Origin of the sequence: Lutibacter sp. (assembly GCF_013139515.1) — a bacterium.
Lineage (GTDB): Bacteria > Bacteroidota > Bacteroidia > Flavobacteriales > Flavobacteriaceae > Lutibacter.
The window spans coordinates 1-41793 of the sequence record NZ_WTAR01000118.1 but is presented as its reverse complement, the minus strand read 5'-3'; the positions used below and the strand labels follow the sequence as shown (position 1 = coordinate 41793).

General features: G+C 29.5%; 29 protein-coding genes and 1 pseudogene. 24 read left to right on the top strand and 6 right to left on the bottom strand.

Features of this window, described 5'->3' with window-relative positions; all coding sequences use genetic code 11:
* From GQ540_RS10680 to GQ540_RS10670, 3 genes and pseudogenes are all read left to right on the top strand, one after another.
* Positions 1 to 132: pseudogene (locus tag GQ540_RS10680) on the top strand (polyprenol monophosphomannose synthase); the annotation flags it as partial.
* Positions 133 to 146: 14 nt separating this feature from the next.
* Complete coding sequence (locus tag GQ540_RS10675) at positions 147 to 1496, top strand: dihydroorotase (protein ID WP_291800859.1); 1350 nt, start codon at positions 147 to 149, stop codon at positions 1494 to 1496.
* Entirely contained in the window at positions 1489 to 1917 is a 429-nt protein-coding gene (locus GQ540_RS10670) for a DUF4296 domain-containing protein (protein WP_291800857.1), read from the top strand. The genes GQ540_RS10675 and GQ540_RS10670 overlap by 8 nt, the downstream gene beginning before the upstream one ends.
* Here the strand turns inward: GQ540_RS10670 and GQ540_RS10665 are convergent, their stop codons facing one another.
* Positions 1918 to 2922 carry an SDR family oxidoreductase gene (locus tag GQ540_RS10665; RefSeq protein ID WP_291800855.1) on the bottom strand — a complete coding sequence of 335 codons (1005 nt, stop codon included), beginning with the start codon at positions 2920 to 2922 and terminating at the stop codon, positions 1918 to 1920. It abuts the gene before it with no gap.
* Positions 2923 to 3036: 114 nt separating this feature from the next.
* Between GQ540_RS10665 and tyrS the strand changes: the two genes are divergently transcribed.
* Positions 3037 to 4332, top strand: a complete 1296-nt coding sequence (tyrS, locus tag GQ540_RS10660; RefSeq protein WP_291800853.1) for a tyrosine--tRNA ligase — start codon at positions 3037 to 3039, stop codon at positions 4330 to 4332.
* A 77-nt stretch (positions 4333 to 4409) separates the two neighbouring features.
* On the opposite strand, the gene GQ540_RS10655 is transcribed toward tyrS, so the two are convergent.
* Entirely contained in the window at positions 4410 to 5387 is a 978-nt protein-coding gene (locus tag GQ540_RS10655; protein WP_291800851.1) for an acyl transferase, read from the bottom strand.
* A gap of 88 nt (positions 5388 to 5475) precedes the next feature.
* Between GQ540_RS10655 and GQ540_RS10650 the strand changes: the two genes are divergently transcribed.
* From GQ540_RS10650 to GQ540_RS10640, 3 genes are all read left to right on the top strand, one after another.
* Positions 5476 to 6012: a sigma-70 family RNA polymerase sigma factor gene (locus GQ540_RS10650; protein ID WP_291800849.1), complete on the top strand. Its 537-nt coding sequence runs from the start codon at positions 5476 to 5478 to the stop codon at positions 6010 to 6012.
* A 15-nt stretch (positions 6013 to 6027) separates the two neighbouring features.
* Positions 6028 to 7212, top strand: coding sequence for an outer membrane beta-barrel protein (locus tag GQ540_RS10645; protein WP_291800847.1), 1185 nt, complete (start codon positions 6028 to 6030; stop codon positions 7210 to 7212).
* 128 nt (positions 7213 to 7340) lie between these two features.
* Positions 7341 to 8894 carry an aldehyde dehydrogenase family protein gene (locus tag GQ540_RS10640; RefSeq protein WP_291800845.1) on the top strand — a complete coding sequence of 518 codons (1554 nt, stop codon included), beginning with the start codon at positions 7341 to 7343 and terminating at the stop codon, positions 8892 to 8894.
* A gap of 65 nt (positions 8895 to 8959) precedes the next feature.
* Here the strand turns inward: GQ540_RS10640 and GQ540_RS10635 are convergent, their stop codons facing one another.
* Both GQ540_RS10635 and GQ540_RS10630 read right to left on the bottom strand, forming a co-directional pair.
* Positions 8960 to 10003, bottom strand: coding sequence for an endonuclease/exonuclease/phosphatase family protein (locus tag GQ540_RS10635; protein ID WP_291800843.1), 1044 nt, complete (start codon positions 10001 to 10003; stop codon positions 8960 to 8962).
* Positions 10004 to 10134: 131 nt separating this feature from the next.
* Positions 10135 to 10575: a hypothetical protein gene (locus GQ540_RS10630; protein WP_291800841.1), complete on the bottom strand. Its 441-nt coding sequence runs from the start codon at positions 10573 to 10575 to the stop codon at positions 10135 to 10137.
* A gap of 112 nt (positions 10576 to 10687) precedes the next feature.
* Here GQ540_RS10630 and GQ540_RS10625 point away from each other — a divergent pair, with 112 nt between their 5' ends.
* The gene (locus GQ540_RS10625) at positions 10688 to 13441 is read left to right on the top strand and encodes a TonB-dependent receptor (protein WP_291800839.1); all 2754 of its coding nucleotides are present in this window, start codon (positions 10688 to 10690) and stop codon (positions 13439 to 13441) included.
* Between the two features lie 10 nt (positions 13442 to 13451).
* Positions 13452 to 15518, top strand: a complete 2067-nt coding sequence (locus GQ540_RS10620; RefSeq protein ID WP_291800837.1) for a DUF5689 domain-containing protein — start codon at positions 13452 to 13454, stop codon at positions 15516 to 15518.
* A gap of 73 nt (positions 15519 to 15591) precedes the next feature.
* On the opposite strand, the gene trpS is transcribed toward GQ540_RS10620, so the two are convergent.
* Positions 15592 to 16560 carry a tryptophan--tRNA ligase gene (gene trpS / locus GQ540_RS10615; protein WP_291800835.1) on the bottom strand — a complete coding sequence of 323 codons (969 nt, stop codon included), beginning with the start codon at positions 16558 to 16560 and terminating at the stop codon, positions 15592 to 15594.
* Positions 16561 to 16728: 168 nt separating this feature from the next.
* Here trpS and GQ540_RS10610 point away from each other — a divergent pair, with 168 nt between their 5' ends.
* From GQ540_RS10610 to GQ540_RS10565, 10 genes are all read left to right on the top strand, one after another.
* A complete protein-coding gene (locus GQ540_RS10610; protein WP_291800833.1) occupies positions 16729 to 17487 on the top strand; it encodes a 1-acyl-sn-glycerol-3-phosphate acyltransferase in 759 nt (252 codons plus the stop codon).
* Between the two features lie 25 nt (positions 17488 to 17512).
* Positions 17513 to 18169: a hemolysin III family protein gene (locus tag GQ540_RS10605; protein WP_291800831.1), complete on the top strand. Its 657-nt coding sequence runs from the start codon at positions 17513 to 17515 to the stop codon at positions 18167 to 18169.
* 187 nt (positions 18170 to 18356) lie between these two features.
* Positions 18357 to 23927 (top strand): alpha-2-macroglobulin, encoded by a 5571-nt coding sequence (locus GQ540_RS10600; protein ID WP_291800829.1) that lies wholly within the window; start codon positions 18357 to 18359, stop codon positions 23925 to 23927.
* Position 23928: 1 nt separating this feature from the next.
* Positions 23929 to 26271 (top strand): penicillin-binding protein 1C, encoded by a 2343-nt coding sequence (gene pbpC / locus GQ540_RS10595; protein WP_291800827.1) that lies wholly within the window; start codon positions 23929 to 23931, stop codon positions 26269 to 26271.
* Positions 26272 to 26348: 77 nt separating this feature from the next.
* Complete coding sequence (locus tag GQ540_RS10590; protein WP_291800825.1) at positions 26349 to 27089, top strand: LytTR family DNA-binding domain-containing protein; 741 nt, start codon at positions 26349 to 26351, stop codon at positions 27087 to 27089.
* 3 nt (positions 27090 to 27092) lie between these two features.
* A complete protein-coding gene (locus GQ540_RS10585) occupies positions 27093 to 28418 on the top strand; it encodes a sensor histidine kinase (RefSeq protein WP_291800823.1) in 1326 nt (441 codons plus the stop codon).
* Positions 28419 to 28543: 125 nt separating this feature from the next.
* Positions 28544 to 28774 carry a hypothetical protein gene (locus GQ540_RS10580; protein WP_291800821.1) on the top strand — a complete coding sequence of 77 codons (231 nt, stop codon included), beginning with the start codon at positions 28544 to 28546 and terminating at the stop codon, positions 28772 to 28774.
* Positions 28775 to 29215: 441 nt separating this feature from the next.
* Entirely contained in the window at positions 29216 to 31513 is a 2298-nt protein-coding gene (locus GQ540_RS10575; RefSeq protein WP_291800819.1) for a two-component regulator propeller domain-containing protein, read from the top strand.
* Positions 31514 to 31516: 3 nt separating this feature from the next.
* The gene (gene recO, locus GQ540_RS10570; protein ID WP_291800817.1) at positions 31517 to 32233 is read left to right on the top strand and encodes a DNA repair protein RecO; all 717 of its coding nucleotides are present in this window, start codon (positions 31517 to 31519) and stop codon (positions 32231 to 32233) included.
* Between the two features lie 2 nt (positions 32234 to 32235).
* Positions 32236 to 34698 (top strand): TonB-dependent siderophore receptor, encoded by a 2463-nt coding sequence (locus tag GQ540_RS10565; protein WP_291800815.1) that lies wholly within the window; start codon positions 32236 to 32238, stop codon positions 34696 to 34698.
* On the opposite strand, the gene GQ540_RS10560 is transcribed toward GQ540_RS10565, so the two are convergent.
* Positions 34699 to 35877: an acyl-CoA dehydrogenase family protein gene (locus tag GQ540_RS10560; protein ID WP_291800813.1), complete on the bottom strand. Its 1179-nt coding sequence runs from the start codon at positions 35875 to 35877 to the stop codon at positions 34699 to 34701.
* A 90-nt stretch (positions 35878 to 35967) separates the two neighbouring features.
* Here GQ540_RS10560 and rnpA point away from each other — a divergent pair, with 90 nt between their 5' ends.
* Genes rnpA through purD form a run of 5 tightly spaced genes read left to right on the top strand, consistent with a single transcriptional unit; the run spans position 35968 to position 41599 of the window.
* Positions 35968 to 36354, top strand: coding sequence for a ribonuclease P protein component (gene rnpA, locus GQ540_RS10555; RefSeq protein WP_291800811.1), 387 nt, complete (start codon positions 35968 to 35970; stop codon positions 36352 to 36354).
* Entirely contained in the window at positions 36341 to 37978 is a 1638-nt protein-coding gene (locus tag GQ540_RS10550; protein WP_291800809.1) for a S41 family peptidase, read from the top strand. Before rnpA ends, GQ540_RS10550 begins: the two co-directional genes overlap by 14 nt.
* A 44-nt stretch (positions 37979 to 38022) precedes the next feature.
* Entirely contained in the window at positions 38023 to 39711 is a 1689-nt protein-coding gene (locus tag GQ540_RS10545) for a hypothetical protein (RefSeq protein WP_291800807.1), read from the top strand.
* 9 nt (positions 39712 to 39720) lie between these two features.
* Positions 39721 to 40317 (top strand): sugar transferase, encoded by a 597-nt coding sequence (locus GQ540_RS10540; protein ID WP_291800805.1) that lies wholly within the window; start codon positions 39721 to 39723, stop codon positions 40315 to 40317.
* A gap of 10 nt (positions 40318 to 40327) precedes the next feature.
* Positions 40328 to 41599 (top strand): phosphoribosylamine--glycine ligase, encoded by a 1272-nt coding sequence (gene purD / locus GQ540_RS10535; RefSeq protein WP_291800803.1) that lies wholly within the window; start codon positions 40328 to 40330, stop codon positions 41597 to 41599.
* Positions 41600 to 41793 lie beyond the last annotated feature (194 nt).

Sequence of the window (41793 nt, the reverse complement as noted above, 5' to 3'; positions counted from 1 at the left end):
AAATTTAAACACAAAGAAGTTTCGGTAATTTTTACCGACCGCACAAAAGGAACTTCAAAAATGAGTGGTTCTATAATTTCAGAAGCCGTTTTTGGAGTTATTAAAATGAAATTGCAAGGATTGCCTAAATAAAGAAAAAGAAAATTATGAGCTTAACACTTATTAAAAACGCCCAAATTGTTAATGAAGGTGTGATAATTGAGGGGGATGTATTAATTGATGGAGAATATATTGTTGATATAGATGCTTCAATAAGTTCAAAATCTGCCGATACAACAATAATTGATGCAGAAGGAAAATACTTAATTCCAGGAGCGATAGATGATCAGGTTCATTTTAGAGAGCCTGGATTAACGCACAAAGCAACTATTAAAAGTGAAAGTAAAGCTGCCATTGCTGGTGGTATTACTTCATTTATTGAAATGCCAAATACAGTTCCGCAAGCAACAACACAAAAATTATTAGAGAAAAAATTTAAAATCGCTGCCAATAGTTCTTATGCCAACTATTCTTTTATGTTTGGTGGCACCAATGATAATTTAGATGAATTATTAAAAACAGACCCAACTAATGTTGCAGGAATAAAATTGTTTTTAGGTTCGTCAACTGGAGATATGCTTGTAGATGATGAAAAAACTCTAGAAAAAATATTTTCTTCAACCAACATGTTAATTGCGGTACATTGTGAAGATGAAGCTACTGTGAAAAAGAATTTAAACACCTATTTAAAAGAATATGGTGATGATATCCCTATTGAATTACATCCGAAAATTAGAAGTGAAGAAGCATGTTATTTATCATCATCAAAAGCTATTGAATTAGCTAAGAAAACTGGTGCTCGCTTACATGTATTTCATCTGTCGACAGCAAAAGAAACAGCCCTTTTTACCAATAAAATTCCAATAGAAAAAAAGCAAATTACTGCTGAAGTATGTGTACATCATTTATGGTTTGATGAACGTGATTATAAAACCAAAGGAACATTTATTAAGTGGAATCCGGCAGTAAAAACTAAAAAGGATAAAGAAGGCCTTTGGAAAGCCTTACTTGAAGATAAAATTGATGTAATTGCAAGCGACCATGCGCCACATACAAAAGAAGAAAAAGAACAAGTTTATACCAAAGCTCCAAGTGGAGGCCCATTAGTTCAACATGCGTTACCTGCACTGTTACAAGCACACAGACAAGGGAAAATTTCAATTGAAAAAATCATTGAAAAAATGTGTCATAATCCGGCTAAAATCTTCAAAATTAAAAAACGTGGTTTTATTAAAAAAGGCTATTATGCAGATTTGGTATTGATTGATGTTTCTTCTCCTTGGACAGTTACTAAAGATAATATTTTATACAAATGTGGTTGGTCTCCATTTGAAGGCACTACATTTTATTCAAAAATTACCCATACTTTTGTAAATGGCCATTTAGCATATCAAAATGGTATATTTCATAACACAATCAAAGGAAAACGATTACTATTTAACAGAACAAATGAATAAATTTTTTAGCATACTTATTTTAAGTGTTTTTTTAGGAGCCTGCACTAGTAATACCATTATAAAAAAACCTAAAAATTTAATTCCTAAAGATCAAATGGTTGATTTATTAACCGATATTTTTTTAGCCGATGGTGGGGATAACATTAAAAACCTTCACCTTCAAAGAAATGTAAATTATTTTCCTCTAGTTTTTGAAAAACACCAAATTGATACCACTCGATTTAAAGAAAGTAATTATTATTACACTTCAAGAATTGATGATTACGATGATATTCTTGGAAAAGTTGATGCCCGTTTAAAAGCATTAAAAAGCATCTTTGATGCTGAAATTAAAATTGCAGATTCGTTAGACCGTGTAAGACGTGATTCAATAAGGCTTACTCGTAATAAAATTCCTAAAGGGAAACCTATTATTAAGTAACTAGTTATCATATAATTTACACACCCTTTTTATAGTTTTTGAAATTGATTCAAATTCAAAATTAAGTGCCATCTTGATTTTTTTTGAAGAATAGTAATGCTTGTTATGAATAGATTGTGAAGATTGTTTTGTTAACAGCGGTGGTTTCCCTGTTAAAATCGATTTTATTTTTTCAAGCCTCCAGCCAACTGAACTCATAAATTTTGTAACTCTAATTGAAGGTCGTTTTTTGCTAAAACCATCTGCTATTTGAAAAAACACTTCTTTAAAACTTACATTTTCTGAAACCAAAATATATCGTTCGTTTTTTATAGTGCTTTTCATTAACAGCAGCATTGTTTTTACCACATCACCTACAGATACAAAAGCTGTAATCCCTTCAGAATAAAATTTCAAACCATTGTGTATTTTAGTAAACAGTTCTCCAGGGCCTCCATTATTCCAAAAACCAGCACCTAAAATTACACCGGGGTTAACAATTATAACTTCAACACCTTCTTGTGATGCGCGCCAAACTTCCATTTCAGCGCCATATTTTGTAATGGCATACCCATAATTATTATTTTCGGCATTACGCTCACAAGTTTCATCAATTATTTTAGCACCTATTGCTTTGTCAATTGTGGCAATTGAACTTACAAAACACAATTTTTTCACCTTTTTATCTATACAAAAATTTACAATGTTTGAAGTTCCTTCAATATTAATTTTTCGCATTTCCTTATAGTCCTTCGGGTTAAAAGAAACCAATGCTGCAGAATGATACACTTCCGTAACATTTTCAAAAGATTTTTCTAACAAATATACATCCGTTATATCAGTTTCAATCCATTCAATTCTTTTAAAAACAACTTCAAAATCACTAGAATAATAGCTAAAAACATTTTTTACAGCTTGTAAATCGCTGTTTTTTCTATGAATAGCTTTCACACTATCATTTTCTAATAAAAGATGATACAATAAATGTGCACCTACTAAACCTGTTCCTCCGGTAACTAAAATCATAAAACGAAAGTATAAAAAATGTTTGGGTATTTTACAAAGTGTGTGATTTAAAAAACTACAAAGCAAAAGCAGTAACTAACAACTAAAATTTTATCTTTGCTGAAATTAAAAATTTTGAAAATGAATTTTGTTGAAGAACTACGTTGGAGAGGCATGTTACACGATATGATGCCGGAAACTGAAGAATATTTATTAAAAAATAAAACTACGGGTTATATTGGATTTGATCCAACTGCCGATTCTTTACATATTGGAAGTTTGGTACCTATTATTATACTCATGCATTTTCAAAAAGCAGGTCATAATCCTGTTGCATTGGTTGGTGGAGCTACTGGAATGGTTGGTGATCCTTCAGGAAAATCAGACGAACGTAATTTATTAGATGAAGAAACATTGAACAAAAACATTGCTGGTGTTAAAGGACAATTAGCACGATTTTTAGATTTTGATAATAGTACTTCTGAAAACGCTGCTCAATTGGTAAATAATTACGATTGGATGAAAGGAATTTCTCTAATTGAATTTGTACGCGATGTTGGTAAACATATTACCGTAAATTACATGATGGCAAAAGATTCCGTTAAAAAAAGAATTGATTCAGAATCTAAAACTGGAATGAGTTTTACAGAGTTTACGTATCAATTATTTCAAGGGTACGATTTTTACCATTTATATAAAGAAAATAATTGCAAACTTCAAATGGGAGGTTCAGATCAGTGGGGGAATATCACCACAGGAACTGAATTAATTAGAAGAAAAGCCCAAGGAAAAGCATACGCACTAACTTGTAAACTAATTACAAAAGCTGATGGTACTAAATTTGGTAAAACTGCTGGTGGAAATGTTTGGTTAGATGCTAACAGAACTTCACCTTATAAATTTTATCAATATTGGTTAAATTCTTCTGATGAAGATGCAGAAAAGTACATTAAAATATTTACTTTTTTAGATAAAGAAACTATTGAGCAATTAATTGCTGAACATAAAGAAGCGCCACATGTTAGGGTTCTTCAGAAGAAAATTGGAGAAGAAGTTACAGTAATGACTCATGGAAAAGAAGCGTACAATAATGCTATAAAAGCTTCAAATATTCTCTTTGGAAAATCAACTGCGGATGATTTAAAAACACTAGATGAACAAACTTTTTTAGATGTTTTTGATGGCGTACCACAAGCAGAAATTGAACGTTCTGTTATTGAAAATGGATTAGAAATTGTTCCTGCTTTTGCTGATAACAGTTTTTTAAATTCAAACGGAGAAGTACGTAGAGCTTTAAAAGAAAATTCAATTTCAGTAAATAAAGAAAAGGTAAAAGATGATTGTGTAATTACAACTTCTGATTTAATTGCTGATAAATTTGTGTTATTACAACGTGGAAAAAAGAGTTATTTTTTATTGAAAGTTATCTAATATAACCAAGATATATATCTAAAAAAGACTGCAAATTTGCAGTCTTTTTATTATCATGCTGAACTTATTGTCTTTTTTTACAACACCATTAAATTACAACCTCTAATATCAGAATCATCAAAGCGACCTAACACTTCAAAGGTTCCATTATCATATGTTTTACCTAAATCTTGTGTGGCAATAAATGAGCAAGAATTTATATTTGCCAAATCAATTACATTAATTCCCCCTGATTTTCCTTCAGGTAAAATAGACAATGCATCTTCCGTATCACGAGTTAAAATTTTCATCCAAGGTGGACATTCAAAAATTCCATTTCCTTTAGAATATGCCTGACTTAATAATTCTGTCATTCCATATTCAGAATGAATTGTGTCAACTCCAAAACCTTCTTTTAAAACGTGGTGTAATTCTTTTCTAATTAGTTCTTTTCTTCTGCCTTTCATTCCGCCAGTTTCCATAATTATAGTGTTTTTCAACTTAAAATTATGCTTTTCAACTAGGTCTAATAGGGCAAATGAAACTCCAATTAACAGTACTTTTCCGTTTTTTTCATCTAATTCAATTAAAATTTCACATAGTTCATCTAAATTATTTAAATAAAACCCGCTTTTAGAACTTTTAGATTTTTCAATAAAATGATTTGTCATATAAATTAATGAAGATCCATCACGTTCTAAATATGAAGGCAACAAAGCTAATACCGTATAATCTTCTATAGCGCCGTATAAGTTTTCAAATCCTTTTGTGAAACTATTTTCATATATAGAAACATCTGTGATATGATGCTTACTTTGAGTGTTTCCAGTAGTTCCGCTACTTAAAAAAGTTTTTTGAATAGTGTTTGTAGTTGCTAAAATTTTGTGTGATTTAAAAAATTGAATTGGCAAAAAAGGAATTTCATCAATACTTTTAATTTCAGAAATATTAATATTTAGAAGGTTTATAAAGTCTTTATAAACAGCACAATTTTCAGCTTGAAATTGAAATATTTCAAGCGCTATTTTATTGAAATCGTTGAGATTACGAATGTTAAAAATGCTATTTCTTGTCATAAATTTTGGGAAACATCACAAAAGTAATGTAAATTTACGCAACCTATTATCTTTATAGGTATCTAATTATTAATTAAAACAGTTGCTTTTGAGTTTAAACGAGCTCGTAAAACAATGTGCTAAGAATGACCGAAAAGCACAAGGAGAAATTTACCAACTTTTTTCTGGTAAGTTATTTTCTATATGCTTAAAGTACTCTAAAAATAAACAAGAGGCTCAGGATAATTTTCAAGATGGTTTTATTACCATTTTTAATAAAATTGGGCAGTTTAAATTTAAAGGTTCTTTTGAAGGTTGGTTAAAGCGTGTTATGGTGAACACAATTCTTTTGAAATACAGACAAAAGAATGTGTTAAACTTAGTTACTGAGGAGATACCAGATGAAGTGATTGTTGACATAGATGATGATGAAGTTTCTTTAGATTTTTTATTAAATCTGATACAGGAATTACCTGATAGATACAGGATGGTTTTTAACCTATATGTTCTTGATGGATTTTCACATAAAGAAGTTTCAAAAATGTTGCAAATTGCAGAAGGCACATCAAAATCAAATTTAGCCAGAGCAAGAGCCATTTTAAAACAAAAAATAGAATTACATCAAGAAAGTCAACAGTCTATTTAAGATTAAAAGATAGTAGTGAGAGATTTAAAAAACATTGATAGATTATTCCAAGAGAATTTAAAAGACTTTGAGGTTTCCCCACCAAATAAAGCATGGAATGCTATTGAAAAAAAATTAGAGAAACCTTCCAAAAAACGTTTTACGCCTTTATGGGTTAAAATTTCAAGTATTGCCGCATTATTTGCTTTACTATTTACTGTTGGTACTATTTATTTACTTCCATCAAATAACTTATCCAAAAATATACTACCGGTAAATAATAAATCATTAGAAACTTCGGATAAAAAAGATAGCGCTATAACTTCAACCAAAGAGACTAAAATTAAAATTTCAACAAAAAAACCTATTGAAATAAATAGCGATACGAATATAGCCAAATTGACTGATACTACTGAAAAAACTAGCGAAAATTCAAATGAAGAAACACTAGAAACTAAAAAAGAATTGAATAGCTATTCAATAGCTAGCATTGTTAATGTGCCACAAAAAAACACTAAAAACACTAAAATATCAAATAAAGAATTTTTAAACGGAAAACTAACTGTAGCTACAGTTTTTGCTCCAATCTATGTGAATTCTTTTGGTGATGGATCAGGAGTAGATTCTCAATTTAAAAGTAACCCAACTTCTGGAAACTCATCATACTCATACGGTGTAAAAATTGCATATAAACTAAATAATAAGTTTAGTGTACAATCAGGTGTAAACCTTATTAATTTAGGATATACTACTAATGATATTTATGTAACACCTGGCGTTTCTGTTCTTGGTTTTTCAAATTTATCTAGTGATCCTATTTTATCTAAAAACGAAACTATATCAACCAAAGAAAATGAAAATTCAGGAAGTTTAAATCAGGTTTTTGGTTATGTAGAAATTCCTGTTGAAATAAAATACAATGTTGCTAATGGTAAATTGGGTGTAAATTTAGTTGGTGGATTTAGTACATTGCTTTTAAATAAAGATGAAGTTTTTGTTGAAACCAATAATTTTTCTCAAAGTTTAGGTTCTTCAAACAATTTAAGATCTATTAATTTTAGCGGTAACATTGGGCTAGACGTAGATTATTCTATTCGTAAAAATTTATACATTAATGTATCACCAATGTTCAAAATTCAAACAAACACCTTTTCTAAAAATTCGGGAAGTATTCAACCGTATTATTTAGGAGTTTATACAGGTTTAAATTATAAGTTTTAGTTGGTTTATTATTTGGTTGGTTACCAAATATTGAATGAAGAAAGCCGTTTCAAATTTGAAACGGCTTTTCTTTTTATACTATTTATTATTGTAAATTTGTGTAAAACAACTATAAAAAAAACCAATTTATGGAAATCATAACACTCGAAAACACTATTGAAAAAGCATTAAAAGAATTAGGAATACAAGAGTTAAATAAAGGAACTTCAACAGGTTCTAATTTCTTTGGAAATGGTGAAATACTAGAATCATATTCTCCAGTTGATGGAAAACTAATAGGTAAAGTTACTTCAACTACAAATGATGATTTTGAAAAAGTAATGGAAACCGCTCAAAGTGCTTTTAAAACTTGGAGGTTAAAACCAGCACCCTTACGCGGTGAAATTGTTCGTCAGTTTGGTGAAAAATTACGTGAATTAAAACAACCTTTAGGTGAATTGGTTTCGTATGAAATGGGTAAATCACTACAAGAAGGTTTGGGTGAAGTACAAGAAATGATAGATATCTGTGACTTTGCAGTTGGTTTATCACGTCAATTAAACGGTTCTACATTACATTCTGAACGTCCCGGACATAGAATGTACGATCAATACCATCCGCTTGGAATTGTAGGAATTATCTCTGCATTTAACTTTCCTGTAGCTGTATGGGCTTGGAATACTGCTTTAGCTTGGATTGCTGGGGATGTTTGTGTTTGGAAAGCTTCAGAAAAAGCACCTTTATGCAGCATTGCTTGTCAAAATATTATTGCTGATGTATTAAAAGAAAATAATTTACCAGAAGGAATTTCGAGCATTATAAATGGCGATTATAAAGTTGGTGAATATATGACAACAGATAAACGTATTCCTTTAATTTCTGCAACTGGTTCAATTAGAATGGGTAAAATTGTTGCTAAAACAGTAGCTGAGAGATTAGGAAGATCATTATTAGAATTAGGAGGAAACAATGCTATTATTGTAACACCCGATGCTGATATAAAAATGACGATTATTGGTGCTGTTTTTGGAGCTGTTGGAACTGCCGGGCAGCGTTGTACATCTACTCGTAGACTAATAATTCACGAATCTATGTACGATAAAGTTAAAGATGCTTTAGTTGCTGCTTATAAACAATTAAATATTGGAAACCCATTAGATGAAAATAATCATGTTGGGCCACTAATTGATAAAGATGCTGTGAAAATGTATGAAAACGCTTTACAAAAAGTAACTGAAGAAGGTGGTAATTTATTAGTTGAAGGTGGTGTTTTAAGTGGTGAAGGTTATGAAAGTGGTTGTTATGTAAAACCTGCAATTGCTGAAGCTAAAAATCACTTCGAAATTGTTCAAAATGAAACATTTGCACCGGTTTTATATTTATTAAAATACAGTGGTGATGTAAATAATGCTATTGAAATTCAAAATGGTGTTGTTCAAGGACTTTCATCAGCAATTATGACTAATAATTTACGCGAAGCTGAAGCTTTCTTATCTCAAGCTGGTTCAGATTGTGGAATTGCAAACGTAAATATTGGAACTTCAGGAGCTGAAATTGGAGGCGCTTTTGGTGGTGAAAAAGAAACTGGTGGAGGAAGAGAATCTGGTTCTGATGCTTGGAAAGTGTATATGAGAAGACAAACAAACACCATTAATTATACAACGGAACTTCCTTTAGCTCAGGGTATAAAGTTTGATTTGTAAGTTATATTATTTAAGATGTTTATAGAAATTTCGTTATTCAAAATTCATATTGAATAACGAAATTTTTAATTTTCTTTTATCAAATACATATATACAGGATAATGATCGCTATAACCATTAATAAATCGATTTCCTGAAAAACTTCTATGAGGATATCCTTTATATTTCCCTGTTTGTGTAGTTAAATATTGTGGATTAAAAACATTGGTTTTATACATTTTATAAGTAGAATAATCTTTTGTAGTTGTTAATAATGGAGAAGTAAACATAATTTGGTCAAACAAATTAATATTATCTCTATACACTAAAGTATTTTCGCCACGTCTAAACATATCTTCCATTGGGTTGTAAATATCTCCTTTTTTAACGTTCGCTTTTCTAGTTTTTGTTTTTAGCACCTTTTTTAAACTAGAATTTGTTGGATCATCGTTTAAATCACCCATAATAATTATTTTAGGGTTTGGATCACTTAATTTTATTTTCTCAATTATTTGAGTGTTTAAATAAGCTGCTTTTTCTCGTTTTGCTCTACTTTTTTCTTCGCCACCTCTTCTTGAAGGCCAATGATTAACAATAATATGAATTAGTTCATCATCTAAATATCCCGAAACCAATAATTGGTCTCTTGTGTAAATTCTCATTCCATTTTCCTTCCATAATTTTAATTCAAAAGTTTCATGGTGTATAGGTTTAAAATACTTTTCTTGGTATAATAAAGCAACATCAATTCCTCTTAAATCAGGAGAATCATAATGAATAATACTGTATTGTTTATCTTTTAAATAGTTAGTTTGAGTTAAATCTTCAAGTACTTTTCTGTTTTCAATTTCAGAAACACCTATAATTACAGGGCTATTTTTAGCTTCTTTGGTTCCAATTTCAGAAAGAACTTTAGCCATATTAGTTAGCTTTTTTTGATAAATAACACCTCTATTTTCTTTAATTTCCATGATTGGACTTGCTTCATCATTTTTTGTGGGATCGTTAATTGTATCAAAAAGATTTTCAAGATTGTAAAATGCAACGGTTTTAATTTGGTAATCTTTTTGACAAAATAGTAATGTTGAAGAAAGTAATAATAAAAGAAATATTGAGTAAAATTGTTTCATAATCTTATTTTGAGAACAGCTAATTTACTAACAAATTTTGGAGAAAAATAATTAAAATTAAATAAGATGTAAATTGGAAACGAAGATAATTATTCTTCAAAAGAAGGAAGAAGAAGGTAGGTGATATAACGTTATAAACTTTGTGCTTTATTTTTTAATTCAGTTAAAGAATCTTTAACTAATTTAAAATCGGAAGGAGAAGCATTTACCCATTTTGTTGCAGTTAAAAGCGTACTAACGGTTTTAAGTTTAAAAGGAGTGTTTTTTACAGTATCTAAAGTTATTGAATTTATTAATTGATTTGGAGTATCTGTTAAAATAGCTGTTTTTCTTATGCCATATAATTCGCTATTATTTCTTAAAAGTTCAACAAACTCAACAATATTTTCTTCTTTATACACTACAAAAGCATCTCTAACATCATCTATAATATTAAATGTTGGATTGTAATTTTTTTCCAGTGCAAGTTTTTTCTTATTATTAATAAGATCATCCCAAACTAAATTACCACAAAAATATTCTAACACAAGTTTCTTTTCTGGTATAATTTTATAGCTAATGCAGCTCTTCATTTTAAATTAAATTAAGCGTAGTAAAACACCAAATATAAAAAAAACACAAATAAAAATTTACCATTTTTAAGGTATTTACTCTGAAAATTAGTACTTTTAAAAAAAATTGCAAATGAAAATAATAGTTATTGCGACTATTGTATGGCTATGCTGTACAATAAACGCTGCTTCTCAAACACAAACTTCAATTAAGGGAAAAGTAGTTGAAGTGCCTTCTGAAATTTTTTTAAAAGAAGTTTTAATTCATATTAAAAACACCAATATTTTTACCAAAACTAATTCTAATGGTGAATTTAGTATAGAAAACATCCCTATAGGAAAACAAATAATTCAAATTTCTGTTGAAGGGTTTAGCAGTCAAAATTTACCTATAAATTTACTTGAAAATGAAACGTATAATTTAGGAACAATTTTTTTGTATAAAGCAATTAATAAACTAGAAGTTACAAGTATTATTTCATTATCAGATGATGATTTGTTAGGTGATAAAGATGGAAGTTCAGATTATATTGCTGGTTTGTTTCAATCGTCAAAAGACACGTATTTAAAAGCTGCCGCTTTTAATTTTGGACAAGCTTGGTTTAAAGTTCGCGGGTACGACTCTAGTTATGGAATTATTTCAATAAATGGTGTTGAAATGAATAAGTTATTTGATGGAAGACCACAATGGAGCGATTGGGGAGGATTAAATGATGCTTTTAGAAATCAGGATTTCACCAACGGTTTGGCACCTTCTTCAACTACTTTTGGTGGAATTTTAGGAAGTACAAATTTTAGTACAAGAGCTTCAGATTATCAAAAAGTTTCAAAAGTATCATTATCAGCAACTAACAAAAGTTATACAGGACGTGTTATGGCAACTTACGCAAGTGGCCTTAATAAAAACAATTGGGCTTTTGTGGTTTCTGGCTCTCGAAGAATTGCTAATGAAGGTTATTTAGAAGGTACATCTTACAATGCTTGGGCCGCTTTTTTAGCTGCTGAAAAGAAATTAAACAATAACCATAGTCTAAATTTAACAGCTTTTATTGCTCCAAATAGAAGAGGGAAATCTTCACCAAACACACAAGAAGTTTATGATTTAAAAGGATATACATACAATGCATATTGGGGAAACCAAGAAGGTGACAAACGAAACTCTCGAATGAAGGAAATTATGGAGCCAATTGTAATGTTAAGTCATTATTATACGAATGAAAAGACTTCGTTAAAAACAACATTAGCCTTTCAATTTGGGCATATTGGAAATAGCAGATTAGGTTATTTTAATGCGCCAAATCCTGACCCAACTTATTGGAAATATTTGCCAAGCAGTTATTTACGTTTTGAAGATAATTTAGACTATGCAAATGCGTATTTATCAGAACAAGAATTTTTAGATAACGGACAATTAAATTGGAAGGAATTATATAGAGTAAATGTTAACAATGGCAACTCATTGTATTATTTGTATGAAGACAGAGTTGACGATTCTCAAATTAGTTTTAACTCTATAGTTAACACAATTTTTGGTGAAAACACACAACTAAATGCAGGGATTTCGTATAAAAATTTAACATCTAAAAATTACGGAAATATGTTAGATTTACTAGGTGGTAATGGTTTTGTAGATTTAGACCAATATGCTGAAAATGAAGCACAACAAAATGATTTAAATAACCCAAATAGAACTGTAAAAGTTAATGATAAATTCCAGTATAATTATTTAATAAATGCTAATGAAACAAGTGCGTTTTCTCAATTACAATTCACAAAAAGAAACCTTGATTATTTTGTAGGCATCAACTTAAAAAATACTAGTTATCAAAGAGAAGGTTTATATAAAAACGGAACATATTCAACTAATTCCTTCGGGAAAAGTGAAAAATTAGCATTCTTTAACTTTAGTATAAAAGGAGGTTTTACGTATAAATTTACAGGCCGTCATTTATTAAATTTTAATGGAGCTTATATTTCAAATGCGCCAACTATTAGAAATACGTTTTCAAATTCAAGAGTAAATAACAATATTACACCCGATTTAACAAGTGAAAAAATTGTAACAGCCGACCTAAGTTATATGTTTAGATCGTCAAAATTTCAATCAAGAATCACCACTTATTTTACTAAATTTAGTGACGCTGTTGAAACTTCGTTCTTTTTTGCTGAAGGATTATTAGGAGATCAAGCTGATTTTGTAAATGAAATTATTACAGGAGTTGATAAAAAGAATATAGGAATAGAATTAAGTGTTGATTATCAAATTACATCTGCAATTAAATTGTTGGGAGCAGCTGGTTTTGGCCAGTTTACCTATGATAATAATCCACAATTATATATACAATCTGAAAGTTTTACCGATGAAAATAGCAATTTCGGAACTGCTTATTTGAAAAATTATCATTTATCAGGCACACCTCAAAAAGCTTATTCTTTAGGATTTGAATATAGAGACCCAAATTTTTGGTGGTTTCAAGCAAGCACCAATTTTTTGTCAAACAATTATTTAGATATTTCACCATTATTAAGAACCGATAATTTTTACACAGATACTGATAGCGTTCCTTTTGTTGATGATGAAACCGGAGTTGAAGTTACTCAAGAACAAGTAAATTCATTATTAATTCAAGAAAAATTTGACGATGCTTTTTTAGTAAATCTTGTTGGTGGAAAATCTTGGTTAATTAATCATAATTACGTTGGATTTTTTCTGGGTATTAATAATGTTTTTGGCGAGGTTTTTAAAACAGGTGGTTTTGAACAATCTAGAAATGCCAATTATCCAGAATTAAAGCAAGACAAACAATTAAATAAACCCATTTTCGGACCAAAATATTGGTTTGGGAATAATACATCATACTATCTAAATTTATATGTAAGATTTTAAAAAAAAAGCTATGAAAAAAATTAAAAATTATCAAAAAGTAATAGGAATACTCTTAGTACTCAGCCAGTTTTTAGGATGTGTTAAAGATCAAGATTTTTCAACTCCAACAGTTGATTGTCTTGAACCTAATTTTACAGTTACCAACACTATTCAACAAGTAAAAGATATGTACACTTTTGGTGGCGCAACTGTTATTGACACTGAAGTTATTATTGAAGGTTATGTGGTTTCAAGCGATAAATTGGGTAATATTTACAAAACCCTTTCAATACAAGATAAACCCGAAAACCCTACTTCAGCAATAAAAATTTCTATTGATGAAACTAATTTATACACCAAATATGATGTTGGTCGGAAAATTTATGTGAATTTAAATGGATTAGCCGTTGGCTATAGTTTTGGAAGTATTCAAATTGGACAAGCAGTTGAAGGAGGGTTGGCTCGTATTTCTGCTTTTGAAGTTAAAAATCATATTTTTCGCTCGTGTGAAGTTGCTGAAATTATTCCAAAAAAAGTTGCAATTACAGAGTTGAATGAAGCTATGCTAGAAATGTTGATTGAAATTGAAAATGTACAATTTAAAACGAATGATTTAGGATTGTCGTATGCAAATATTGAAGATACAGAAACTGTAAACCGAGTGTTAGAGAGCTTTAATACTAATTGTGATATAGTTGAAGAGGTAATTATTAGAAACAGTGGATTTTCAAAATTTAAAAATAATTTAGTACCAGAAGGAAAAGGAAGCGTTATTGCTGTTTTTGGAAATTTTTATGATGATTTTCAATTGTATTTAAGAGATACAGAAGATGTAAAATTCACAGAAGAACGATGCGATTATTCAAACGCATTAACACCAACTATTACAATTTCTGAAGTCAGAGATTTGTATGAAGGATCTATGGTTGAATTTGGAATCAATAATAATTACATAATAGAAGGATATGTTGTTTCAAGTGATGAATCGGGTAATTTTAAAGAAAAATTAGTGATTCAAAACACTATTGAAAGCCCAACTGCTGGTATTCAGCTATTAATTGAAAGTGATGCTATTTTTGAAGATTATAATGTGGGTGACAGGGTTTTTATAAAATTAGATAAATTGTATATGGCTAAAAATGATGGAATATTAACCATTGGATTTCCTAACGGCAATAAAATTTCAAAGATTGATGCTTCAGTAATAGGTAATTTTATATATAATAGTGGTGAAAATTTTGATATAATTTCAACTGAAATTCCAATTTCAGAAGTATTAAATACTAACTATCAAAACACGTTAGTTAGCATTTTAAACACCCAATTAGTTGAAAACGAATTAGGAAAATCATTTGCTTTTTTTACAGGTGATGATGATGGTACAAGAACACTTGAAACTTGTGGAGAAACTATAAAAGTATCAGTATTCACAAATGGTGATGCAACTTTTGCTAATGAATTATTCCCGGAAGGGCACGGTAAAATAACGGGAGTTTTAAGTAATAGTTTAGAATTAAGAACAATAAGTGATGTTCGATTTAACGCTGGTTATGAAACTTGCCCAATAATTATTCCTAAAATTATGATAACTGAGGTTGCTGACCCAAAAAACAGTACCACATCTCGTTTTGTAGAATTATTCAATGCTGGTGATTCAGAAATAAATTTAACAGGTTGGAAATTGAATAAATATACGAATGGTGCTACTTCAGTTTCAAGTTCACCAATTGATTTAACAGGAATTACAATTTCCGTTGGTGGTTTTATAATTATAGCAAATACAGGTTATTCGGCTATTTTTAATGATACTCCAAATATAACGTCAACCTATATTTCTGGAAATGGTGATGATGTGTATGAGTTAGTTGATAACACAGGAACAAGAATAGATGTTTTTGGAGTTATTGGTCAAGATGGTAACGGTACAAATTGGGAATACGAAGACGGAAAATCAATTAGAAATTTAGCGGTTATTGAACCAAACACTTCTTTTACAATTAGTGAATGGACTATTTTTTCTGATAATTCAAATACGTTAATTACAAACCCAAATATGCTACAAAATGCACCTGAAAATTTTAACCCAAGAGTAAGATAATGTAAATAAAAAACAGGTAATGAATTTTTCATTACCTGTTTTTTATTCAATAAATAGTTAAGTTTTAGATTAACTAATATCCTAATTTAGATCTAACTCTTTGTAAAACATTGGTTGCAACTTTTCTAGCTTTTTCAGCACCTACAGCTAAGGCTTTATCAATTTCTTCTAAATTATTCATAAAGTAGTTGTAGCGTTCTCTTTCAGTAGAGTATTTTTCAATTAATAGTTCAAAAAAAGCTTGTTTTGCGTGTCCATAACCGTAGTTTCCACCTTCATAATTAACTCTCATTTCTTTAATTTTGTCTTCAGAAGCTATTAATTTATACAAAGAAAATAAATTACAAGTATCAGGATTTTTAGGATCTTCCAAAGGTGTTGAATCCGTTTGAATTTTCATAATTTGTTTACGCAGTTGCTTATCTGGTAAAAATAAATTGATAATATTTCCACTAGATTTACTCATTTTACCACCATCAGTTCCAGGAACATACATGGTTCCTTCTTGTATTTTTGCTTCAGGCGGAACCAATGCATCACCCATTTGATGGTTAAATCTATTGGCAACATCACGCGTTATTTCTAAGTGTTGTAATTGATCTTTTCCAACCGGAACAATTTCCGCATCGTACAGTAAAATATCTGCAGCCATTAACATTGGATACGAAAATAAACCTGCATTTACATCTTCCAATCTATCAGATTTATCTTTAAAACTATGTGCTAATGTTAAACGTTGGTAAGGGAAAAAGCAACTTAAATACCAAGAAAGTTCTGTCACTTCAGGAATATCACTTTGACGATAAAATACAGTTTTATTCACATTTAAACCGAAAGCGAGCCAAGTTGCAGCAGTACTATACGTGTTTTCTCGTAATGTTTTACCATCTTTAATTTGAGTTAACGAATGCATATCTGCAATAAATAAAAATGATTCGTTTTTAGGATTGTTAGCCATTTCAATCGCTGGAATAATAGCTCCTAATAAGTTACCTAAATGTGGTGTTCCTGTACTTTGAACACCAGTTAAAATTCTTGACATTTATATAAATTTTGACGCAAAAATACATATTTCAAAAAGAAAATAAGAATAGATTTAAAATTACTATTTTTGGAGCTTGTGAAACGAGCAATCTAATTTTTTGAATTATAAAAAAGTGATTAATAGCGAACAGCATATGTTACTATTAAAAAAATAAAATGGCAACATATGAAAATTTTTAAAAATATTTTTTACATCATTTGGCGAGTTTGGTTTATAAGTTGGGTGTTGCTAACTTTAATTCCTATTTTCCCAGTATTAATTATTGTTACATCTTCAGAAAAACTATATCCAACATTTTTTAAAATAGCAAGAGCTTGGGCAAATACTATTCTTTTTGTTATGGGTTTTAAAATTGTTTTATACGAAGATCAGGTTTTAGAAAAAGAGAAAAGTTTTATGTTTTGTCCAAATCATACATCAATGATTGATATTATGGTGATGCTTTCTGTTACTAAAAATCCGTTTGTTTTTGTAGGAAAAAAAGAATTGACTAAAATTCCAATTTTTGGCTATTTTTATAAACGAACGTGTATTTTAGTAGATAGAAGAGATGCTAAAAGCAGAAAAGCAGTTTTTGATGAAGCTAGAAGAAGAATGAGTAACGGACTAGATATTTGTATTTTTCCTGAAGGATTAGTACCCGATGACGAAAGTGTTATTTTAAGTGAATTTAAAAGCGGCGCCTTTAGATTGGCAATTGAGCACCAAATACCAATTGTACCAATGACTTTTTACGATTGTAAAAAAAGACTTTCATATACTTTTTTTAGCGGAAGCCCAGGGAAATTACGTGTAAAAATTCATAATTTTATAAAAACTGAAGGACTTACATTAGAAGATAACAATAGCTTAAAAAAACAAACATTTGATATTATTTATAATGAGTTAACATCAGATTTAAATAATCAACAATTAAGTACTTAACTACAATTATTTCCGTTTAACTAAAATGGAGAAAAAAGATATTACCTATTACGAGCCAAAAGAAGAAAAATTAAACGTGATTTCACACGCAGTTGGATTGGTTTTAAGTATAGCCGCATTAGTTTTATTAGTGGTTTATTCTAGTATTTATGGTAGTGCTTGGCATATTGTAAGTTTTAGTATTTACGGCGCTAGTTTAATTGTATTATATTCTGCATCAACATTTTATCACTATGTTCAAAGTCCTAAATTAAGACATCGGTTAAATATTTTTGATCATTCTGCTATTTACGTTTTAATTGCTGGAACATACACACCTTTTACTTTAGTAGTTTTAAACGGTTGGGTTGGTTGGACAATTTTTGGAGTTTCTTGGGGTTTGGCAATTGCAGGTATTATTTTAAAACTTTTTTTCACAGGAAAATATGATAAAATATCAACGTTTGCCTATGTATTAATGGGTTGGGTTGTAATTTTTGCTATAAAACCATTAGTTCATAATTTACCATTTGAAGGCTTAATGTGGTTATTAGCCGGTGGTGTTTTTTATACCGTTGGCGCAGTTTTATACAGCATTAAAAACTTAAAATACAACCATGCAATTTTTCATATTTTTGTATTGTTAGGAAGTTTTGCCCATTTTGTAGCAGTATTTTTTTACGTTTTACCAATTAAAAGATAGCATAGTTTTCTTTTTTGTCATTCCTGTGAAAACAGGAATCCATAACAAATTTTGTAAAGGAATCAAGACAGTCTGTATAGCAGAAACACGTTGTATTTTTCTAATTAAAAAATTGAATTTTTCAACTTTCGTTGTTTATTTTTTAGTAATTTCATAAAAAATTTGCAAATAATTTAATTCGCGTAAGATGAAACTTCAACATTTAATCTTTACACTTTTAGTAAGTGTGATTTTCTTGTCATGTAAAAATGACAACCCACAAGAAACAACAAATAATATTTTTAAATTTAGAAAGCATATTGGCTACACAACTTCAGGTGTAGTTTCAGTTGCTGAACCTATTAAAATTGATTTAGTTAATGAAGTTGAATCTTGGGTTTCAAATGAAGAAGTTTCAAAAAAAGCAATAAGTATTTCACCAAAAATTGAAGGTAAATTATCAGCATTAAATTCACGAAGTTTATTATTTCAACCTTCAAAAAGTTTAGAACCAAATAAAGAGTATACTGTAACAGTTAATTTAGGTGAAATATATGCTTCAATTCCTTCTGAATTTAAAACATACACCTTCAAATTTAAAACTGTTGAACAAAATTTCAACGTTGTAACTACGAGTTTTCAGTCGTACAATAAAGAATGGCAATACATTGAAGGTGAAATTAAAACGGCTGATGTTTTAGAATTAGAAAAAGCTAAAGCATTAATAAAAGCAATTCAAAATGATAAAAAATTAGCTATTAAATGGGAAAGTATAGATTCAATAAGCACACAATTTCAATTTAAAATAGATAGTGTTCAACGTTTTGAAGATGATTCTGAAGTAACACTTTCTTGGTCAGGAGATAACATAAATGTTGATAATGAAGGTGAATCTTCATTAAGAATTCCAGGTAAAAATAATTTTTCAATTTTGAGTATTGATGTTTTTCAATTGCCTGAGCAACATTTAACTATTAATTTTTCTGATCCGCTTAAAAAACAACAAAATTTTAATGGTTTAGTTGAACTTCAAACTATTAAAAATTTAAAATATGTTGTTGATGGAAATGTATTAAAAGTATATCCAAATGTTCGTGTTTCGGGTAGCGTTAATGTTGCTATTTTTCAAGGAATAAAAAGTGTTGATGGTTATAAATTGAAGAATGCTTTTTCACAAAAAGTAGCATTTCAACAATTAAAACCTGCTGTAAGATTGTTATCTAGCGGTGTAATTTTACCAAGTTCAAACGGTTTAAAATTTAATTTTGAAGCAGTAAATTTAAAAGCGGTTGATGTACGCATTATTAAAATTTTTGAAGACAATGTGTTACAATTTTTGCAAAACAGCAATTTAGGAAGTACAAGTAGATACGATATTAAAAGAGTTGGTAGGAGAGTGGCTAAAAAAACTATGACTTTAATTAATAATGAAATTGAAAACAGCGGAAAATGGAAAGCGTATGCGATAGATTTATCTAAAATGATAAAAGCAGATCCAGGAGCAATTTATAGAGTTGAACTTACTATAAAACAAGAATATTCTCTCTATAAATGTGAAGGAACTCAAATAAATTCAAGTGACGGTGATGAATATTATGAAGAAGATTATTATTACGGTAATCAGGAATATACAACAGAGAAAGCCAATGATTTAGACGAACGAGAAGAACAATATTGGGACAATTTAATCTATAGTTATAACAACAATTATTACAATTGGAGAGACAGAGAAGACCCTTGTAAAAAAGCGTATTACGATAATGAAGATCAAGTAGTTTCTACAAATATTTTAGCTTCAAACTTAGGTGTAATTGCCAAAAAAGGAGAAAATAAATCGTACTTTTTTGCAGTAACTGATATTTTAACTACCAATCCGGTTTCTGGAGCAAAAGTTACTATTTACAATTATCAACAACAAGAAATTGCACAAGCAGTAACCGACAATCAAGGTTTTACGGGAATGGATGTTGATAAAAATGCTTTTTTCGCAATTGTTTCAAACGGAAAACATAAAACGTATGTAAAACTAGATGATGGTCATTCTTTATCGTTAAGTAAATTTAATGTTTCAGGAAAAAAATTACAGAAAGGATTGAAAGGCTTTATTTATGGAGAACGTGGTGTTTGGAGACCTGGAGATTCAATTCATTTAACATTTGTTTTAAATGACAATGCAAATCCGCTACCAAAGGAACATCCTGTTAAATTAGAAGTTAATGATGCTCGTGGAAAACTAGCTTTTAAAGAAATTAGAACCAACAATGTAAATGGGTTTTACAAGTTTACAATTCCAACTTCAGATACAGATCCTACTGGAAATTGGAATGGAATAGTGAGTGTTGGAGGAGCAAAATTTCACAAACAATTAAAAGTAGAAAGTGTAAAACCAAACCGCTTAAAAATTAAAATTGATTTTGATGATGAGGTGTTAACCAATAACAAATCTATAAATGGAAAATTAGATGTTAAGTGGTTACACGGTGCACTTGCAAAAAACATTAAGGTTGAAGTTAATGCTAAGTTTACTTCAAACTCAACAGCATTTAATAAGCAATATCCAAACTATGTTTTTAATGATCCAACAAAAGAATTTTCTTCTGAAGAAGTAATTGTTTTTGATGCAAAATTAGATGAAAATGGAAATGCTACAATTAACAAAAAAGTAAGTTTAGAAAATAACGCACCTGGAATGCTAAAAGCAGCATTTTTAACCAAAGCTTATGAAAACGGTGGCGATTTTTCTATGGATGTAATTTCAAAAAATTACGCACCATACACTTCATTTGTTGGATTAAAATCACCAAAAACAAAAGCGTATAGTTCGTATGATACAGATGAAAATATCACATTTGATATTGCTACAATTTCTTCAGAAGGAAAACCTTTATCAAAAAATAATATTGAAGTAGTCGTTTATAAAATGGAATGGCGTTGGTGGTGGAGTTCATCGTATGATAATATATCATCATATAATGGAAGTAGTTATCATAAATCGTATAAAAAATTAAAAACCAGCACCAATTCAACAGGAAAAGGAACTTTTACACTAAATATTCCCGATGATGATGGAGGAAGATATTTAATAAAAGTAATAGATAAAGAAAGTGGTCACGCAACAGGTACAACAACATATTTCTATAAAAATTGGTGGAAACGACCTTCAAATGACCCTGAAGCATCAAAAATGTTGGTATTTTCTTCAGATAAAGATAGGTATAATGTTGGAGAAACAGCAATTATTACATTTCCTTCAGGAACTGAAGGAAGAGCCTTAATAAGCATTGAAAATGGAACAGAAGTATTGCAAACTGTTTGGCAAAAAACTCAAAAAGGTGAAACAACCGTTCAAATTCCGATTACTAAAGAAATGACACCAAATGTGTTTATAAACATTTCATTGTTACAACCACACGCTTCAACAGCAAACGATTTACCGTTGCGTTTATATGGTGTAATTCCAATATTGGTTGAAGACCCAACCACACGTTTAGAACCTGAAATTTCAATGCCAAAAGTATTGAAACCTGAAGAAAAATTCACGTTAAAAGTTAGTGAGAAAAATGGCAAACGAATGTCGTATACCATTGCTATTGTTGAGGAAGGTTTATTGGATTTAACTCGTTTTAAAACACCAAGAATTTGGGATGCTTTTTACACGCGTGAAGCATTAGGAGTTAAAACCTGGGACATTTTTGATGATGTAATTGGTGCTTTTGGAGGAAGTATTGAACAAGTTTTTGCCATTGGAGGAGATGGAGATGCAGCAGCTGGTAAAAACAAAAAAGCAAATAGGTTTAAACCTGTAGTTCGTTATTTAGGACCTTTTACGCTTAAAAAAGGAAAAACAGCAAAACATACAGTTCAATTACCAAAATATATTGGTTCAGTAAGAACAATGGTAATTGCTGCTGATAATTCAAAAGGCGCTTATGGAAAAGTCGAAGAAACTACTCCAGTTCGTAAACCGTTAATGGTTTTAGCATCTTTACCTCGTAAATTAAGTCCGGGAGAAAAAGTAACTCTACCTGTGACTGTTTTTGCCATGGAAAAGAAAGTAAAAAATGTTGAGGTTCAGTTGAAATTAAGCAATGGAATTAAAGTTGTAGGTGTAAATTCTCAAAAGTTAACATTTACAACTCCTGATGAGAAAATGGCGTATTTTCAATTAGATGTTTCTGATGTAAAAGGAATTGCTAAAATTGAAGTAATAGCTTCAGGAAACGGAGAAAAATCTTCTTATGAAGTTGAAATAGATGTTGTAAATCCAAATCCGGTATCTTCAAAATCTACTTCAGTAGAATTAGAAGCAAAAGCTACACAAAAAATTGATTTTTCAACTTTCGGAATAAAAGGAAGTAATACCGCACAAATAGAATTTTCAACATTGCCGTCAATGGATTTTGCAGGAAGATTGCAGTATTTAATTCAATATCCACACGGATGTGTTGAGCAAACAACATCAAGTGTCTTTCCACAGTTGTATTTAGGAAATATTTTTGATTTATCAGTTCAGAAGAAACAAGAAATGACTAACAATGTTAAAAAAGGAATTGAAAGGTTAGGTAATTTTCAAACCTCAAGTGGTGGTTTAAGTTATTGGATGGGACAAAATTCAGCAAACGATTGGGGAACAAGTTATGCTGGTCATTTTATGATTGAAGCCGAGAAAAAAGGATATGTTTTACCACTTACTTTTATGAGTAATTGGTTAAAATACCAAAAGCAAGCTGCTCGTAATTGGAGACCAAGTTATCAATATTACAATTCAGATTTAGCACAAGCGTATAGATTATATACATTGGCTTTGGCTGGTCATCCAGATTTATCTTCAATGAATAGATTGCGTGAGTTTAAAGAAATTTCAAACGATGCAAAATGGCGTTTAGCTGCTGCGTATGCTTTGGCAGGTCAAAAAGAAGCAGCAACAAAAGTGTCTAATACGGCAAATATTAATTTTAAACCTGTTAAATACGATTATTACACATACGGTTCGGTTGATAGAAATAGAGCAATGGCACTAGAAACAATGTTGTTAACTGGAAATTCAGAGTCTAGAGAATTGGCAAAATATATTGCAAAAAGATTATCATCAAAATCATGGATGAGTACTCAAACAACTGCGTATAGTTTACTTTCAATGGCTAAAATGGTTGAAATTAATGGAGGAAAATCAATTAAACTCACTTATAATTTAAATGAAGGAAAACAAGAAAGTGTAAATTCTAAATTTTCAATTGCACAACGAAAATTAAGTATAAAAGAAGGTGAAAATTCAATAACCATTACTAATAATGATGCGAATTTAGTTTTTGTTAATGTGCTTAATTCAGGAATTTTACCTCTAGGTGAAGAGATTGCTGAAAAACGTGGTTTAGGTGTGAAAGTAGCTTATAAAGATACGCAAGGAAATAGTATTGATATTTCTAAATTATCACAAGGAACCGAGTTTGAAGCATGGGTAACTGTTCAAAATTTAAAAGTTAGTGAAGTTCATGATATTGCCTTAACAGAAATTTTCCCTTCAGGTTGGGAAATAGTAAATACACGATTTACAGATTTTGGAACAACAACTGTAGGTAGTGCTAATTTTACAGATATAAGAGATGATAGAGTAAATTTCTATTTCAATTTAAATAAGAATGAAACAAAAACATTTAAAGTTCAGTTAAATGCATCGTATCTAGGAAATTATTATTTATATGGCGTGCAGGCAGAAGCTATGTACGATAATGAGTTTTTTACACGTACAAAAGGACAGTGGATTGAAGTTGTGAAGTAACATGAAACCTTATTTATATAAACATAAATACAAATTAATAATAGCCGTTATACTTTTAACGGCTTATTATTTTTCGTTACCAAAACAATTATTTAATAATCCAACTTCAACAGTAATTGAGAGTGTTGAAGGAGAATTATTAGGTGCTAAAATTGCTGATGATGGCCAATGGAGATTTCCACATAATGATAGTGTACCGCAAAAATTTAAGGAATGTATTGTACAATTTGAAGATGCATATTTTTATAAACATCCAGGGTTTAATCCGGTTTCAATTGTAAAAGCATTTTACGAAAATTTTAAATTTAAACGTGTAAAACGTGGTGGAAGTACACTTACACAGCAAGTTATTCGTTTATCTCGGAAAAATCAAAAAAGAACCTATTTTGAAAAACTAAAAGAAATAATAGTAGCAACACGATTAGAATTAAGATATTCAAAAGAAAAAATTTTATCATTGTACGCATCAAATGCGCCTTTTGGAGGAAATGTAATTGGATTAGATGTTGCTTCTTGGCGTTATTTTGGTCGGTTACCAAATGAACTTTCTTGGGCTGAAAGTGCAACTTTGGCTGTTTTACCAAATGCACCAAGTTTAATTTATCCGGGAAAAAATCAACAAAAATTAGTTTTAAAACGCAACCGGTTATTGAAAAAACTATTTACAGAGAAAATTATTGATACACTAACGTATCAATTAGCCATTGAAGAAGAATTACCACAAAAACCATATAGAATTCCTCAAATTGCACCTCATTTATTACAAAATGTAGCAAAAGCCGAGAAAGGTAAAAATGTAAAAACGTCTATTAAAATAGAATTGCAACAACGCGTAAATTCAATTGTAAAAAACCATTATAATGAGTTAAATAAAAATCAAATAAACAACATTGCTGTATTGGTTTTAGATGTAAAAACCAGACAAGTTTTAGCGTATATTGGAAATTCCCCAACTACAGTAACTCATCATAAAGATGTTGATATTATTAACAAACCAAGAAGTACAGGAAGTATTTTAAAACCATTTTTATATGCTGCTATGCTAGATGCAGGTGATATATTACCAAATACGTTGATTGCAGACGTGCCAACACAAATAGGAAGTTACAATCCGCAAAATTTCAATAAAAAATATGACGGAGCTGTTTTTGCAAGTACCGCTTTGTCTAAATCGTTAAATGTACCAGCAGTTAGAATGTTACAAAATTTTGGTTTGGATAGATTTCATCATTATTTAAAAGAACTAAATCTAAAAGATGTAAAATACAATGCGAACCATTATGGTTTGTCGTTAATTTTAGGAGGTGCTGAAAGTAATTTATGGGATTTATGCAAAAGCTACGCTTCAATGGCTTCAACTATAAATCATTATGATGATACACAAGGAAAATATTATAAAAATGAATTTATAGAGCCTTCATATTTGGCAAATTTTAACCCAAATTTTGGTGAAGTTTCACGTGAAAAAACAATTTTTGACGCTGGCTCAACCTATTTAACTTTTGAGGCATTAAACAAGGTAAATAGACCGGAAGGTGAAGAAAATTGGCAATTTTTTGATTCATCAAATAAAATTGCTTGGAAAACAGGCACAAGTTTTGGGTTTAGGGATGCCTGGGCTATTGGAACTACAAAAGACTATGTTGTTGGTGTTTGGGTTGGAAATGCAGATGGTGAAGGAAGGCCAGGATTGGTTGGGCTTTCTGCAGCAGCTCCAATATTATTTAATGTATTTGATATTTTACCTAAAAGTAAATGGTTTGAAATTCCTTTTGACGAATTAAGAGAAGTAGAAATTTGTAGTAAAAGTGGTTATAGATCAAACGAAATTTGTGAAATAAAAGATACAGTTTTTGTACAACAAACAGGATTGAAAACAAAACCTTGTCCATACCATATTTGGGTTCATTTAGATAAAAATGAGCAATTTCAAGTAAACTCATCGTGTGAATCATTAGAGAACATAACTCACAAAAGTTGGTTTGTTTTACCACCGTTACAAGAGTTTTATTATCAGAAAATGAACCCACTTTATAAAAAATTACCAAGCTACAGATTAGACTGTTTAAGTGAAGAAAAATCTCAAATGGAATTTGTTTTTCCAAGTGAAAACATAACTATTTATTTGACAAAAAACTTTGAAGGAAATTACAATAGTTTGCTATTAAAAATAGTGCATTCAACACCTAATATAAAGGTGTTTTGGTATTTAAATAATAAATTTATTGGGCAAACTAAAAATATTCATGAAATAGAAACGTTACCTAAAAAAGGAAAATATTTAATAACTGCAATTGACGAACTTGGAAACGAGATTAATAGGGGAGTTGAAATAAGATACTAACTTTTTTGACTGTTTATTCAAAAGTTGTATCTTGCACTTAAAATCATGGAAAATAACTTAACGTCCACACATTAAATATGCTACAAATTTTACTTGTTGATGACGAAAAAGATGCTTTAGAAGCTCTTGAATGGAAATTAAATAATTACATAAAAGATATAGAGGTTACAACGTGTAACTCGCCTATTAAAGCCATTGATATTATTAATGAGCTAAAACCTGATGTGGTATTTTTAGATATACAAATGCCTGAAATGGATGGTTTTACTATGATTGAGAAATTAGAGAATAGAGATTTTAATCTAATTTTCACCACTGCACATGATGAGTTTGCACTAAAAGCAATTAAAGTTTCAGCCATAGATTATTTATTAAAACCTGTTGATAAAGATGAGTTATTAGCATCAATGGAAAAAATAGAAACATCTAAAAAAGGAGGTTTACTTGAAAATAAATTACAATTATTATTAAATAACTTAAGTGATAATAATAACGATAAAATTAACATTTCAGCTGATGGTAAAGTTTATTTACTAGATAAAGACGATGTTGTAATGTTAAAGTCTGATAAAAGTTATACTACAATTTACTTAAAATCTGAACAACAAATTTTGGTTTCAAAAACATTAAAAGAAGTTGAGAAAAAATTTCAATTTCCTGAGTTTTTTAGAGTTCATAATTCTTACTTAATTAATTTAAACCATATTAAAGAATATTTAAAAGGTTTAGGTGGAGAATTAATTATGACAAATGGCTTAACAGCAAGTATAAGTAGAAATAGAAAAGCTGAATTGTTTAAAAAATTATACCTAGATTAAAGAATGCTGTTAGATTTTCATTCTGAAATATTTTCTTGGATACGAGGAGGTCTTTTCGTTTTATTCATATACCACTTTTTGATTTTTTTTCAGAATAAAAGCAAAATGTACTTATACTACAGTTTGTATTTATTAGCATTAACAATTTACTTAATACAACCAGTTGTTTCTGGTAAATTTGACGGGTTTTATAATTACATTAATTACGCAATACAATTTTTAGCATATGCAGCCTATGTTGCTTTTGCAAGAGAATTGTTAGATACCAGAGCTTATTTAATAAAATGGGACAAGTATTTAGAAATAGGGACAAATGTATTATTACTTTTGGCTGGTGTTTTTATAGTAATTCAATTATTTTTAGGTGAAGCTTTTCAAACAAAGGCTTTTATAATGGTAGTTCCTTTTTTAACAATTGCAGCTTTATTAGCTTATTATAATATTGTAAAAACTATTAATGATAGTTCTTCCTATATTTTTGTTGCAGGATCGTTAATTTATGTGCTTTTAGCAAATATTAGCTTTGTTGAAGTTTTTACAGGGCCTGATTTTTTTACAAGTTTAGGAGTTCAACCAATGTTTTTTGTGTATTTAGGAGCAATTCTTCAATGTATTATATTTTCAGTAATTATAGGATTTATTATTAAAAGAATTCAAGACAAAAGTAAAAATGCTGAAGTAAGACTTGCTTTAAAGTTAAAAGAGATGGAAGAGCTTAAAATGACCGCACTTCAAAGTCAAATGAACCCTCATTTTTTGTTCAATTCTTTAAATTCTATTAATAATTTTGTAATTAAAAGCGAAGTAGAAAAAGCATCAGATTATATTACAAAGTTTTCAAAATTGATAAGAGTTATATTAAATAGTTCGTCAAGTCCAACAACTACACTTTCAGAAGAGTTATCTATTTTAGCGCTTTATGTTAAGCTTGAACAAATGCGTGTTTCAGGAGGTTTTGAATATATTGTTACTGTTGATGAAAGCCTAGATTTAGATAGTATAAAAGTTCCAACTTTATTTTTACAACCATTTATTGAGAATTCTATTTGGCATGGAATTATGAAAGTAGAAGGAGAAAAATTTATTGAACTAACTATTAAAGAAGAAAACGAGAATGTAATTTGTACGATACTTGATAATGGTATTGGTATTAATAAGAATAAAAAAGTAACTCATATTTCAGAACGACGTAAATTTTTAGGCGCTGAAGCTACTGAGAACAGAATTAGAATGTTACACCAAAATAAAGGTGTAGAAATTGAAACAAAAGATATTTCTAATGAAACTACAACAGGAACTAAAGTTACGATTACCTTCCCTTTAAAATAGCTAAATAACCATTTATTAGGTAATTTAAACCATTTACAGTTTTTTTAAATGTGTTTGTAAATTTTAAGAAAAAATTAAGTTTAAGTTAACTACTTTAGTGTTTTAATATACTAATAACTAACACTATGTCTATCTTAAATTTCTTAACACCATCTGATAATAAAATCCTTAGGGATATTAATAATACTGATAATTCAATCAGGTTTATTGGTTTAGGTAGTGTTTGTCAAAATATAAAAGAGACAGTTTTTGTTAGAATGATTAAATTTAACAATGAAGACAATGTTAAAAAAGTAGTTTATACAAGAAATGCATTTTCTTGGGGCTTTAGTTCTGTTGAAGTTGTAAATTTCTAGTAGGTATAGATTTTTAATAAAACCTTCATTAAAAAAGGATATTATAGTTTAACTATAATATCCTTTTTTATTTTTAAGAAACTGCCAAATTAGTGAGAACAAACACTAATACTGTAAATGCTAACTATATTATTTGTGTAAAGCAGATATTAAACAATTACCATTTACATATAATTACCTACCATTTATATATTTTTTAAAGATTTTTGTTTATTTTTTAATAAAGTAATCATTAACTATACTATATTTGTTTTGTATTTATGTCAAGAGGGGTTTTGGCGTTATACATCAAAACATTAAATAAGTCTTTGGGGTTGATTTATTTATTCCTTGAACATTGTATATTCGAATTACAATGTTCAAGGTTTTTTTTTGCAATAAAGTTTAATTGTAAATAATACTTTCCTTATTCCGTTTTTAATAAATATATTTGAATAACTTATGAAAAAACTTATTCAACTATTTATTTTTCTTTTCATTAACTCTATATACTCACAAATTGATTATTCAAATAGTTGGGAAGATTTCTATTCTTACAATAATGTTAAAGACTTTGTAAAAACAGATCATCAAATTTATGCAATTGTAGATAATGCGCTTTTCACTTATAATACATTAACAAACGAAGTAACTAAAATTTCTTCAGTAAATGGTCTTTCAGGTGAAACAACAACAAGCTTATATTACAGCAACACTTTTAAAAAAGTTATTATTGGTTATGAAACAGGAATGTTAGAAATAATTGATAGTAACAACGAAATTACAATAGCTAAAGATATTGTGAACTTTAGTTATTCGGGTAGTAAGCAAATTAATGATATTACAGAATATAATAACAAGTTATACTTATCTACTTCATTTGCCATTGTTGTTTACGATATTGAAAACCTTCAATTTGGTGATACTTATTTTATTGGAAATCAATCTTCTGAAATAGAAATAAATCAAATTAAAATCCACCAAAATAATATTTATGCAGTTACACAAAATGGTATTTATACTGCAGATATAACAAACCCTAATTTAATAGACTTTAATAACTGGACACAACATTCTTCAGGATCTTATACAACTGTTGAGGTATTTAATAATCAAGTTTTTGTATCCAATAACCGCACGTTATCAATAGTTGAAAATAATACACTTGTTCTTCAAAAAAATTATTCTTCAACCATAAAGAAATTAAAAGCTACAACCAATTTTTTAACTATTAGCACTTTACGAAGTGTGTATGTAAATGATATAAGCAATATAGAAATATTGAATCACACAACAACTTCAACCGATTTGTTTTATTTTAATTTAAATACAGCTTTTTTTGAAGAAAACACACTGTATTTAGGAACTAAAGAATTTGGAATATTAAAAAGCACTCTAAACAATATTTCTAATTTTGAAGAAATTCATCCAGCAGGGCCAGTATCTAATTTTGCGTTTTCAATAGCTACAAACAATAATAATCTTTGGGTTGTTTACGGAGGTTATAATGCAGCATATGGTCCATTAGGAAGAAGAGCAGGCTATAGTCATTTTAATGGTTCTAATTGGTTAAACACACAGTATTCTGAAATAGGAGTAAGTGATTTGGTGAACATTACTTTTGACCCAATACATGAAAATAAAGTATATATTAGTTCGTGGGGTGGAGGAATGATAATTGTTGAAGACGATGTTTTAACAACACATTGGAACCATACAAATAGCGGTTTAGAAAAACTGGATTTTCCAAATCCAAGTTATATTAGTACAAGAATAAATGGCTCAGCATTTGATAACCAAGGAAATTTATGGATAGCAAATGCTTGGGTTGAAGATAGAGTTAAAAAGTATACTAGTAGCGGAGCTTGGTCTAGTTTTGATATGAGTACTGTAATTACAAATCCAGCTTTTGGTTTAAATGAACTAGAAATTGATAAAACAACCAATATTTGGATTGGTTCTAGAAGAAACGGAGCTTTGGTTTTTAATGAAAATGGTACAAATAAAAAGTCTTTAACAACCGAACAAACTAAAGGAGCTTTACCTGATTTAAATGTACGATCAATTAAAGTAGATGCTAACAATAGAATTTGGATTGGAACAAAAAAAGGGTTGGTTGTTTTTTATAACGCAGCCAATATTTTTAATTCAACAATTATTGATGCTGAGCCAGTAATTATTTTAGATGATGGTATTCCAAAAAAATTATTAGGAGAGCAAACAATCAACACTATTGCTATTGATGGAGCTGATAATAAGTGGTTTGGTACTGAGGTTGGGGGAACACTTCAAACAACACCAGCTGGTGATACAACATTAAAAAACTTCAATAAAGATAATTCTCCGTTACCTTCAAATAATATTTTAAAAATTACCATTGATAACAATTCTGGTAAAGTATACTTTGCAACAGACAAAGGAATTGTAGCCTTTAATAGTAATGTTTCTTTATACGGTACTAGTTTACCCGAAGTTTACACTTACCCAAATCCTTCAACAAAAGATAACGAATTTATAACTATTGACGGAAGAAACGGTGCGCATTTACCCAAAGACACAAATATTAAAATTTTAGATGCTGCAGGAAACTTAGTTTATGAAACAAATACAAAAGAAGGACAAGAATTGTTTGGAGGAAAAGTAGTGTGGAATAAAACAAATTTAGCGGGCACTAAAGTTGCGTCAGGGATATATATTGTACTACTAATTACAAAAGATAATTTAGAAACTAAGGTGGCAAAAATTGCAATTATTAATTAAAAAATGATTGAAACTACCAAGGCAATAGTTATAAACACTATTAAATATGGAGATACTAGTTTAATAGCTACGTGTTACACAAAAAATTGTGGGATAAAAGTATATATGCTTAAAGGTGTTTTAACAGCCAAAAAAGCTAAAATTAAACCCGCATATTTTCAGCCTTTAATGCAACTTAATTTAACAGCCAATCACAATAATAAAGGAAACTTAAATTCTGTTAGAGATATTGAAGTTTTAAATTTTTACAGCTCTATTTATACCGATATTAAAAAGCAGACAATCGCCTTATTTTTAGCTGAAACCATATATTATTCAATTCGTGAAGAAGAGCAAAACAGCACCTTATTTCAATATTTAGAAACTTCATTTTTATGGTTAGATACACATACTAATATTTCAAATTTTCATTTACTTTTTTTATTAAACCTAACTAAATTTTTAGGATTTTATCCCGAGACTACTAATATAAACGCTTTATATTTTGATTTGTTAGAAGGAACTTTTACAAACGTTAAAAAGCCAACTACTGTTTCTGGCAGTAATTTAGTGCAATTTAAAAAGCTCTTAGGCATAAACTTTGATGTTTTACATACTATTGATTTTAATGCGGCTAATAGACAAGCAATATTGGCTATTTTAATTCAATATTTTGAATTACATTTGGGGGGCTTTAAAAAACCAAAATCATTAGCTATCTTAAAGTCGGTATTTGATTAATTATGAGGGTATTACGTGTTATAATAATTTTTTTATTGCTATCAGTTTCATTACAAGCTCAACAAGTAAAAGTTTTGGAACGTGAATCTAATTTCCCTATTGAAAATGTTACCATTTATAACGATTCAAATAATACGGTAGTTTACACAAATAAAAAAGGAATTGCTGATTTAACAGCGTTTTCAAATTCTGATGTTATTTCGTTCAATCACTTAGCGTTTATAGAATATGAAATTTTAAAAAAAAACTTGGGGATAATAGAGTTTGTTGTGTATTTAAATAAAAAATCTGAACGACTAAATGAAATAGTTTTATCAGCTTCAAAAGGAAAAGAAAGTAGAAGTAGAGTTGCCGAGCAAATTGATATTATTTCAAAAGAAGAAATTAAAAAATTAGCGCCACAAACATCAGCCGATTTACTGGCTAGTTTACCAGGTATTAAAGTTCAGAAAACACAAGCAGGTGGTGGAAGCCCGGTATTAAGAGGAATGGAAGCCAATCGTGTTTTATTAGTGGTAGATGGTGTACGAATGAACAATGCAATTTATAGAACTGGGCATTTACAAAATTCAATAACAGTTTCTCCAAATATTATTGAAAGAACTGAAGTTATTTTTGGCCCTTCATCGGTAATTTATGGTTCAGATGCATTAGGTGGTGTTGTACATTATTATACCAAAACACCAAAAGTAACAACAACTAATGTTAATCAAGTAAATACATCGCTATATTCTCGTTTTAGCTCAGTTAATAATGAATTTACTACTGAAGGAAATATTGAACTTAGAAATAAAAAATGGGCATCTTACACCAGTATTTCTTACAGCGAGTTTGGAAACTTAAAAATGGGTAAAAACCGTACACATGGTTTTGAAGATTGGGGAAAAGTTTTTGATTATTCAACAAATACAAATACGTTTTATACTGAAAATTCAGTAACAAATTCAAATGTGAATACTCAAGAAAATACAGATTATAACCAAACGGATGTTTTACAAAAAATTACAATTCCACTTTCTAAAAAAACCGAGCTTTTATTTAATTTTCAATATTCAACTTCATCAAATATAAATAGGTTTGATAATTTAGCAACGTATTTTGATGACAAATTAAAATATGCAGAATGGTATTATGGACCTCAAAAAAGAGTATTACTTTCTTCACAGCTAAAAATAAACCCTTCTAAAAAATGGCTTCAAAAAGGAACAATAACAGCTGCTTTTCAAAATATTAAAGAATCTAGAATTGATAGAAGATTTTCTAGTTTAGATCGTTATTATAGTTTTGAAAATTTAGATGTATTAAGTTTAAACGGAGATTTTTTTGTTCCAATAACAACATCTAACGACAGAATTATGTCGTATGGTTTTGAAGTTACGCACAACAAAGTAAACTCTAATGCTTTTGGTAGAACTTTAGAAGTTGAAGGAAATACGGTTGTTGGTTTTAGTAATCAATTTATTGAACAATCTCGTTATCCAGATGGTGGAAGTACTTACACAAGTTTCGCATCTTATGTAAATTACAGACAAGATATTAGTAGTAAATCAACCTTAAATACAGGAATAAGGTTAAGCAATACAATACTTACTGCAAAATGGATTGATGATACATTTATAACGTTACCAAAACCTGATATATCTCTTCATAATTCAGCAATAACAGCAACATTAGGTTATGTATATAAACCAACTGTAAAATGGCAATTAAACAGTGTTATTTCATCAGGATTTAGATCACCTAATATTGATGATGTGGGAAAAGTTAGAGAAAAATCAGGAAATGTTACTGTACCAAATATTAATTTAAAACCTGAATACGCTTATAGTTTTGAGACTGGAGCAGTTAGGTATTTTAATAATCGAAAATTTCATACAGGTTTAAATGTGTATTACACACTTTTAGATAATTATATTACACGTGATTTTTTTGAAATAAATAATTCAACAACAATTGTTTACAATGGCGAAGAAGGTAATGTAATGGCTAATGTTAATAAAAACAACGCTTATATAGTTGGAAGCACTTTTAGTTTTAAAGGGTATTTAAGTGCAAATTGGTTTACAAAAGGTTCTTTAACGTACACGAAAGGAAAAGCATACGATACTAATTTACCATTATCATCTATTCCACCATTATTTGGAGATATTGAAATAGGTTATCAAAACGACCGTTTACAAACTATTTTTCTTTGGAAATTTAATGCTAAAAAAGACATAAAAGATTATAATTTAATTGCAGGAATTGATAATGAAGAACAAACACCGTACAATAGTATTACAGATACTTATTACGGAAATCCTGGTTGGAGTATATTTAACTTTAACACCAACTATAAACTAAAAAATAATATTACATTATTTATGAATATTGATAATATTTTTGATGTGCATTATAAAGAATTTGCATCAGCAATTAGTTCACCAGGACGTAATGTTTCACTTTCTATTTTGTTAAACTTATAATTATTTAAAAGCAGGTAACCCTGTAATATCCATTCCTGTAATTAGCAAATGAATATCGTGTGTTCCTTCATACGTAATTACACTTTCTAAATTCATCATATGACGCATAATTGAGTATTCACCAGTAATACCCATTGCGCCTAAAATCTGACGCGCTTCTCTGGCAATGTTTATGGCCATTTCAACATTATTACGTTTAGCCATAGAAATTTGGGCAGTTGTTGCTTTTCCTTCATTTCTTAAAGTTCCTAAGCGCCAAGTTAATAATTGAGCTTTTGTGATTTCTGTAACCATTTCAGCTAATTTTTTTTGCTGAAGTTGAAAAGCACCTATAGGTTTACCAAATTGCATACGTTCTTTAGAATAACGAAGCGCAGTATCATAACAATCCATTGCAGCACCAATAGCACCCCAAGCAATACCATACCTAGCAGAGTCTAAACATCCTAACGGAGCACCTAAACCATCTTTATTTGGTAAAATATTTTCTTTTGGAATTTTAACATTGTCAAAAATCAATTCTCCAGTAGCGGAAGCTCTAAGTGACCATTTATTATGTGTTTCAGGAGTTGTAAAACCTTCCATTCCACGTTCAACAATTAATCCTTTTATACGCCCTTCTTCATTTTTAGCCCAAACAATAGCAATATCAGCAAAAGGAGCATTTGAAATCCACATTTTTGCACCATTCAATAAAAAATGATCACCCATATCTTTAATGTTGGTTACCATTCCTCCTGGGTTTGATCCATGGTCAGGTTCTGTTAATCCAAAGCAGCCTAAAAATTCACCACTAGCTAATTTTGGTAAGTATTTTTGTTTTTGTGCTTCGTTTCCATATTTCCAAATAGGATACATAACTAAAGAAGATTGTACAGATGCGGTTGAACGAACACCTGAGTCGCCTCTTTCTATTTCTTGCATAATTAATCCGTAAGACATTTGGTCTAATCCAGCACCACCATATTCTTCAGGAATATAAGGCCCAAAAGCACCAATTTCAGCCAAACCTTTAACTATTGATGTTGGAAATTTTGCTTGTTGTGCAGCATCTTCAATAATTGGAGATACTTCTTTTTTTACCCATTCGCGAGCTGCATCTCGTACTAATATATGTTCTTCAGTTAACAATTCATCTAATTGATAATAATCTGGAGCTTGAAATAAATCTTGTGACATCGTTTTTAAATTTTAATGTATACAAATTTACTAATTAAAGTCTTTTAGAATTTGATTTGTTGAAATCTTTTATTCCTTACATTTGTGCTAATGAGATTTACCTTAGGAAAAACAGAAAAATTAAAAAGTAAAAAAGCGATAGAGCAATTATTTGCTGAAGGTAGTCGTGTAAAATCATTTCCTCTTCAACTTATATATTTGAAAAATAAGTACAGTTCAGAGTTTCCTATAAAAGTAGGATTTACAGTTCCAAAACGTTCAGTAAAATTAGCAGTTAATAGAAATAGAATTAAAAGATTAATGCGTGAAGCGTATCGTTTACATAAACAATTGTTTTCTGAAAACTTAAACGAAAATTATAGTTTTATGTTTATTTACATGACTAATGAAGAAATAAATTATAAAGATTTAGAGTTATCAATACAAAAAGTTGGCAATAAATTTTTAACCAAAATTAAAGAAGATGAGCAAAATTAAAAAACTAATTATAGGAGTTTTTATAACTATTTCTATGTTGGTTTCTATTGGATTTCAATCTGATTTTTTTGAAATAGCAAAACAAATAGATATTTATACCACTTTATTTAAGGAGTTAAATATGTATTATATAGATGAGGTAAACCCGGCAAAACTTACCAATAACGCCGTAAATCATATGCTTCAAAATTTAGATCCTTACACGCGTTATTATGATGAGCAAGGAGTTGAAGATGCAAGAATTCAATCAACAGGTGAATATGGTGGAATTGGAGCAATATCTACATATAAAAACAAAACACTTACTATTCGTGAAATTTTAAAAAATTCTCCAGCTGAAAAATCAGACATAAAACCAGGAGATAAAATTTTAAAAATAGATGATATTGTTATTAAAGATTATGACGAAAAAGGAGTTTCAGCATTATTTAATGGATTGCCAAATACTACTTTAAAACTTCAAATTGAACGTCAAAGTAAAAAGATTGACGTTGAGATTACACGAAAAAAAGTTGTAGTAAATCCAGTACCTTATTACACCATGTTAGCTAATAATGTTGGTTATATAGCATTTACAAAGTTTAATGAAAAAGCAGCTTCTGAAGTAAAAAAAGCATTTTTAGAATTGAAGGAAGAAGGCATGCAAAAATTAATTATTGATGTTAGAGGAAATCCTGGGGGATTGTTAATGGAAGCCGTAAAAATCACTAATTTTTTTATTCCGAAAGATAAAATTGTGGTTATTACAAAAGCCAAGGTTGAAAAATGGAGTAACACCTTTAAAACAAGACAAGAACCATTAGATTTAGAAATACCAATTACAATACTTGTAAATAACCGTTCTGCATCTGCTTCAGAAATTTTAGCAGGATCATTACAAGATTATGATAGAGCTGTAATTGTTGGCGAACGTTCTTTTGGAAAAGGGTTGGTGCAACGATACCGAGAACTTTCTTACGGTACGCAAATGAAAATCACAATTTCTAAATATTACACGCCAAGCGGAAGGTGTATTCAGGAACTAGATTACACCAACAGAAAAGATGATAGAACTATTCCAAAATTTTCTGATGCAGGTAGAGAAACCTATAAAACTGAAATTGGAAGAACAGTTTATGGTGGCGGTGGAATTTTACCCGATATTGAAATTAAAAAAACACCAACAACTGAAACTACAAAAACGTTGTTAAAATCTGAGGCGTTTTTTAATTATGTAACTAATTATTTTTATAAAAACACAACAATTTCAACACCTTCAACATTTGTTTTAAACGAATCTGATTTTTCATTACTTAAAAATTACCTAAGTAAAAACAATAAAGATTTTGAAACACCAACCGAAACTAAATTTAAATTAGCAAAAGAAAAAGCTGTTTCAGAAAACTTAGATGGAAATTTTGCTAAAACGTATACAGAGCTTTTAGAGAAAATTGAAGAAGAAAAATTAAAAGAATTAGACAAAAACAACAATGAAATTTTGCATAAGTTAACCGAAGAAATAGTAAAACGCTATTATTATGAAGAAGGTGTTTATATGCAAAAAGCTAAATTTGATACTACAATTATAAAAGCAATGTCAATTTTAAATAGTACTGAAGAATATACTTTGATATTAAAAAAATAAACAATAAACAGATAAGTTGTATCTTTGAATTCCAAAAAAACGGTATGCCACACACAAAAATAAAAGGAAGAACACGCGCTCAAGAATCGTCAAAAGCAATTGAACGTTTGTATATATCAATGCGTCATTTATTTACTCGTGGTTTTTACAAACCAATGGGAATATCTGGAGATGCATTACGTGAAGCACTATTAATTCTTAGACCAGAAATATACGGTTCTATAGCTGAAGAAAAAGTAGAACTAAATGGTTTAATTTATGTAATAGAACGCTTACCTGAAGGAATTGAAGAATGTAGGTATGTTAATTTAACAGCAGATGAAGGATATTCAAATTCACATTTTAAACCAATAATTCCAGCAAAAAGAAGAAGAACTTGTTTTAGAATTGATAAAGATCAAATGAACATTGAAGTTACTCGTGGACGTTCTGAGATTTATGATATTTTAACCCATTTAACATTTTTATTTATTGAATCTCACAAAATAGCTGCCAAAGTATTGGTAAATGATGAAGGTGAAACTATTAGAGAATGGAAGAAATTAGAAGATATTGTATTACACAATAGAAAGTTAACAAGAGATAATAGAGATATTATGTTAGCGCATATGGCAAGTATTTTAGGAAGAAGTTTTGAAGAAACACAAAATGTACATGCAACATTAGGTGAAGAACAAAACCCTGATCGGTTTTTTCAAATAATTTATTGGTTAGGAAATATTGCAATTAATGAAAAAGTGCACACTATAAAAAGAGCTATTAATTTTAGTCCAAGTTTAAGAGAACGAATTGGGCATCATATTTATGGTGAAATTTGGGCAACTAATATAAAAGACGTTTTAAATGAACAAAATTTATTAAACCGTCCAATTCATATTATTAGCGCGAATATGCATAGTGTTATGAATTCAATTTACGCACCAATTGTACTTCCACAACAAATTAAAAATAACGATACTATTTCATTATTCGAATTATTAAGTAATGATGAAAATGAAGACTTAAGAAAACAAGTTATGGATTATGCTGCTGAAAACGGATTAACTTATATAAAAGACACTTCAGGAACCAACATAAATGTACAAGTTATAGACACTGCTAAAATTGATATGAGTAAAACTCAATATTCAATAGAAAACAGTTTAAATGCTAGCGGAAAACCTGTATTAATTGTAATGGATTATGCCTTTGGTGAACAAGCTTATGAAACTATGGATGAATTGCTAAAACCATATGTTTGCGGTAATAATAAAAAACACCATTTAAATATTGAATCTGTTTCAATAATGGGAAAAGCAGGTATTTTAGAAGGTGGTAAAGGAGATATTATGATTCCTTCTTCACATATTTTTGAAGGAACGGCTGACAATTACCCATTTAAAAACCAGTTAAAAAAGAGAATGTTTGAAGGTTGTGGCGTAGATGTTTACACAGGTGCAATGGTTACCGTTTTAGGAACATCACTCCAAAATAAAGATATTTTAAGTTTTTTCCATGATTCAACATGGAAAGTTACAGGACTTGAAATGGAAGGCGCTCATTATCAAAAAGCAATACAAGCAGCAGCAAAAATAAGAGGAAACATATCAAGCAAAGTTAAAGTTCGTTACGCGTATTATGCATCAGATAATCCGTTAGAAACTGGAAGTACGCTTGCCTCAGGAGGTTTAGGTACAACGGGTGTTTTACCAACATATGTGATTACTGAAAAAATTTTAGAGCAAATTTTTTAGAAAATACAGTTGAATACAAAGCCGTACATATTTTTTAAAAGAATTTTTGATATCGTATTTTCAATGTTGGTGTTATTATTTGTTTTAAGTTGGTTAACACCAATTGTTGCGTTGCTCATTTTTTTAGAAAGTAGAGAAAAAACATTTTTCACACAAGAAAGAATTGGAGAAAATGGACAAACTTTTAACATTTATAAGTTTAAAAGCATGAGAGGTATGCCACCTATAAATGATCCATTATTATCAAAAGATGAAACAACTAGAATTACAAAATTTGGAAAATTTATTAGAACTTTTAGAATTGATGAATTTCCGCAATTTTATAATGTTTTAATAGGGGAAATGAGTGTTGTTGGCCCAAGACCAGAGCGTCAGTATTTTTTAGATGAAATTAAAAAGCATCTTCCTAAATATAAAAAAATGCAACAGCTTAAACCAGGAATCACATCGTTAGGTCAAATTAAATATGGTTATGCAGATAATTTAGATCAAATGTTAAAAAGAGCGAGATACGATTTAATTTATTTAGACAATTTATCTTTCTGGACAGATATTAAAGTAATTTTAAGCACAATAATAGTAGTAATTAAAGGAAAAGGCAGATAAAACCACATTTATGAATGTACTAATTTTAGGATCAGGAGGAAGAGAACATGCACTAGCTTGGAAAATAGCACAAAGCAATTTATTAACTCAGTTGTTTATTGCGCCAGGAAATGCAGGAACTATGCAATTTGGAACAAACGTAAACGTAAACCCAACCAATTTTGAAGCAGTTAAGTTAACCGTACTTCAAAATAATATAAAATTAGTTATTGTTGGCCCTGAAGATCCATTAGTAAAAGGTATTCATGATTTCTTTTTAAATGATGATCAATTAAAGAATATAGCTGTTATAGGTCCACAAAAATATGCTGCACAACTAGAAGGAAGTAAAGAGTTTGCAAAAGAATTTATGTACAGACATAATATTCCAACTGCAGCTTATAAAAGTTTTACAAACCATAATTTAGAAGAAGGATATCAGTTTTTAGAAACTTTAAGTTCGCCATATGTTTTAAAAGCAGATGGCTTAGCAGGAGGAAAAGGAGTGCTAATTTTAAACGATTTACAAGAAGCAAAAGACGAGCTAAAAGAAATGTTAGCCAATCAAAAATTTGGAGCAGCAAGTAGCAAAGTTGTTATTGAAGAATTTTTAGACGGTATTGAGTTAAGTTGTTTTGTATTAACTGATGGTAAAAGTTATATAAACTTACCCAATGCTAAAGATTATAAACGTATTGGAGAAGGAGATGTAGGTTTAAATACGGGTGGTATGGGAGCTATTTCACCTGTTCCGTTTGCCAATGATGTATTTATGAAGAAAATTGAAGACAGCGTTATTAAACCAACAGTTGAAGGACTTCAAAAAGATAATATTCCGTATAAAGGGTTTATTTTCTTCGGAATTATAAAAGTTGGAGATGAGCCAAAAGTAATTGAATACAATTGCCGTATGGGTGATCCAGAAACTGAAGTTGTTATACCACGTGTTAAAAGTGATTTTTTAGAACTATTAATAGCAACTGGAAACAATGAACTACATACAAAAACTATTGAATTTAAGGAAGAAAGCGCTTGTACAGTAATGTTAGTATCAGGTGGCTATCCTGAAGGTTATGAAAAAGGAAAAGTAATAAACGGACTTGATAAAGTTGAAAATTCAATACCTTTTCATGCAGGTACAACTATAAGTAACAATAATATTGTTACAAATGGCGGTAGAGTTATTGCAATTACCTCTTACGGAAGTGATTTTAAACAAGCATTAAAGCAATCTTATCAAACTATAGAAAAGATAAATTTTGAAAACATGAATTTTAGAACAGACCTTGGCTTTGATTTATAAATAACAACACTATACATTAAATTTTTTACAATATAATATGAAAGAGGGAAGATGTAAATCTTCCCTCTTTTTTGTTTTAGGATTTGTTAAACGGGAGATAAGTTCCATTGGTCGACAGTTAAGATTTGGTTAACTAATTTTCTAGAAATAAGCTTAGATGTGCTTGTACATTTGTGACAAGATTAATTAACAAG

What these genes read in the sequence shown, in the direction of transcription:
- GQ540_RS10675 (WP_291800859.1), top strand. Translation starts at nt 147, where the DNA reads ATGAGCTTAACACTTATTAAAAACGCCCAAATTGTTAATGAAGGTGTG.
- GQ540_RS10670 (WP_291800857.1), top strand. Translation starts at nt 1,489, where the DNA reads ATGAATAAATTTTTTAGCATACTTATTTTAAGTGTTTTTTTAGGAGCC.
- GQ540_RS10665 (WP_291800855.1), bottom strand. Translation starts at nt 2,922, where the DNA reads ATGATTTTAGTTACCGGAGGAACAGGTTTAGTAGGTGCACATTTATTG.
- GQ540_RS10655 (WP_291800851.1), bottom strand. Translation starts at nt 5,387, where the DNA reads ATGACAAGAAATAGCATTTTTAACATTCGTAATCTCAACGATTTCAAT.
- GQ540_RS10640 (WP_291800845.1), top strand. Translation starts at nt 7,341, where the DNA reads ATGGAAATCATAACACTCGAAAACACTATTGAAAAAGCATTAAAAGAA.
- GQ540_RS10635 (WP_291800843.1), bottom strand. Translation starts at nt 10,003, where the DNA reads ATGAAACAATTTTACTCAATATTTCTTTTATTATTACTTTCTTCAACA.
- GQ540_RS10630 (WP_291800841.1), bottom strand. Translation starts at nt 10,575, where the DNA reads ATGAAGAGCTGCATTAGCTATAAAATTATACCAGAAAAGAAACTTGTG.
- GQ540_RS10625 (WP_291800839.1), top strand. Translation starts at nt 10,688, where the DNA reads ATGAAAATAATAGTTATTGCGACTATTGTATGGCTATGCTGTACAATA.
- GQ540_RS10620 (WP_291800837.1), top strand. Translation starts at nt 13,452, where the DNA reads ATGAAAAAAATTAAAAATTATCAAAAAGTAATAGGAATACTCTTAGTA.
- trpS (WP_291800835.1), bottom strand. Translation starts at nt 16,560, where the DNA reads ATGTCAAGAATTTTAACTGGTGTTCAAAGTACAGGAACACCACATTTA.
- GQ540_RS10610 (WP_291800833.1), top strand. Translation starts at nt 16,729, where the DNA reads ATGAAAATTTTTAAAAATATTTTTTACATCATTTGGCGAGTTTGGTTT.
- GQ540_RS10605 (WP_291800831.1), top strand. Translation starts at nt 17,513, where the DNA reads ATGGAGAAAAAAGATATTACCTATTACGAGCCAAAAGAAGAAAAATTA.
- GQ540_RS10600 (WP_291800829.1), top strand. Translation starts at nt 18,357, where the DNA reads ATGAAACTTCAACATTTAATCTTTACACTTTTAGTAAGTGTGATTTTC.
- pbpC (WP_291800827.1), top strand. Translation starts at nt 23,929, where the DNA reads ATGAAACCTTATTTATATAAACATAAATACAAATTAATAATAGCCGTT.
- GQ540_RS10590 (WP_291800825.1), top strand. Translation starts at nt 26,349, where the DNA reads ATGCTACAAATTTTACTTGTTGATGACGAAAAAGATGCTTTAGAAGCT.
- GQ540_RS10585 (WP_291800823.1), top strand. Translation starts at nt 27,093, where the DNA reads ATGCTGTTAGATTTTCATTCTGAAATATTTTCTTGGATACGAGGAGGT.
- GQ540_RS10580 (WP_291800821.1), top strand. Translation starts at nt 28,544, where the DNA reads ATGTCTATCTTAAATTTCTTAACACCATCTGATAATAAAATCCTTAGG.
- GQ540_RS10575 (WP_291800819.1), top strand. Translation starts at nt 29,216, where the DNA reads ATGAAAAAACTTATTCAACTATTTATTTTTCTTTTCATTAACTCTATA.
- recO (WP_291800817.1), top strand. Translation starts at nt 31,517, where the DNA reads ATGATTGAAACTACCAAGGCAATAGTTATAAACACTATTAAATATGGA.
- GQ540_RS10565 (WP_291800815.1), top strand. Translation starts at nt 32,236, where the DNA reads ATGAGGGTATTACGTGTTATAATAATTTTTTTATTGCTATCAGTTTCA.
- GQ540_RS10560 (WP_291800813.1), bottom strand. Translation starts at nt 35,877, where the DNA reads ATGTCACAAGATTTATTTCAAGCTCCAGATTATTATCAATTAGATGAA.
- rnpA (WP_291800811.1), top strand. Translation starts at nt 35,968, where the DNA reads ATGAGATTTACCTTAGGAAAAACAGAAAAATTAAAAAGTAAAAAAGCG.
- GQ540_RS10550 (WP_291800809.1), top strand. Translation starts at nt 36,341, where the DNA reads ATGAGCAAAATTAAAAAACTAATTATAGGAGTTTTTATAACTATTTCT.
- GQ540_RS10545 (WP_291800807.1), top strand. Translation starts at nt 38,023, where the DNA reads ATGCCACACACAAAAATAAAAGGAAGAACACGCGCTCAAGAATCGTCA.
- purD (WP_291800803.1), top strand. Translation starts at nt 40,328, where the DNA reads ATGAATGTACTAATTTTAGGATCAGGAGGAAGAGAACATGCACTAGCT.